46 protein-coding genes and 1 tRNA gene (1 of these 47 running past the window's edge) are annotated in these 57,671 nt (G+C 58.6%); 29 read left to right on the top strand and 18 right to left on the bottom strand.

Annotated features, from left to right (window positions below; all coding sequences use genetic code 11):
- Nucleotides 1–327, bottom strand: partial view of a site-specific DNA-methyltransferase gene (locus ACTQ05_RS01825; RefSeq protein ID WP_441062995.1) — the 5' portion only. The gene continues 1,818 nt to the left of window position 1, outside the view; only the first 327 of its 2,145 coding nucleotides appear in the window; it begins with the start codon at nt 325–327; the stop codon falls past the left edge of the window.
- On the bottom strand, nt 327–491 hold the full coding sequence (locus tag ACTQ05_RS01820; RefSeq protein WP_193221508.1) for a hypothetical protein: 165 nt from the start codon (nt 489–491) through the stop codon (nt 327–329). The genes ACTQ05_RS01825 and ACTQ05_RS01820 overlap by 1 nt, the downstream gene beginning before the upstream one ends.
- Before the next feature lie 319 nt (nt 492–810).
- Here ACTQ05_RS01820 and ACTQ05_RS01815 point away from each other — a divergent pair, with 319 nt between their 5' ends.
- Entirely contained in the window at nt 811–1,848 is a 1,038-nt protein-coding gene (locus tag ACTQ05_RS01815; RefSeq protein WP_441062996.1) for a hypothetical protein, read from the top strand.
- Nucleotides 1,849–2,040: 192 nt separating this feature from the next.
- Here the strand turns inward: ACTQ05_RS01815 and ACTQ05_RS01810 are convergent.
- A tRNA-Thr gene (locus ACTQ05_RS01810) sits at nt 2,041–2,116 on the bottom strand.
- 206 nt (nt 2,117–2,322) lie between these two features.
- Entirely contained in the window at nt 2,323–3,375 is a 1,053-nt protein-coding gene (locus ACTQ05_RS01805; protein WP_441062997.1) for an aldose epimerase family protein, read from the bottom strand.
- Nucleotides 3,376–3,581: 206 nt separating this feature from the next.
- Here ACTQ05_RS01805 and ACTQ05_RS01800 point away from each other — a divergent pair, with 206 nt between their 5' ends.
- Nucleotides 3,582–4,346, top strand: a complete 765-nt coding sequence (locus tag ACTQ05_RS01800) for a DeoR/GlpR family DNA-binding transcription regulator (protein WP_441040854.1) — start codon at nt 3,582–3,584, stop codon at nt 4,344–4,346.
- A gap of 513 nt (nt 4,347–4,859) precedes the next feature.
- Here ACTQ05_RS01800 and lacG (ACTQ05_RS01795) read toward each other — a convergent pair.
- On the bottom strand, nt 4,860–6,281 hold the full coding sequence (gene lacG, locus ACTQ05_RS01795) for a 6-phospho-beta-galactosidase (protein WP_260699522.1): 1,422 nt from the start codon (nt 6,279–6,281) through the stop codon (nt 4,860–4,862).
- A gap of 75 nt (nt 6,282–6,356) precedes the next feature.
- Nucleotides 6,357–8,135, bottom strand: coding sequence for a PTS lactose transporter subunit IIBC (locus ACTQ05_RS01790; protein ID WP_441062998.1), 1,779 nt, complete (start codon nt 8,133–8,135; stop codon nt 6,357–6,359).
- Nucleotides 8,136–8,419: 284 nt separating this feature from the next.
- On the opposite strand from ACTQ05_RS01790, the gene ACTQ05_RS01785 reads away from it, so the two are divergent.
- Complete coding sequence (locus ACTQ05_RS01785) at nt 8,420–9,421, top strand: LacI family DNA-binding transcriptional regulator (RefSeq protein WP_441062999.1); 1,002 nt, start codon at nt 8,420–8,422, stop codon at nt 9,419–9,421.
- A gap of 358 nt (nt 9,422–9,779) precedes the next feature.
- Here ACTQ05_RS01785 and lacG (ACTQ05_RS01780) read toward each other — a convergent pair whose 3' ends face one another.
- Nucleotides 9,780–11,219: a 6-phospho-beta-galactosidase gene (lacG, locus tag ACTQ05_RS01780; protein ID WP_154514977.1), complete on the bottom strand. Its 1,440-nt coding sequence runs from the start codon at nt 11,217–11,219 to the stop codon at nt 9,780–9,782.
- A 66-nt stretch (nt 11,220–11,285) separates the two neighbouring features.
- Nucleotides 11,286–13,061 carry a PTS lactose transporter subunit IIBC gene (locus ACTQ05_RS01775; protein ID WP_427718986.1) on the bottom strand — a complete coding sequence of 592 codons (1,776 nt, stop codon included), beginning with the start codon at nt 13,059–13,061 and terminating at the stop codon, nt 11,286–11,288.
- A 357-nt stretch (nt 13,062–13,418) separates the two neighbouring features.
- Between ACTQ05_RS01775 and ACTQ05_RS01770 the strand changes: the two genes are divergently transcribed.
- The 7 genes from ACTQ05_RS01770 to ACTQ05_RS01740 all read left to right on the top strand — a co-directional run bounded on the left by ACTQ05_RS01770 (nt 13,419) and on the right by ACTQ05_RS01740 (nt 19,977).
- On the top strand, nt 13,419–14,423 hold the full coding sequence (locus ACTQ05_RS01770; protein ID WP_427718989.1) for a LacI family DNA-binding transcriptional regulator: 1,005 nt from the start codon (nt 13,419–13,421) through the stop codon (nt 14,421–14,423).
- A gap of 214 nt (nt 14,424–14,637) precedes the next feature.
- Entirely contained in the window at nt 14,638–14,976 is a 339-nt protein-coding gene (locus ACTQ05_RS01765) for a PTS lactose/cellobiose transporter subunit IIA (protein WP_055252615.1), read from the top strand.
- Between the two features lie 411 nt (nt 14,977–15,387).
- Nucleotides 15,388–16,398, top strand: coding sequence for a hypothetical protein (locus ACTQ05_RS01760; RefSeq protein WP_441063000.1), 1,011 nt, complete (start codon nt 15,388–15,390; stop codon nt 16,396–16,398).
- 310 nt (nt 16,399–16,708) lie between these two features.
- Complete coding sequence (gene lacA / locus ACTQ05_RS01755; protein WP_006234830.1) at nt 16,709–17,137, top strand: galactose-6-phosphate isomerase subunit LacA; 429 nt, start codon at nt 16,709–16,711, stop codon at nt 17,135–17,137.
- Between the two features lie 63 nt (nt 17,138–17,200).
- Nucleotides 17,201–17,725, top strand: a complete 525-nt coding sequence (gene lacB / locus ACTQ05_RS01750; protein WP_006234831.1) for a galactose-6-phosphate isomerase subunit LacB — start codon at nt 17,201–17,203, stop codon at nt 17,723–17,725.
- Between the two features lie 378 nt (nt 17,726–18,103).
- Nucleotides 18,104–18,985, top strand: a complete 882-nt coding sequence (locus ACTQ05_RS01745; RefSeq protein ID WP_441063001.1) for an aldose 1-epimerase family protein — start codon at nt 18,104–18,106, stop codon at nt 18,983–18,985.
- A gap of 56 nt (nt 18,986–19,041) precedes the next feature.
- The gene (locus tag ACTQ05_RS01740; RefSeq protein ID WP_441063002.1) at nt 19,042–19,977 is read left to right on the top strand and encodes a hexose kinase; all 936 of its coding nucleotides are present in this window, start codon (nt 19,042–19,044) and stop codon (nt 19,975–19,977) included.
- A 277-nt stretch (nt 19,978–20,254) separates the two neighbouring features.
- On the opposite strand, the gene ACTQ05_RS01735 is transcribed toward ACTQ05_RS01740, so the two are convergent.
- Nucleotides 20,255–21,883, bottom strand: a complete 1,629-nt coding sequence (locus ACTQ05_RS01735; RefSeq protein ID WP_441063003.1) for a UDP-glucose--hexose-1-phosphate uridylyltransferase — start codon at nt 21,881–21,883, stop codon at nt 20,255–20,257.
- Complete coding sequence (locus tag ACTQ05_RS01730) at nt 21,874–23,079, bottom strand: galactokinase (protein ID WP_441063004.1); 1,206 nt, start codon at nt 23,077–23,079, stop codon at nt 21,874–21,876. The genes ACTQ05_RS01735 and ACTQ05_RS01730 overlap by 10 nt, the downstream gene beginning before the upstream one ends.
- Before the next feature lie 383 nt (nt 23,080–23,462).
- Between ACTQ05_RS01730 and ACTQ05_RS01725 the strand changes: the two genes are divergently transcribed.
- Together ACTQ05_RS01725 and ACTQ05_RS01720 are read left to right on the top strand one after the other, a co-directional pair.
- Nucleotides 23,463–24,449 carry a LacI family DNA-binding transcriptional regulator gene (locus tag ACTQ05_RS01725; protein ID WP_154515200.1) on the top strand — a complete coding sequence of 329 codons (987 nt, stop codon included), beginning with the start codon at nt 23,463–23,465 and terminating at the stop codon, nt 24,447–24,449.
- A gap of 129 nt (nt 24,450–24,578) precedes the next feature.
- Entirely contained in the window at nt 24,579–25,739 is a 1,161-nt protein-coding gene (locus tag ACTQ05_RS01720) for an FprA family A-type flavoprotein (protein ID WP_441063005.1), read from the top strand.
- Between the two features lie 64 nt (nt 25,740–25,803).
- Here the strand turns inward: ACTQ05_RS01720 and ACTQ05_RS01715 are convergent, their stop codons facing one another.
- Nucleotides 25,804–26,607: a DeoR/GlpR family DNA-binding transcription regulator gene (locus tag ACTQ05_RS01715; RefSeq protein ID WP_441063006.1), complete on the bottom strand. Its 804-nt coding sequence runs from the start codon at nt 26,605–26,607 to the stop codon at nt 25,804–25,806.
- Nucleotides 26,608–26,941: 334 nt separating this feature from the next.
- Between ACTQ05_RS01715 and ACTQ05_RS01710 the strand changes: the two genes are divergently transcribed.
- Nucleotides 26,942–27,799, top strand: a complete 858-nt coding sequence (locus ACTQ05_RS01710; protein WP_022095149.1) for a class II fructose-bisphosphate aldolase — start codon at nt 26,942–26,944, stop codon at nt 27,797–27,799.
- Between the two features lie 358 nt (nt 27,800–28,157).
- Here the strand turns inward: ACTQ05_RS01710 and vsr are convergent, their stop codons facing one another.
- Nucleotides 28,158–29,147, bottom strand: a complete 990-nt coding sequence (gene vsr / locus ACTQ05_RS01705; protein WP_441537814.1) for a DNA mismatch endonuclease Vsr — start codon at nt 29,145–29,147, stop codon at nt 28,158–28,160.
- Nucleotides 29,148–29,408: 261 nt separating this feature from the next.
- Here vsr and ACTQ05_RS01700 point away from each other — a divergent pair, with 261 nt between their 5' ends.
- From ACTQ05_RS01700 to ACTQ05_RS01690, 3 genes are all read left to right on the top strand, one after another.
- Nucleotides 29,409–30,194 carry an ABC transporter ATP-binding protein gene (locus ACTQ05_RS01700; protein ID WP_441063008.1) on the top strand — a complete coding sequence of 262 codons (786 nt, stop codon included), beginning with the start codon at nt 29,409–29,411 and terminating at the stop codon, nt 30,192–30,194.
- On the top strand, nt 30,184–32,388 hold the full coding sequence (locus ACTQ05_RS01695; RefSeq protein WP_441063009.1) for an FtsX-like permease family protein: 2,205 nt from the start codon (nt 30,184–30,186) through the stop codon (nt 32,386–32,388). Before ACTQ05_RS01700 ends, ACTQ05_RS01695 begins: the two co-directional genes overlap by 11 nt.
- 225 nt (nt 32,389–32,613) lie before the next feature.
- Nucleotides 32,614–33,819 carry an agmatine deiminase family protein gene (locus ACTQ05_RS01690; protein WP_441537813.1) on the top strand — a complete coding sequence of 402 codons (1,206 nt, stop codon included), beginning with the start codon at nt 32,614–32,616 and terminating at the stop codon, nt 33,817–33,819.
- Nucleotides 33,820–34,152: 333 nt separating this feature from the next.
- Here ACTQ05_RS01690 and ACTQ05_RS01685 read toward each other — a convergent pair whose 3' ends face one another.
- The 4 genes from ACTQ05_RS01685 to ACTQ05_RS01670 form a co-directional block, all read right to left on the bottom strand.
- Nucleotides 34,153–35,184 (bottom strand): 3-deoxy-7-phosphoheptulonate synthase, encoded by a 1,032-nt coding sequence (locus ACTQ05_RS01685; RefSeq protein WP_154514938.1) that lies wholly within the window; start codon nt 35,182–35,184, stop codon nt 34,153–34,155.
- 306 nt (nt 35,185–35,490) lie between these two features.
- Nucleotides 35,491–37,347 carry an ABC transporter ATP-binding protein gene (locus tag ACTQ05_RS01680; protein WP_427718168.1) on the bottom strand — a complete coding sequence of 619 codons (1,857 nt, stop codon included), beginning with the start codon at nt 37,345–37,347 and terminating at the stop codon, nt 35,491–35,493.
- Nucleotides 37,347–39,713 (bottom strand): ABC transporter ATP-binding protein, encoded by a 2,367-nt coding sequence (locus tag ACTQ05_RS01675; RefSeq protein ID WP_441063010.1) that lies wholly within the window; start codon nt 39,711–39,713, stop codon nt 37,347–37,349. The genes ACTQ05_RS01680 and ACTQ05_RS01675 overlap by 1 nt, the downstream gene beginning before the upstream one ends.
- Nucleotides 39,710–40,159 carry a MarR family winged helix-turn-helix transcriptional regulator gene (locus tag ACTQ05_RS01670; protein WP_154514934.1) on the bottom strand — a complete coding sequence of 150 codons (450 nt, stop codon included), beginning with the start codon at nt 40,157–40,159 and terminating at the stop codon, nt 39,710–39,712. The genes ACTQ05_RS01675 and ACTQ05_RS01670 overlap by 4 nt, the downstream gene beginning before the upstream one ends.
- A gap of 288 nt (nt 40,160–40,447) precedes the next feature.
- On the opposite strand from ACTQ05_RS01670, the gene ACTQ05_RS01665 reads away from it, so the two are divergent.
- From ACTQ05_RS01665 to ACTQ05_RS01615, 11 genes are all read left to right on the top strand, one after another.
- Complete coding sequence (locus ACTQ05_RS01665) at nt 40,448–41,197, top strand: SDR family NAD(P)-dependent oxidoreductase (RefSeq protein WP_427728112.1); 750 nt, start codon at nt 40,448–40,450, stop codon at nt 41,195–41,197.
- Nucleotides 41,198–41,305: 108 nt separating this feature from the next.
- A complete protein-coding gene (locus ACTQ05_RS01660; protein WP_441040829.1) occupies nt 41,306–42,328 on the top strand; it encodes a 2-keto-3-deoxygluconate permease in 1,023 nt (340 codons plus the stop codon).
- Between the two features lie 469 nt (nt 42,329–42,797).
- A complete protein-coding gene (pflB, locus tag ACTQ05_RS01655) occupies nt 42,798–44,849 on the top strand; it encodes a formate C-acetyltransferase (protein ID WP_427718174.1) in 2,052 nt (683 codons plus the stop codon).
- Nucleotides 44,850–44,934: 85 nt separating this feature from the next.
- Nucleotides 44,935–45,186 (top strand): autonomous glycyl radical cofactor GrcA3, encoded by a 252-nt coding sequence (gene grcA3, locus ACTQ05_RS01650; protein WP_055252439.1) that lies wholly within the window; start codon nt 44,935–44,937, stop codon nt 45,184–45,186.
- Between the two features lie 550 nt (nt 45,187–45,736).
- A complete protein-coding gene (locus tag ACTQ05_RS01645) occupies nt 45,737–46,591 on the top strand; it encodes a DegV family protein (protein ID WP_441063011.1) in 855 nt (284 codons plus the stop codon).
- Between the two features lie 187 nt (nt 46,592–46,778).
- Nucleotides 46,779–47,597 (top strand): pyruvate formate-lyase-activating protein, encoded by an 819-nt coding sequence (pflA, locus tag ACTQ05_RS01640; RefSeq protein WP_441063012.1) that lies wholly within the window; start codon nt 46,779–46,781, stop codon nt 47,595–47,597.
- Nucleotides 47,598–47,824: 227 nt separating this feature from the next.
- Complete coding sequence (locus ACTQ05_RS01635) at nt 47,825–48,943, top strand: serine hydrolase (protein ID WP_441063013.1); 1,119 nt, start codon at nt 47,825–47,827, stop codon at nt 48,941–48,943.
- 79 nt (nt 48,944–49,022) lie between these two features.
- Nucleotides 49,023–49,760 carry a 5'-methylthioadenosine/S-adenosylhomocysteine nucleosidase gene (gene mtnN / locus ACTQ05_RS01630; RefSeq protein WP_441048673.1) on the top strand — a complete coding sequence of 246 codons (738 nt, stop codon included), beginning with the start codon at nt 49,023–49,025 and terminating at the stop codon, nt 49,758–49,760.
- 42 nt (nt 49,761–49,802) lie between these two features.
- A complete protein-coding gene (gene yihA / locus ACTQ05_RS01625; protein ID WP_055252447.1) occupies nt 49,803–50,393 on the top strand; it encodes a ribosome biogenesis GTP-binding protein YihA/YsxC in 591 nt (196 codons plus the stop codon).
- A 101-nt stretch (nt 50,394–50,494) separates the two neighbouring features.
- A complete protein-coding gene (locus ACTQ05_RS01620) occupies nt 50,495–51,178 on the top strand; it encodes a DUF3990 domain-containing protein (RefSeq protein ID WP_441063014.1) in 684 nt (227 codons plus the stop codon).
- Nucleotides 51,144–51,842 carry a helix-turn-helix transcriptional regulator gene (locus ACTQ05_RS01615; RefSeq protein ID WP_441063015.1) on the top strand — a complete coding sequence of 233 codons (699 nt, stop codon included), beginning with the start codon at nt 51,144–51,146 and terminating at the stop codon, nt 51,840–51,842. The genes ACTQ05_RS01620 and ACTQ05_RS01615 overlap by 35 nt, the downstream gene beginning before the upstream one ends.
- A 395-nt stretch (nt 51,843–52,237) precedes the next feature.
- On the opposite strand, the gene thrB is transcribed toward ACTQ05_RS01615, so the two are convergent.
- Nucleotides 52,238–53,119 carry a homoserine kinase gene (thrB, locus tag ACTQ05_RS01610; protein ID WP_154514914.1) on the bottom strand — a complete coding sequence of 294 codons (882 nt, stop codon included), beginning with the start codon at nt 53,117–53,119 and terminating at the stop codon, nt 52,238–52,240.
- 203 nt (nt 53,120–53,322) lie between these two features.
- Nucleotides 53,323–54,840, bottom strand: coding sequence for a threonine synthase (thrC, locus tag ACTQ05_RS01605; protein ID WP_441063016.1), 1,518 nt, complete (start codon nt 54,838–54,840; stop codon nt 53,323–53,325).
- Between the two features lie 103 nt (nt 54,841–54,943).
- On the opposite strand from thrC, the gene ACTQ05_RS01600 reads away from it, so the two are divergent.
- Nucleotides 54,944–56,332 (top strand): aspartate kinase, encoded by a 1,389-nt coding sequence (locus ACTQ05_RS01600; protein WP_154514910.1) that lies wholly within the window; start codon nt 54,944–54,946, stop codon nt 56,330–56,332.
- Nucleotides 56,333–56,553: 221 nt separating this feature from the next.
- Nucleotides 56,554–57,579: an aspartate-semialdehyde dehydrogenase gene (locus ACTQ05_RS01595; RefSeq protein WP_154514908.1), complete on the top strand. Its 1,026-nt coding sequence runs from the start codon at nt 56,554–56,556 to the stop codon at nt 57,577–57,579.
- Nucleotides 57,580–57,671: the final 92 nt, after the last annotated feature.

The raw sequence follows: 57,671 nt of genomic DNA, 5'->3' as shown, positions 1-57,671 counted from the left end.
GGAGCAATCCTCGTTGTTGTTTTCGTCATAGGAAACAGATTTATATGGCGTTAGCTGAGCCGTTTGACCGTCGAGCGAAGTGACGCGCCATAGTAGCTGTGAATCGGCATTCTCCTTTTCACCGCGCGCGGGTAACATCTGTACGGTGTCACCGCGCATAACGGGCTTACCGTAGAGGCGTAGACGTTCGGGGCGATTGTGCTCAAAGACCAGACCGAACTGGCGCTGGGCTGCAAAGGCACGGATGTCCGCAGCGAGCTGGCGGTCGCCTAATTTGACCGCCCGTTCAACGAGGCTCTGAACGACGGCTTGTGTGGTTTGGGACATTATTTATCCCCCTTGCACTTCTCGTCAATCCATTCGCGCACGACTTTTGCAACGGTTTTTTCCTGCTGGGCTGCGTATTGCTTAAGGGCCTTTTTGTCTTCACGGGTAATGGAGAGCGTGAACTTATCAAGTCTCTCCGGATTATTTTCTTGAGCTTCAGCCATATCAACCTCCAACATAAATTGATTTAATTATACGTAATTAAGTAATTACGTAATTACGTAATTACGTATGAATAGGCGTCGAAGAATCGGCAAATGGATTTTCTCGGTGTTGACGATCTGCCAACTCGAGCAGGTCAGGTTGCTTCACGATTTACCACCCGAAATTGAGATGACCTGGCATATGGGTTATTGATTTCGAGAAGAGTGACAATTGAGGCGGGAGCGCGTTCGGTTTTAGTCGCTGGCTTAACATGTTGCGAGTGCGGTATCGGTGGGCAGTGCATTTGGTTGCCGATGAACGATTCGATTGGAAGGCTGTATGGACGTCAAGCTGCTTGGAAAGAAAAACGAGGGAGAGGGTCTCGAGGTCGTCGTTCCCGTTGATTCGGCTTTTGCAGAGCTAAAAGACAAGAGCGATGAGCAGTTGGCAGAGGCCCAGAGATTTTTGATTGACTTTATGAAAAAAGTTGCTCGGTTAAAGGGAGTGAGAATTGATCGGCCTCATTTCCTCCGCTCGGAGTTGAGGAGGAAGGGTGTCCATAAAGATGTCGTCGAGTTTGCCGTGGAAACGACTCCCGTCACTGCCGGAATCGATGTGGGCCTGATCGATAGAATTGCTAGAGAAGTAATTGATTTTGAGACAAAGAAGTCAACTGCCCTTTCCTTTGCAGCAGGTCTTCCCGGAGGTGTTGCGATGGCGGGCACCATTCCTGCTGATATTACGCAATACTACGTGCACGCATTCAGGATTATGCAGAAGCTGGCATACCTGTATGGCTGGCAGACCTTTTTTGAAGAATGTGACGACGTTGATGACGAGACTCTCTACGAAATGGCAGTGTTGCTCGGTGTGATGATGGGTGTAGGCAGCGCGAATTCGATGCTAACCGTAATCGCCAAAAACGCCCAAGAGGCGGTCGCGAAAAAGGTCGCTCGCCAGTCTCTAACCAAGACCAGTTGGTATCCGATCCTCAAGAAGCTCTTGAGCTTCATGGGTATCAAGATAACAAAGCAGACGGTGGGGGATGCCGCTGGCAAGGTTGTTGTGGGTGTCGGTGGCGTAATCTCTGGTGTTATCACCTATACGGGTCTTTCAAAGGGATCGGCACGCTTGCGTAGGCAGCTTAAGTGCTTGCCGCAGGCAAGCGAGCGGATTCCTGGCACTGGGTACTATGAAAAAGATGAGACCGCGGTTGCCAAGAGGAGGGTTGGCGTAGCGGAACCCCTCTTTATCGAAAAGTTCGGATTTACTCCCATGTTCTACGGCTCTATTGTTGAATATGCTGACCGGCTGGAGGAGTCACTGGCGACTGGAGAAGCGAAGCTGGATGCGTATAATCCGGACGTTCTTCTCTGATACTCAGCGGAATTTGGCTATGTGCAACAGGATTGTTGTTCGATCTAATGTGAACGTTGGATGATGCTAGCTATTTATGGAAAACGGTTAAAAAAGATTTTCACCCCTTTTTCACTCCTCGGAGAAGGAGGAAAGAGACGCGAAAACAAAAAAGCTCAGAAGCAACTATGCTTCTGAGCTGCACTAATGCAATGGAGCCAGCGACCGGGCTCGAACCGGTGACCCCCGCTTTACGAGAGCGGTGCTCTACCAACTGAGCTACGCTGGCGGCCATGTGGTGACGCAGCTGAGGCGTCAACGGCTGTCTATGATACGGGACATCGCAAATCCGCGCAAGTGTTCTGACAGCTTTTCTCACGTTAAATGCACTAATCATTCAAGCCGGGATGTGCCTGGTTGCCTACAACTAGGTAGAAAAACGCCCGTCGGCGGTGTGCCGGCGGGCGCTGCTGTGCGATATGTTGCGTTATGAGCTTAGTGCCTCATAAAGTGGTATTCGATCACATTGCTGTAGGGATGACCCGGGCCCACGATGCCCTGGGGGAACAGCGGGCGGTGCGGCGTGTCGGGGTACATCTCGGCCTCGAGGGCAAAGCCGGCGCCCCAGCCGTAGTTGGCATCGTCCTTGGCGTGCTCATCGCCTAGCCAGTTGCCGGTATAGAGCTGCACGCCCGGGGCGGTGGTGTAGTAGTCCAGCTCACGGCCGGTCCACATCTCCTCGACGTGCAGGGCACGGCGCAAATTGCGGCCGTACTGATAGCCGCCAATGCACAGGCAGTGATCGTAGCCGCGTGCCTGCTTAATCTGCGGATGGTCGGCCTCCATGCCAGGCGCGACGGGGCGTAACTCGCGAAAATCAAACGGTGTTCCCTCGACCGGAGCAATCTCGCCAGTAGGAATGTTCTGGTCGTCAATGGGCAGGTAGTGTGCGGCGTTGGCAACAAAGAAGTGCTCGCAGTCCATACCGGCGTTATGGCCGGCAAGGTTAAAGTACGTGTGGTTGGTCATGGACACGTACGTGGCGCGGTCGCTCTCGCAGCCATATTCGATACGGAAGCGGCCGGTGTGCGTCACGGTAAACACGGCCGTAAAGGTGCGGTTGCCGGGCAGGCCCAACTCGCCATCCTCAAGTGAGGTGGTCATGCGCACGGCGTTGTGGGCCTCGTCGAGCTCAACATCCCACACGCGCTTGTGCAGGCCGTGTTCAAGATCGCTGTGCAGGTTGTTGGCGCCCTCGTTGGCGGGCATATGCCAGTCCGTACCGTCGATGGTGATCGTTGCGCCCGCAGTGCGGTTTGCCACGGGGCCGATGGTCGCGCCAAAGCAGGCGGGGTTGTCAAAGTAATCCTCGAGCTTATCGAAGCCCAGCACCACATCGCGCACGTTGCCGGGAATGTCGGGCACATCGATACCCAGCACGGTGGCGCCATAGTCCATAATGCGAACGCAGGTCTCGGGCCCGTTGAGGGTGTAACGATGAACGGGGGTACCGCACGGCGCGGTGCCGAAAAGCTCAGAAGTGATCATTTGGTTCCTAACATCGAGGTATTTCCGACAAACTGTAGCGCGAACAGGTGAGATTATCACTACATCCCACTAAAGCAGGGGGTATTTTTCTCAAAAAAGTGATGATTGGAGCCGTGCGGGCGTTCATTTTTGACGCGCGCGAGTCTGATACAATTTGTTCGTTACTGTTTGAATGATATGCGCACAAAGAACGGCGAGGATTCATCGTGATTAAAGCGGAGCGACAGGATAAGGTTCGTCAGCTGCTCGAGGAGCAGGGCACGGTCTCGGTCAAGGAGATTTCGGATGCACTGGGCGTCTCGGATATGACGATCCGCCGTGATCTTGAGGAGCTTGCGAGCCTGGGCGAGATCGAGCGCGTGCACGGCGGCGCCCGCAGTGCGCAGGGTCGTCCCCACGCTATGTTGCGCCACGAGTACTCGCACAGCGAAAAGCGCACCAAGCATGCCGAGGAAAAGCTGCAGATTGCGCGCCGCGCCGTGGAGCTTATCGAGGAAGGTTCGACCATCTTTTTGGGTACGGGCACCACGGTTGAGCAGATGGCATCGATGCTGCCGGCGTGCCGCCTGCGCATTGTGACCAACTCGCTTTCGGTGTTTAACCTGCTCGAGGCGCGCGAAGACTGCGACCTGTGCCTCGTGGGCGGCATGTATCGTCGCCGCACCGCCGCTTTTGTGGGACCAACGGCCGAGGATACCTTGCGCGCACTGGGGATCGATGCAGCCTTTATCGGCGCAAACGGCATTTTGGACGGCGACGTGTCTACGTCTAACATGGAAGAGGGCCGCATCCAGCAGCTCGCCTTTAGCAAGGCAGACTCGCGCTATCTGATCGCCGACTCCAGCAAGATCGGCAAGCGCGACTTCTACACCTTCTGCCGTCTGGACAGCCTGGATGCCGTGGTGTGCGAGCCGGGTATCTCGGTCGAGGATCGCGCCGCCATCGAGGAGCATACGCAGGTCATTTGCTAGCTAGCGCTGCAGGATTGCTAGCAAGCACTGTGTGAGGACTTTTGCCCCCCTGTCATTGTGGGGAATCGGCGCGTCAGCGCTACGCGATATGACGCGCAAATGGGGACTTCGCCATCAAATTGTCTCAACCTGTAACAGGTAGGGGTGAAGTCACCAACCAGATGTTACAGATTGAGATTTTTGGCCCGGCCTATCCCGTTTGTCTCAATCTGTAACAGCTAGGACCTAAAAACTCGACTAGGTGTTACAGATCGAGATTTTGTCTATCCAGCCATCACCTTTGTCTTGATCTGTAACAGTTAGACGGTTAAAAGCGAGTTAGATGTTACAGATTGAGATATTTCTGCTCGGGCGTTCTGTTTGTCTTGATCTGTAACAGCTAGGGCCGAAATATTCGGCTAGATGTTACAAATCGAGATAAACGACCTGCTCGGGCCGAGCCAAAACAAAAGAGGCCGCATACGAACCCGTGGAGGGATTCGTATGCGGCCGACAGGGGGTATGCGGCAAAAGTTAGGCCATGAGCAGGCCGGTCTCCGCGACGTTCTTGTACCAGTACGCGCTCGCCTTGGGATAGCGCTTCTGGGTCTCAAAGTCGATGTAGAACAGGCCGTAGCGCTTGTTGTAGCCGTTGGTCCAGGAGAACTGGTCCTGCAGCGACCACACAAAGTAGCCGTCGACGTTCACGCCGCCGTCGATCGCCTTGAGGATCCACGCGAGATGCTGGCGCATGTAGTCGATACGAGGGGCGTCGTCGATAAAGCCATCCTCGAAGTCGTCCTTATAGCCCATGCCGTTCTCGGTGATGTAGATCTTCTTGTAGTTGGGGTAATCGTTCTTAATGCGCAGCAGCAGGTCGTACAGGCCCTCGGGATAGATAATCCAGTCCCAATCGGTGGTGGGTACGCCTTCGCGCACGCACGACTCGCCCACGCCCTTGAGGAACCAGCGCGAGGAGCCCTTGTCGCCGGTGCCATTGTGGTTGATGTCGTTTTCGCCCTCGGCAGCACGCAGGAACTGGCACTTGTAGGTGTTGACGCCCAGGCAATCGTTGTAGGGGAGCGCGGCGGTCAGCGCGGCGATGTCCTCGTCGCGGACGTCGAGCTCGCCGCCGGCGATATGGGCCAGCTTGGTTGCGGCTTCCATGGTGTCGGCTGCATAGTGGCCGCGGAAGGTGGCGTCGAGTACCCAGCGGTTGTTGATGACGTCGGCCATGCGAGCTGCCTCGCAGTCGGCGGCGTTGTTGGGGTCGAGGGGATACTTGGGCTCTAGGTTCTGGACAATGCCGATCTCGCCCTCAAAGCCGCCCTCATGGAAGGCGACGACAGCCTTGGCGTGGGCCACCATCATGTTGTGCATAAGCTGGAAGGCCTTGTCTAGGCGATACTTCTCGCCGTGCGGCCAGTTGCCGACGATAAAGCTGCCCTCGGCGGTCGCGGGAATCTCGTTAAAGGTAAACCAGTGCTTGACCTCGGTGAACTCGGCAAAGCAGAACTTGGCGTACTCGACAAAGGCGTCGATCGTCGTGCGCGTCAGGAAGCCTTCGCCGCCGTTCTGGTAAAAGGCCTCGGGCGTATCAAAGTGATCGAGCGTGACATAGGGGATAACGCCGGCTTTATTGCAGGTGGCAAAGAGCTCGTGGTAGAAGGCGACACCCTCGGGGTTGATCTCGCCAGTGCCGTTGGGGAAGATGCGGCTCCAAGCGATGGAGACGCGGATACCGTTGATGCCGAAGCGCTGGCACAGGTCGATATCGACCGGATATTTGTTGTAGAAGTCGCTTGCAGGATCGGGGGAGAAGCGACCCTGGGCAGCTAGGAAATCGTCCCAGGGCACTTTGCCCTTGCCGTGCGTGCGGGTCTCGCCCTCAACCTGGTAAGCGGCGGTGGCGCCGCCAAACACAAAGCCGTCGGGGAACTGCATGGGGTTGGTCATGAGGCATCCTTTCTGCGGGATACGAATAGGGAGAGGTGCCCGAACTGGGGATCCGGGCACCAACAGAGGGAGGAACTAGTCGAGGTTCTCGCGGAGCCACTTGATGGCGCCAGCGGGGTCGCGAGTAAGGTCGATATATTCCTTACCGCGCGGGGCGAGAAGCTTAATGCCCAGGCGATCGGTGTCGGCCTTCATGTCGTTGTAGTAGCTACGAACCTGCGGGGCAAGCACGATAACGTCGTACTGATCCATGATGGCAGTGTGCTGACCATAGGCGCCCGCGGAGGAAGCGATGTTCTCTCCGGTCTGCGCGGCACCTTCCTTGATGGCGTTGGCAAGCATGGCAGAGGTGCCAGCGCCGGCGCACAGGACGAGGACCTTCAGGCCATCGACATCCTTCTTAGCGGATGCGTCGGAGGCGGGCTCGGGCTGATCGGCGACAGGCTTGCTGTCGGCGGCAGCGGCGGTCGGCTCGACGGAAGCGGTGGTCTGCTCGACAGCGGGCGCAGAGGTGCTGGCGGCGATGGTGGCAGCGCCATCGGACTCGAGACCCAGCTCGGCGGCGCGTTCGGCCTCCTGGTCGCAGAGCAGCTTATCGTATGCCTTCAAGAACGGCAGGTAGATGATGGCGTCCAGCAAGATGATGATCGCGACAAATACCAGGGCGATAAGCTGGAAGTTCGTGGTGATGAAGATGCCGATGGGGGCGGGGGTAGCCCAAGGCACCACGAAGGAGAAGCCGTTCATGCCCACGTTATCGATAAAGAACTTGGCAACACTCACGTTGACGCAGCCGGCGGCAACAAAGGGGATGAGCATGTAGGGGTTAAGGATCATCGGCGCGCCAAAGAGCAGCGGTTCGTTGACGGCGAAGGCAACAGGAACAATCGAAGCCTTACCGACGGCTTTGAGCTGCTTGGACTTCATGAAGAGAATCAGCAGAAGCGGCACGATGAACGTGGCGCCGGTGCCGCCGAACTCACCCACGAGCGACATGTTGAAGGTGAGGGAATGGGCGGGGTGACCACCGGCCAGCAGAACCTGCAGGTTCTCGGCCTGGTTGGCAAGACGGATGGGGTCGATGCCCGGCTGGACAATCGAAGGACCATGGACACCGATGAACCAGAAGAACGCGGTGGCTGCCTGGATAAGGATAAGGCCAGGATAGGTTTCTGCAGCGGTAAAGAGCGGGGAGAGCAGTTTGATAAGCAGCTCGGAGAACGGAACGCCCATGAGGTTGCGCACGACGACATCGATGATGCCGCAGATGATGACGGCGCCGCCAAAGGGGATGATGTCGCGGAAGTTCTGAGCGATGGCGCCCGGGACTTCCTTGGGCAGCTTAATGGTCAAATCGCGCGAGACGCAGAATTTATAGACCCACACGGTAATGAACGCGGCGATATAGGCCGAGAACAGACCGCGCGTGCCCATGCTGGTGCAATCGAAGACCGAAAGCTCGGAGCCGTCGAGCTTGGTGGTGAACTGCGTAACGGCGAGCAAAAGCATGCTGCACTGGGCGGCAACCATGGTGGAACCGTCGTTGAGCACCTTGCCGGCGGGCATGCGACGGTTCATGGAAGCCGTAAAGTTCTTGGCGGTGGTGCCGGCGACCATGATGCCCATGACGCCCATGGTGAAGTTGTACAGCTTATTGCACCAGTCGATGAGCGGCTGGGGCAGCGTGATGCCAACTACGCCGGGAAGGGTGGCAATCAACAGGAAGATCGAAGAGGTGAGGACAATGGGCATGCACCCAAGGAATCCGTCCTTGATGGCCTGGAGGTAGATGTTTCTCGAGATCTTCTCAAAGAACGGCTGATGCTTTTCGAGCATCTTTACGATGGCGTCCATAAAGCTCCTTTGTTACTTGATGCGCGATGCATGTGGATGGAACTGGTCGTCGATGGATGGTCAGGACTGCCCGGAAACCTTCCTGCTTAAGGAAGGCATTGTGAAATGACAACGTTGTCATTTCGTTAATGACAACGTAAGACATTTTTGGAAGAGCAACAAGGATTTACGGGTGAACGGTCGATATTGTCCGATAAACGGCTGATTTATCAGTCAGGCAGGTAGTGTATGCTAGAACGCAAAAAACAAGCGATAGAGAACCGAGTGGAGAAGCAGTGGCAACGATGGACAAGAAAAACGTCTCGATGAACGATGTGGCGATTGCCGCGGGTGTTTCTCTCAAGACGGTGTCGCGCGTGATCAACGATCCCGATAGCGTGCGCGAGTCGACGCGCGATAGGGTCCATGCTGCCATGGAGGCGCTTGGGTTCCGGGCGAACTTTGCCGCGCGTTCACTCAAGTTGGGCCGTTACGGGTGCATCGGCGTCGTGCTGTTCCACTTGTCGGGCGGCGCCGTGGACATGATTGACGGTATCGCCGATGCCGCCGAAGAGCGAGGCTTTGCTCTCACGATGATCAAAAAGCGGGCGGGGGAGAAGATGACCCTTGCCGAAGCGGCGCGTAGGATGTCGCAGCTTCCCGTCGACGGCATGATCTTCAACCTGCGTCAAATGGTCGATGACTTTGATACCTTTGAGGCGCCGAAAGACCTCAAGACGGTGATTATCACGCCGATGGAACATCCTACCTGCTCTACCGTTAGTGACGATCAAGAGGGTGGTGCGCGCATGGCGTGCGAATACTTCTTGAATCACGGGCATAAAAACGTGTACTTCGTCTCTGGTAAGAAAGAGTCGCTGTCGAGCCAGTGCCGTATGAAAGGTTGGCGTGCGGCACTCGAGGCGCGTGGCATTGAGCCGCCCGAGCCTCTGCAAGGCGATTGGAATGCGGATAGTGGCTATGCCGCGGGCCTTGTGCTTGCCGATAAGCCCGATTGCACGGCGGTCCTCGCTGCTAACGACTGCATGGCAAACGGCGTGATGATGGCCCTGCGTGACAAAGGGCTCAGTGTGCCCGACGACGTGTCCGTGATCGGCTTCGACGATGAGCTCTACAAGACGATCCCCAACTCGATTCTGACGTCGGTGAAGTTTCGCCACCGCGAGCTGGGCATCCGTGCGCTTAACGAGGTCGTCGCAGGTCTGGAAGCCCCGAGCTCCAGAAGCCGTACGCTCGTCTCGGGCGTGTTGGTCGAGCGTTCCAGCGTGAAGGACCTGCGGGCGTAGACGTGCTTGGCTCGTTCATCTCAATCTGTAACAGTTAGGACCGAAATACTTGGCTAGATGTTACAGATCGAGATTGAGAGGATTGTCCTGTGCGTTTATCTCAATCTGTAACAACCAGACGTCCAAAACCGGTTTTAGTGTTACAGATTTAGACAATTCGGCCCCGTCTTCCCGGTTTGTCTTGATTTGTAACAGCTAGGGACCAAAAACTCGGCTAGATGTTACAGATCGAGACAAACGGCCCCCCCAGCCGAACAAAAACAAAAGGCCGGGGGCGGCGCGCCGTGTGACGTGCCACCCCCGGCTGAGAAATGGGGACAGGTTATGTGAGCGGGGCAATTCCGCTGGTCGCCAGCTGCTAGTCCAGACGACGGGTCTGCGCCACGTGCTTGTACCAGTAGGCGCTTGCCTTGGGCGTGCGCTTCTGGGTTTCAAAGTCAACGTAGAAGAAGCCATAGCGCTTGTTGTAACCATTGGTCCAGGAGAACTGATCCTGCAGACTCCACAGGAAGTAGCCGCCCACGTTGACGCCCACCTCCATGGCCTTGAGCAGCCAGCGCAAGTGCTGCTCGATGTAGTCGATGCGCGGCTGGTCGTCCACAAAACCGTCCTTGTAGGGGTCCTTGTAGCCCATGCCGTTTTCTGTAATGAAGATCTGCTTGTAGTTGGGGTAGCGCTGCTTAATGTAGACGAGCAGATCGAACAGGCCCTCGGGATAGATGATCCAGTCCCAGTCGGTGGTGGGGATGCCAGGCTTGTTCACGTGCTCGCCAATACCCTTAACGCGCCAGCGGCCGGTGCCCTTCTCGCCCGTACCGTTGTGGTGCAGGTCGTTCTCGCCGTCGTAAGCCTTCAAGAAGCGGCACTGGTAGTTGTTGACGCCCAGGTAGTCGTTGTAGAGCGCGGCCTCGCGCATAATCTCGAGGTCCTCGTCCAGGATCTCGATGGTGCCGCCCGAGACGGCAGCCAGACGGTTGGCGCACTCGAGGGTGTCGGGCGCGTAGTCGCCGCGGAAGGTGGCGTCGAGCAAGAACTGGTTCTGCAACACGTGCTCGTTGTTGGCGGCTTTGATGTCGGCGGGGTCGTTCTCGTTGAGCGGATACTTAAACTCCAACGACTGAATGACGCCGATTTTGCCCTTAAAACCGCCGTTGTGGAAGGCCAGTACGGCCTTGGCGTGGGCGAGCATCATGTTGTGCTCGCACTGGAAAGCCTCGGCCAGATGCGCCTTGACGCCGCCGGGGAAGGTGCCCTCGATGTAGGTGTTGGAGGCATCGGCCCAGATCTCGTTAAAGGTGAACCAGTAGGTCACCTGGTCGGCGTACTCCTTAAAGCAGAAGGTGGCAAAGTCCACAAAGGCATCGATGGTCTCGCGGTTGAGGAAGTCGCCCTTCTCAAAGAGGGCAAGCGGCGTGTCGAAGTGATGCAGCGTGACAAACGGCTCAACGTGGTGCTTGTGGCACTCGGCGAAGAGATCGTGGTAGAACTGCACGCCCTCGGGGTTGATCTCGCCGGTGCCGTTGGGGAAGATGCGGCTCCAGGCAATGGAGAGGCGAATGCCGTTGATGCCGAACTCCTCGCACAGCTCCAGATCGACGGGGTACTGGTTGTAGAAGTCCGAAGCGGGATCGGGGGAAAAGCGCCCCTGGGCCTCCAGGAAGTCGTCCCAGGCAACCTTGCCTTTACCGTGGGTGCGGGTCTCGCCCTCTACCTGGTAGGCAGCAGTGGCGCCGCCAAAGACAAAGTCCTCGGGAAACTGCGCAGGCGGGTTGGTGACGCTAGCAGGGTTAACGGACATGATGATCCAATCGTCTAAATCGAAGGGCCAGCCGGTCTTGGATGGTCGGCTGGCCCTGTGCGTTACTTACTTCGAGAGTTGCTCGCTTACGAAGGCGAGAGACTTATCGCCGTTCTGGGAAAGCTCAATGTACTGCTTACCGCGGCAGGCGACGCACTTGTTGCCCACGCGCTCGCAGTCCTTCTGCAGGTCGGCCAGGTAGCTTGCGGCTTGCGGGGCCAGGACGACCAGATCGAAGTCGGGGAGCATGTCCACGTGGTTGCCATAGGCCTCGGCAGCGGTTTCAAGATTGATGCCGCGCTCCTTGGCGGCCTTGGCCAGCGCGTTGGCGAGCAGGCCCGAGGTACCGCCACCCTGGCAGAGCACGAGCACGCGTTTGCCGTTGAGGTCGCTGGTGGCCGTTGCCTCGGCAGCGGGTGCTGCGGAAGCGGCGGGAGCGCCGGCTTCCACGGCCTCGGCAGCAGCGCCGGCGGCAACGCTCTTGGCATCGGCCTTGCCCTGGAAGGCATCGTTGAGCTTGGCGGCCTTCTCGGCGTTCTTGGCGGCGAGCTCCTCCTGGGAAATCTCGGCCTCCTCGGCGCACTTCTGGGCGTCATAGGCACGGAAGAACGGATAGTACAGAACGAAGTCGACGACCAGGATAAGGGCGAGCATCACAAAGGCGAGCGGCTGGAAGCCCAGGCCCATGATGGTGCCGATGGGGCCGGGGACGGTCCAAGGCAGGGTGTACATAAAGCCGTTCATGCCCAAGAAGTCGATAAAGATCTTGAGGATCCAGATGTTGGCGATCGGGGCAAAGACAAACGGGACAAAGAAGACGGGGTTGAGCACGATAGGCGCGGCGAACAGCAGCGGCTCGTTGACGGCAAAGCACACGGGGACGATGGCGGCCTTACCGACAGCGCGCATCTCCTGGGACTTGGCCAGGAAGCAGAACATAAAGACCAGGACGAGCGTGGCGCCGGTGCCGCCCATGCAGACGACGAAGTACTGGGCACCCTGGGTCAGGACAGCGGAAGCGTGCTGGCCGGCCTGGAACGCAGCCAGGTTGTCGGTCATGTTGGAAACGAGGGCGGCGGCGATGGCGGGCTCGACGATCGAGGGGCCGTGGACGCCCACGAACCAGAACAGGCTCATGGCGCCGTAAATCACAGCAAGGCCGATGTAGCCGTCGGCAGCGGTGAACAGGGGCTGGAACACCTGGATGACGCCCTGGGCAAAGCAGAAGCCAAAGGCAGCGCGGAAGACGATGTCAAAGACCCAAAAGACGGTGATGCAGACGGAGAAGGGGATGATGTCCTTAAAGGTCTGCGAGATGTTGGGCGGAACCTGCTCGGGCATCTTGACGGTGATGTTGCGCTTGATAAAGAACTTGTAAATGATGCCGGTCACAAACGCAGCGATGAAGGCGGTCAGTAGGCCCTTGGAACCAAGGTAGGTGGTGTTGAAGCCACTGGCGGCATCCGTGGCGATGGTGTCGCTCGAAAGGAGCAAGAAGCCGATGATGGCCGCGCACATGCACGAGATAAAGTTGATCTGGTTATTCTTGGGCAGATCGCGGTTCTGGGCGTCGGCGAAATGCTTGGCCGTGGTAGCGGCGCAGGCGATGGCCAGGATGCCCATGGAGTAGTTGTAGCACTTCCACAGGGCGTTGTTGATGTCATCGGGCCAGTAGAAACCCCAGATGTTGGGGACCGAGGCTACCAGGCAGAAGATGGACGAGAAGATGATGATGGGGATGACGGAGATAAAACCGTCGCGGATCGCCTTGAGGTACTTGTTGCGGGCGATCGCGTTGAAAAAGGGCTGGCCCTTTTCGATGGTGGCGATGAGTTGCTCCATGCAAAGCTCCTAAGAGTCGGTGGGTTAGCAACGATGGTAGCTTTTGACGTTTGGTTGCCAAAATGCTGACGTTGCCATTTTGTGACACAAAATAAGATGCGAACCGATGGCCCCTGTGCCTGCGGACCGTCGATTTCTTGCGCGTAAACGTTTGAGCCGCCCGGTGGCTCTGTGTTTGCACAATGGCAACGTTAACATTTGGGCGATAAAAGCCGTTCGGGGAAGCAAAAATGTCGGTGAACGGTAGGTTTTGGGTGGTGAGCGTATGGTGGGGGAGGCGTTAGATATACTTGAAGATGTTTCATTTGACTGCGTAGGGTGCCACCAATGGCATCGTTGACATAGAAAGATCGACCTATGGCCGCTGTTAAAAAATCGGTTTCCGTTAAGGATGTGGCGCTCCTCGCGGGCGTCTCAGAACAGACGGTCTCGCGCACCGTCCACGATTCACCCAGCGTGCGCCCCGAGACCAAGGAGCGCGTGCGTGCCGCCATGCGCGAGCTGGGGTATCGCCCCAATTTTGCCGGTCGATCGCTGCGCCGCGGCAAGTTTAAGACCGTCGGCGTCGCCATGTTCAACATTACCGGTACCGGCAACCTCGACCGTATGGAGGGCTTTGCCGCCGCCGCCGATAAGCACGGCTACGCCATTACCCTCACTAAAGTAGATGGACATCCCTATACTCTCGAGAGCGCATCGTCGCGCATGAGCGCACTGCCGGTGGATGGCATGGTTGTGATCATGAATCGCATGCCGGCGGACTTTGGCACCTTTGAGCCGCTGCCTGGTATGCAGACGGTGCTCGTTACCATGCTGGAGCACCCGCTGTGCTCGACGGTCGATAACGATCAGTTCGATTGTTCGCGCCAGGTTGTCGAGTACTTGCTGGGGCAGGGGCACAAGACCGTGCACTTTATCTCGTGTCCCGAACGCTCGCTTTCGGGCATGCAGCGCGAGGAGGGCTGGCGCGAGACATTGCGTGCGCATGGTATTGAGCTGCCGCGACTCATCCGTGGCGACTGGACGGCGCGGAGTGGATATGCCGCAGGCCAGGCTCTGGCGGACGATCCGACCTGTACTGCCATCTATGCCTCCAATGACGCCATGGCCTACGGCTGCATTCGCGGACTCGAGTCGCGCGGAAGGCGTGTGCCCGAGGACGTGAGCGTGGTGGGGGTTGATGATAGTCTGGGCGACATCGTGCCCGATCGTCGCCTGACCACCGTGCGCTTTGACAACAAGCGTGTCGGCATGTGGGCAGTCGACAAGATCGCCGGCGCCGAGGGAGTTGCGTCTGGCGTGGAGCACATGCTGATCCCCGGCGTGCTCGTAGAGGGCGATACGGTGCACGATTTGCGTTAGGGCGCGGTCCTGTTTGGGTTTCCGTTAATCATGTTTGATATTGTTCGAAATGGTTTGGAAACCGTTCACGGGCAAAAATTGACCGTTCATAGCTCGAAATTACGTTTTGTATTGTTCTTTTTTGTTTGAATGTTATTGTTTCTGTCATACACAGCGCAGCGCGGATGCCCGGACGCGATGCTCTCCGTTGGTTCATATGTGAAAGGAACGCAATATGGCAACCAAAGAAGAAATCTCGATGGTTGGATTCGAGATTGTCGCATACGCAGGTGACGCCCAGACCGATCTGCTTGCAGCGCTCGATGCTGCTCGCGAGGGTGACTTTGAGAAGGCCGAACAGCTGCACAAGGATGCCAGCGATGCACTTATCGGCGCCCACGACACGCAGACCAAGCTGCTTTCGCAGGAGGCCGGCGGCGGCGAGATGGAGATGACCTTCATCATGGCTCACGCTCAGGACACTCTCATGACCACTATGATCTTGGAGAAGCAGGCCCGCTTTACCATCGATGCCTACAAGCGCATCGCCGAGCTCGAGGCCAAGCTCGCCTAACGAGCCCTCACAACCAAGCCCCTTCCAAAAGTCCTGCCGCTACCCGCAGCAGGGCTTTTTCTGTCCTCCTCCAAGTTGCGGTGAAATAGGGGCTGACGGCCCAAAATGATCCGTTCTCCTCCGTCCCCAGGGGATCGGTTGGCAGCGTCGCCACGAAAATGGCCCATCTACTACGTTTAACCCGATACCCCCGTCCATACCCGCGTTTCATGAAAAACTGCAAGCGTTCTACCTGTGGTTTTGTTTTTACGCCACGGGGCATGGTCGGGGATGGGCAGTTAAACGTAGTAGATGGGCCCATTTCGTGGCAAGCGGGTCATGCGGCAGCCCGTTGCGCCTCCTCCCGTTCGGTTTTTCGCTGGGTGGGTATACTTCCATCCGCAATACAGGCCGGAATGAGGAGGTATCCAAATGCCGGACAACGGATCGATTCAAAAGAGAGACGCGGGCGAGATGGCTCATGGGCGTCCTGTCCAGATAACCGAGCAAACAACGGTGACCGAGCTGCAGCCCAGCCTATCCGATGTCGTGTGCGCAAACAAAAAACTGCAGATTGGCCTCATCGTTGCGCTTGTGGTACTGGCGCTGCTGTCGGGGTTTGTGGCTCGTCCGCATTTTGCCGATACCAAGACTTGGGACTCCACCATCGAGGTCATCGATCAAAAGAAGGGCAATGTATTGGCGCTCACGACCTCGTGCGTCGCCCTATCTGCGGGTATCACTGCGCTGCCGGGCGATACGGGAACGCCGGTTGCCGAGCAGCTCGCACAGCTTTCGGGTAATCTTGGTATCGTGCTTGCCGTGCTATACCTAGAGAAATATTTACTCACGATTTTGTGGTCGGTTGGCCTGGGCATCCTGATCCCGTTTGCGCTAGTGCTCTTTGCAGCGTCGCTTGGCATTCACGGACGCTGGAGCACGAGCACGGTCATTCGTCGCGTGGCAACGCGTGTGCTGGTGGTCGCCATCATTAGCATGGTGTTGGTGCCCGCGAGCGTATGGGTGTCGCAGAAGGTTGATGAAACGTATCGAGTGAGCATCGAGGCGGCCGAGCAAAAGGCGACTGACGCTGCGAGTGCGGCAGATAGCGATAGCTCCAAAGCAAACAAGAAAAAGACTGAGTCCGCAGAGTCCAAGAACGTGCTTGAACAGCTTGCCGACGGTGCCTCGGGTCTTGTCACGACGGTGACCAGCGGCGCCAAGCAGATGACCGATGAGATTGTGCAGCAGGTGACCGATCTGATCGAAGGTGTCATCGTGATGATAGTGACCTCGTGCGTTATCCCATTGCTGGTGCTCGCGGCGTTTTTGTGGCTGGGGCACACACTGCTGGGGATTGATATTTCCGGGCCGACGAATTATTTGACGGGCCGCTTTCTGGGCACTCCGTCCAAGCATGCCAAGAAGGGCGGGCAGTCCTAGTAGCTAAAACAGCTGTATATACCGTGGCATACCGCCGAAGGGCGGCCGAGACACGTTCTCGGCCGCCCTTTTGTTTGTTGAACACATGGTCGCTACGCCCGCGCCCGGTCCAAACGGTCAGCAATCATCCGTGAACGGTATTTGTTCAAAAAAGAACAAAGATAAACAAAAAGTTGTTGCAGTTACTGTTCGAATGTGTTCAAATAAACATGAACAGTGAAGAATCGCACATTCAGATGCCCGGACCTGAACGAGATTCAACACTTCCAAACAGAAACAACGCACCTGCGTATCTCTCAAGGAGGATGTCATGAGGGTTGTAATCGCTTCCGATGCCGACGGTATGTCGATGAAGGAGTCCATCAAGGAGATGCTCATCGCCGATGGTCACGAGGTCGTCGACTATTCCGAGACCCCTGCCGCGGACTTTGTCGATTCCGCTACCGCCGTTGCCAAGGACCTGCTGGAGCACAAGGATTCCCAGGGCTTCGCATTCGATAAGTACGGTGTCGGCTCCTATATGGCCGCCGTCAAGATCAAGGGCATGGTCGTCGCTAACATTTCCGACGAGCGTTCCGCCTACATGACCCGCGAGCACAACGGCTCGCGCATGGTCACCATGGGCCCGGGCGTTGTGGGAACCGAGGTCGCCAAGAAGATCGCCCGCGAGTTCCTGCGTGCCCAGTACGCCGGCGGCCGTCACCAGATCCGTGTCGACATGCTCAACAAGATGGCCTAACGAGAGCCACCGAGAACTCGAACTTCTACCTCAACTTGTGAATTCAGACGAAAGGACGTTCTGATGAAGAAGACCATCGCAATCGGTTGCGACCATATCGTTACGGACGAGAAGATCTATCTGGCCGACCGCCTGGAGCAGGCTGGCTACAAGGTGCTCGACTGCGGCACCTACAGCCACACCCGTACGCACTATCCCATCTACGGCAAGGCCGTGGGCGAGGCTGTTGCCAGCGGCAAGGCCGACTTTGGCGTGGCCCTGTGCGGCACCGGCATCGGCATCACCAACGCCGTCAACAAGGTTCCCGGCGCCCGCTGCGCCCTGGTTCGCGACATGACCTCTGCCCTGTATGCCCGTCGCGAGCTCAACGCCAACATCGTGGGCTTTGGTGGCAAGATCACCGGTGAGTTCCTGATGGCCGATATCATGCTTGCCTTCCTGGAGGAGCCCTACGAGAAGACCCCCGAGCACGATGCCCTGATCGCCAAGATCGATGCTTGCAATAAGGCCGACGCCGAGGCTCAGGCCGACCCGCACTTTTTTGATGAGTTCCTCGAGAAGTGGGACCGCGGAGAATACCACGACTAGTGGGGTTACGCGGTTTTACCAAACCGCGTAACGGGTCGACGCTGCGCGGCGCTCAGGCACCCCATCTCGTCGCTCAAACCGTCGCTCGCGTACATGAAGTACGCGTCGCTCCTCTTTCGCGGCGACCTGGGGCACCTGAGCGCCGCTCGCTGACGTTGGGGGTACCTGCAGGGTTACCGCTGTTGTTGCGAAGCTTTCTGGTTCGGTAAGCTGCTCCGATAACACGTTTGCTTGCTTGGCTTGAGTGCTTCGCTCTTGGCGGTACCCGGCATTCTGCAGCTTTTCAATTGACGGCTCGCGTTTCTGTGAGGGGGCGCGGGCCGGTTTTCTATCAGCCCTATTGACTTGGTGGGCTGTCGTAAGAAAGGGAAGGCTCCTATGGAGTTTGTTCTTGATAACGGTTCTATCCGCGTGGCACTGAGCACGGCGGGCGGGTCGTTCACTTCTATTGCGGCCAACGGCCGTGAGTACCTGTGGCAGGGTGATCCGGCAGTCTGGTCGGGCCAGGCACCCATTTGCTTCCCAATCTGCGGCGGCCTTCGCGACGGTCACGCAATGACCATGGGCGGCCGCGAGGTTAAGCTCGCCCGCCACGGCTTTGCGCGCAAACAGGAGTGGAAACTCGAGGAGCAGAGCGACAACATGGTTGCGCTGAGCCTAAGCTCTGCCGACCATGCCGAGTTGCTCGAGCAGTACCCGTATCCGTTTAAGATCGTTGCTCGTTACACGATCGATGCGGAGAAGGTGGCCGTGTCGTACGAGGTGACCAATGAGGGCACCGAGGACATGCCGTTCTTTGTGGGCGGTCACCCTGGCTTTAAGTGCCCGCTTGACGAGGGCGAGTCCTATGACGACTACGAGCTTCGTTTTGAGCAGCGCGAGGCCACCGAGCTCTGTACTGCCGTTCCCTCGACGGGCCTGATTGATGTTGAGCATCGCAGCAAGAACCCGATGGTTGGCCATGACCTGCCGCTGACCCACGAACTCTTTGACTTCGCAGAGACCATCTTTGACGTGCTCGAGAGCCGCGTGGTTACGCTTACCAAGAAAACCGAGGACAAGGGCGTGCGTCTGACGTTCCCCGATATGCCATACCTGATTGTGTGGAGCAAGCCCGAGGGCGACTTTGTGGCCGTGGAACCGTGGGGTGGTCTGTCCACCTGCTCCGACGAGGACGATATTCTGGAGCACAAGCGTGGCTGCCTGGTGGCCAAGCCGGGGGAGACCGTTACCCGCGGCTTTGAGATCGAGATCCTTTAACGAGCTATCGTATGTTTGGGGCCGCGCGTGTCGTGCCCCGGAAACAGGAGTTCAATATGATTCTGACTGTTACCATGAACCCGTCGATTGATACGCGCTATCAGCTCGATAAGCTGGTCATCGACGATGTTAACCGGGTGACGCCCGAAAAGACCGCTGGCGGCAAGGGCCTCAACGTGAGCCGTGTGCTGCTGCAGCTGGGCGACGACGTGCTCGCGACTGGCCTGCTTGGCGGTCACATGGGTGCCTATATGGCCGAGCTTATGGATGCCGACGGCGTCAAGAACGACTTTGTACCCATTGCCGGCGAGACGCGCATTTGCCTGAATATTCTGCACGAGGGTAATCAGACCGAGCTTTTGGAGAGCGGCCCGCAGATCGCCCCGGCCGAGCTCGAGGCCTTTACGGCCAAGTTCGCCGAGCTTGCAGCGAAGGCGGACGTTGTGACGCTTTCGGGCTCGCTGCCGCGCGGCATCGATGCCGGCTACTATGCCGAGCTCGTCAAGATCGCCGAAGAGGCGGGCGCCAAGGTGCTACTCGACACCTCGGGTGCATCGCTGGAGGCCGCGCTGGAGTCCGACGCTAAGCCCGAGCTCGTAAAGCCCAACCTGACCGAGATTAACGGCCTGCTGGGTACGTCCTTTACGACCGATGATGTCGATGCCCTGCGCGAGGCGCTTGCCGCCGATGGCCGCTTTGCTGGTATTCCCTGGGTCGTTGTCTCGATGGGCGCTGCCGGTTCGGTAGGATTCCATGAGGGCCGCGCGTTCCGCGCCAAGACGCCCGCGATTGCGGCTGTGAACGCGACGGGTTCCGGTGACTCGACCATCGCCGGTTTTGCGCATGCCATTGCTGCTGGCGCCGACGACGTCACGGTGCTCAAGACCGCCAATACCTGCGGCAAGCTCAACGCCATGGATCCCAAGACCGGCCACCTGATCATGGACCGCTGGGACGAGGTCTACAACAGCGTAGAGGTAACCGAACTTTAGAGTTACGGCGTACCGAACAAAACGAGAGTGGATAATCTCCCATTTTGGGCTCGCAAGCGGGCTTAGAGTGGGAGATTTTCCACTCTCATGAGAGGCAGCTAATTTGGGACGGGGCTATTTTGACTACTTCTAGATGCAAAGTAGTCAAAATAGCCCCGTCCCAAATTAGCTGCCCTTGCACCAAAAGCGGCGCCCGCCGGCGATATTGCCGGCAGGCGCCGTTGTCGTATAGGTGGCTATGTCGTGCGGGCTGCTGTTGAACGTTCGGACCCGTTCTCTACAGCGAGTCGATAAAGCGCTGCTGGGCGGCGCGACCGGCTTCGTCCCATTTAAAGACGCCGGCGTTGTCGAGCACGTGGCCAAACACCATGCCGACCTCCTCATGCAGGATGTCGATGGCGCTATCCGCCGTAAGCTCGTCGGCGCGGCGGGCAAAGACGTCCTCGGCCCATGCGGCGTGGCTGCGGCAAAGGTCGTCGCCCTCGAGCGCGCCGGCAAGGTCGTAACTGACATCGGCCTTGGCTGCCAGCAAGTGCTCGCGGACAGCGCCGAGCTCGGGAACCAAGCGCGGCGGCAAAATGGCCAGGCCCATGACCTCGATCAAGCCGATGTTCTCCTTCTTAATATGGTGGTACTCGGCATGCGGGTGAAATACGCCCAGCGGATGCTCGTCGGTTGTGATGTTGCAGCGAAGCGCCAGGTAGGCCTCGTAGATCTCGCCGCCGGCATTGCCGCGAGAGTCGACGCGGCGGATGACGGGCGTCACAGTGTTATGCGCCACGCCGTCGGCTGTGTGCGCGATGACGCCCACAGACTCATCGGTCCACTCGCGCCAGGCGAGGATAATCTTCTCGGCGGCGTCGAGCAGCTGGGCGCGGTCGTGCGAGCGCAGTCTCAGCACCGAAAGCGGCCACTGCAACACGGTGCCGCTGACCTGGTCAAAGCCGGGCACGTTAAACTGCGAGACCTCGGCGGCATGCATCATGGGGAACTCGTGCGCGCCGCCCTGGAAGTGGTCGTGCGACAGAATCGAGCCGCCCACGATGGGCAGGTCGGCGTTGGAGCCAATAAAGTAGTGCGGGAACAGGTCCACAAAATCGAGCAGGCAGGTCAGTCCCTTACGGTCGACGTGCATCGGGCGATGCTCGGCGCTCATAGCGATGCAGTGCTCGTTAAAGTACGCGTACGGGCTGTACTGGAAGCCCCAGCGCTCGCCGTCGAGCTGGATGGGGATAACGCGCAGGTTCTGGCGAGCGGGATGGGCGCCGCCGTCGGCTGCGGCGGAGCGTCCAGGGTAGCCCTCGTTCTCGATGCACAGTTGACAGGCGGGATACTTCTCGCCCGTGTTCTTTGCGGCGCCGGCCGCGGCAATGTCGCGCGGGTCCTTCTCGGGCTTCGACAGGTTAATGGTGATTTCCAGGTCGCCCCAGTTGGTGGGGGTGCTCCATTTGATATTGCGCGCGATGGCGGCGCGGCGCACGTAACCGGCGTCACAGCACAGACCATAGAACCAGTCGGTCGCGGCGCGGGGCTCGTTGACGCCCATGCGTCCGTTGAACTCCTCGTTTACAACCGAAGGCCTCGGCATGAGCGCGCCCATGATGCGCATGGCGATGCGGTCGCGGCCCGACGCCGTGTCCTCGGCAGCGCCGTTGGCAACGGCGTCCTCGGAAAGCGCGGCAAGCGTGCCCTCCAGGTCAAAATTGGGGAGCGTATCGGGGTGCAAGAGCGAGAGCTTCTCGTTCTGCATCGCCCAAGCCATGTCGAGCGCGGGACCCGTGGCGCCGATGCACTCGAGAATGGTGTTGTAGGCCCAGATGCGGTCATCCTGTCCGATCATGGATCGATGGATGGCATACTCAATCAGGCCCTGCGCGGCCTCGCGCACATCAGTCATTACAGCCATGCTGCGTAAGCCCCCTTGTCAGAAATTGCGTAGTGGCGGGCAGAGCCCTCGCCCAGCCAGCCGTTCATCTTGGTGATGAAGGTGCCGACCAGGTCGAGCGGCACGAAGGCCTGGATGGTGCCACCAAAGCCGCCACCGTGGATGCGGACGGCGCCGCGGCCGTCGAGCACATGCTCGGCCAGCGCCAAGGCATACATGGAAGGTTGCTCGGAGCCCAGTTTGGCGACGACATTCTGCAGGTACATGGCGGAGCTGGCACCGGACTCGCGCGTCAGGACCAGGAACTGGTCGATGTCGCCGGCGCTAAGGGCTGCCCAGCGCTTATCGACCAGGCCGTTCTCGTACCAGTAGTGAACGGCGCGCAGGCAGGCACGGTCGCCCAGCTTGGCGCGTAGCTCAGGGAGCTTGGCGTCAAAATCCGCCACGTTTACCTCGCACAGGCGCGTCTTGCCAAACTCGGCGGCGACGTCCTGCATCTCGCGCGGAACGGCGGCGTAGTCGTCGGTAGCTGCCACATGGTCGGCGCCAACCTTAACGAGCACGAGCGCATAGCCGTGATCCTCAAAGTTGAGTTCGAGCTTCTGGGTTTTAGGCTGAGCCTGGTCCTCAAAGTCCATGTAGGCAAGGCCGCCCAGGCACACGGCGGCCTGGTCCATAAGACCGCAGGGCTTGCCGTAATAGTTGTTCTCGGTGCGCTGGCTCATCTGGGCGAGCGCGACGGGCTCGATGGCGGGTGCGCCCCAGAGCGCCTCCATGGCACGACCGTACGCCGCCTCGACAGCAGCGGAGCTCGAAAGACCGCCGCCCGAGGGAACGGAGCAGGTGAAGGCGAAGTCGAAGCCCTGGGGCTCAACGCCCAGAGCGGCGATTTCGTGGGCCATACCGCGGACGAGGCTCGCGGACGTGCCCTTCTCGGACTCCTGAATATCCAGCGTGTCGAGCGTGATCTCAAAGGTAGGATAGCCCTCGTCGGCGACGCGGATCTTGTTGGAGTCGGTTGCCACGGCGATACCGTCAACGGCGACATCGAGCGAGCCGGCGATAACATGGCCGCCCTCGTGATCGGTGTGATTGCCGCTGATCTCAGAACGGCCGGGTGCGTGCACGTAGAGCACCTGGCGGTCGCCGATGGGGCCAAACTCCTCCTCAAACAGTCTGGTGAGCATGGTGAGTGTCTTTTCGTCGGGGGTGGTCATGGGAGTCCTTTCCTTGGCGCGCACGGGTGAGTTTTGCGTCGCTATGAGTACGTTAACAACTTGAAGCAGCATGAACCAAGTGTTCACGATGCCGCACGTTACGGGCTATGTTAACGTACTCATAACAGATCGCTTGTCACTTTTTGAGAATCCGGTAGTCGGTAGAATTACAGCCGTGAACGGTACCGCCGTATGGACTTATAAAGCAGAAGAGATGCAGATAGAAAAAGTAGAGTACGTTAACATGCGTCCGACGATAGCGGGCCTCGGCGCGGGGTGTATTTCTGCCCGGGCCGGCATGCACGCTATTCAGATCTCGCAAGGGTGAAGGTGATTCTGTGGCAAGGCACTCGTCCAACGATACAGGTACGCGTCCGGTCTCCATGGCCGACGTCGCCCGCGCTGCCGGTGTTTCGCAGCAGACGGTTTCGCGCGTCGCCAACGGCTTGCCCAACGTTAACGAGCAGACGCGCCAGCGCGTGCAGGCCGCTATGCAAGAGCTCGGTTTTCGTCCGAGTTATGCCGGCCGCTCGCTGCGCGACGGCCGTTACCATTCGGTCGGTCTGTGCGTCAACGATATCACCAAGTTTGGCAACCTCTCAATGATCGATGGCATCGCCAGCGCTGCTCGAGAGCATAATTGCGCCATCACGCTGGTCGAGATGTCCAAGACCGAGGAGTTTTCGCTTGCCGAGGCCACGCGTCGTATGGCTGCGCTGCCGGTGGACGGCATCATCATCGGCATGAGCCGCATGGCGCCCGATTTTGAGACGTTTGATCCGCTGCCGGGCATTGGCACGGTTATTGTTACCATGTACGCGCACCCGCGGGTGACCACGGTCGACTCCGACCATTACGGCTGCTCGCTCTTGCTTATGGATCATCTGTTTGAGCTGGGGCACGAGCAAATTCGCTATATTGGCGGCCCGTCGTTCTCGGTCGACGAGCAATTTCGTCGCGCCGGCTGGCAGGATGCGCTCGAGCACAAGCACATTAAGCCGCAGGCGCCGCTCGAGGGCGACTGGTCTGCCAACAGCGGCTACGAGGCCGGCAGGTACCTGGCCGAGCACGATCGCACCATGACGGCGATTTATGCGGCAAACGATCAGATGGCAAATGGCGCGATTGCCGCGCTGCGTGATAGCGGCCTGCGCGTGCCCGAGGACGTAAGCGTGGTGGGCGTCGACGATTCGCTCGACGACTTTGTCGCGCATAACGAGCTCACGACCGTTCGATTCGATTTACATCAGCGTGGACGCGAGGTGTTTGAGCACGCGGTTCCCGAGGCGGGTACGGCGGGCAAAACCGTTGCTATCCGTATTCCCGGCCAGCTCATTATTCGACATAGCACGGCGATGCCACGCTCATAGTTTGCGCAGGTAAACGACGATTTATCGTATTTCAATAACAATCGGTAAGGATGCCGGCAGATAACAGTTGGAATGCTGCCAAGTGCTATTATAGACAGGTTATTTTGTCTATCTAGGAGGCTTTGTCTGATGGAGATCACCAAGGATATCCGCTACATTGGCGTCGACGACCACGACATTGACTTGTTCGAGGGCCAGTACGATGTGTCCGAGAACGGTATGGCATACAACAGCTACGTTATCTTGGGCGATAAAATCGCTGTCGCCGATTCGGTCGACGGTGGTTTTGTCGACGAGTGGCTCGGCAACCTCGAGGCCGCGCTCGATGGCCGTACGCCCGACTACCTGGTCATCCATCATATGGAGCCTGATCACTCCGCCGGTATCGCCGCCTTTATGGAGCGCTATCCCCAGGCGCAGATTGTGGCCAGCATGGGTGCTTTCCGCATGATGGTCAACTACTTTGGCACCGACTTCCCCGAGCGCAAAATGGTTGTCAAAGAGGGCGATGTGCTCGACCTGGGCGGCCACAGCCTGACGTTTGTCGGTGCCCCCAATGTTCACTGGCCCGAGGTGCTCTTCTCCTATGAGGCCACCGACAAGGTGCTCTTTAGCGCCGACGGCTTTGGCAAGTTTGGCGCCAACGACATCGAGGATCCCGAGGGCTGGGCTTGCGAGGCTCGCCGCTACTACTTTGGCATCGTCGGTAAGTTCGGCAAGTTTGTGCAGGCCGTGCTCAAAAAGGCTGCCGATCTGGATATTCAGATCATCTGCCCGCTCCACGGTCCTGTCCTTACCGAGAATCTGGGCTATTACCTCGACACCTACAACACCTGGTCGAGCTATCAGCCCGAGGACGAGGGCATCACGATTGCCTATGCGAGTGTCTACGGCCATCTGAAGGCCGCTGTCGAGGAGCTCGCCGCAGCGCTCGAGGCTCGCGGCCAGAAGGTTTCCGTCTTTGACCTGGCTCGCGACGACATGGCCGAGGCCGTTGAGGATGCGTTCCGCTATGACCGCCTGGTGCTCGCCTCTATCACCTATCAGGGCGAGATCTTCCCGTTCATGAGCACCTTTATCCACACGCTTGCCGAGCATGCCTACCAGAACCGCACCGTGGCGCTCGTCGAGGCCGGTTCCTGGGCGCCCACCGCTGCCAAGGTTATGACCAAGGAGCTCGAGGGCATGAAGGACATCACCCTGGCGCAGAACAAGGTGACCGTGCTGGGATCGCTCAACGACACATCGCGCGCCCAGATCGAGGCCCTCGCCGACGAGCTTTCCAAGTAGCGATATTTCGCTTTTAACGGGCAAAACCACCACAAAGGGACAGGCCCTTTGTGGTGGTTTTTGTTTAAGCGCCGGCGATGATGAGGGCTGGACGTGCGCTGTCGGCGGCCTCGGCGATTGAGGTGGCGACGGCGGCGTCGGGGTCGCTGTCCATCACGATGATGTCGACGTCGGCAAGCTCGGCAAAACGGTACATGCCGCGTCCGTTGACCTTACTGGCGTCCATGAGGGCGACGCTTTGACGGGCGGCACCGACCATAGCCGCTTTGGTCTCGGCCATCTGCGGAAAGTCGGTCGTAAAGCCGCAGCCGGGAACAAAAGCGCCAGGACACATGACGGCAAGGTCGGCGTGGACCATTTGGAGCGCCTGCATGGTAAGTGGGCCGTACAGATAGCGATGACCTTTGCGCAGTGCCCCGCCCAGCATAACGACATCGACCGAGGGCATGCTCTCGTCGATATAATCGGCGATGGTAATGTCGGCCGTGATAACGGTGATGCCGTCGCGCTGATCGAGGAGCCGGACGAATTCGAGCGCCGTGGTGCCCGAGTCGACGAGCAGCGTGTCGCCGTCATTAACGAACTCGATGGCGCTTTGCGCGATGGCCTGCTTGGCGGCGACGTTGACATTGATGCGGCGATCCTGCGTGGAGACGGTCAGGCGTTTGTGGAGCGATACGGCACCACCATGTGTGCGACGCAGCTTGCCTGCTTCGGCGAGCGCGTCCAGGTCGGCGCGGGCGGTGACGGAGGACACGCCAAAGGTCTGGGCGATTTCTGCTACCTGCACCGAGGCGTTATGCTCGAGTATTTCCATAATGGCGGTACGGCGCTCGTCAGCAAAAGCACGGTTGGTAGCTTGGGCCATGTTTGCTCCATTCTCGGCTATATTTGCAGGAATTGTGTTGACTCTATTTTCGTTCATTTTCTTTTTGAGTAAGAAAACACCTTTCGATTACTTATCTTTTCTATAAAAGAAAGACGCTAAACGCTCAAAATTCAATATCGAACACGCCCACTCGGTTCCGATTCCTTCCGTTTACTTTTCAAAAACGATTGTATTGGCCTGCATGGACTCAATATCTCGCACGTGCAAAGCCGCTGAATTTCATACAATGAGCGCAGTAAAACGCAAGGTAAAACGCCTTGTGAACAACTACGCCCGATGTCCAGATGCGGGCGAGGGAGAGGAGCAAACGCTCATGGCACTTGTTACCACCGAAAAGATGCTCAAGGACGCTCAGGCCGGTCACTACGCCGTCGGCGCGTTCAACGTCGAGAACCTCGAGTTTGTTATGGCCGTTCTGGCCGCTGCCGAGGAGACTAAGTCCCCCGTCATCATGCAGACCACCCCGGGCACCATCAAGACCGCTGGTCTGGACTACTTCTACGGCATGGTGAAGGCCGCTGCCGAGCGCGCTTCCGTGCCCGTCGCTCTGCACCTCGATCACGGCGATGGCTATGACCGCTGCATGCAGGCTTTCCGCACGGGCTACACCTCCGTCATGATCGACGGCTCGCACGAGTCCTTCGAGGACAACATTGCCCTGACCAAGTCCGTCGCCGACGCTGGCCGCGCCATGGGCGTGCCCGTCGAGGCCGAGCTCGGCAAGGTTGGCGGCAAGGAGGACGACGGTCCCGCGGTTGAGGGCGAGAGCCCCTACACCGATCCTGCCGAGGCCAAGGAGTTCGTCGAGCGCACCGGCTGCACCTCGCTGGCCATTGGCGTTGGCACCAGCCACGGCGTGTACACGAGCGATCCGCACATCGAGCAGTCCGTGGTCAAGGCCATCCGCGACGCCGTCGACGTGCCGCTGGTTCTGCACGGCACTTCCGGTGTGCCCGATGAGCAGGTTGCCGAGGCTGTGAAGAACGGCATCTGCAAGGTTAACTACGCTACCGAGCTGCGTCAGGCCTACACCAAGGGCTTCATGGCCTACATGGCCGAGAACCCCGCCTGCTTCGATCCCAAGAAGCCGGCCAAGGAGGGCATGCGTGAGATCACCGAGCTGGTTAAGATCCGCATGACCAACCTCAACTCTGTGGGCAAAGCAGAGTAACAGCAAGGGTACTCCGATCCCACCGGGCCGTCTGGAAACGGAAAAGGGCCTATCTCTCAGAACGTCCTCGGACATGTCGGAAGCCCCGCTGCGCGCACGCGCTGCGGGGCTTCCTCCGTCTCGATGTCCACCAAAAGGTTGCGCACGGGGTGTGCTGCTAGGTCCCGTTCGTTGGCAGTATTATGCCGCGGCTGCTGCAAAGAAGCACTAAAGAAAGGCTTAATCAGGTTTGTTATAACAGTGAAACTGCAGGTCAAAGGTATCGAATAACACTCTTGAAAGGTTTTGAGCTTAAGGGCTTTCTAAGGTTTGCGGCTCGGATGTGGCGCGGACGTGCGGAGCGTGTGAATGATCGCTGTTAGCGCTGCGGTGCGGCGGCGCGTACCTGTTCGATGACCTTTTCCATGGTGGCGTCGATGCGGTCTTTCTTGAGCTCACATTCCCAGACGGTGATGGGCGTCCAGCCCATTTGGGTAAGCGCATCGATGGCGGCTCGGTCGCGCTCGACGTTGCGGCGAAACTTTGCCTCCCAAAACTCAACATTGCGCTTGGGCTGGCTCGGATTGCACTTAGGGCAGCGATGCCAAAAGCAGCCGTTGACGAAAATGGCGATCTTGCGCCCGGGAAAGGCGATGTCGGGCTTGCCGGGTACCTTCCATTCCAGACGGTATCCCGTAAGGCCCGCTGCCCGCAGGCGCTGGCGAACGAGCAGCTCGGGTTTGGTGTTGGCGCGCTTGTTGCCCTTCATGGACTTTTTTATAGCGGCGCGACGGCGCACCAGTTCGCGCTCGTCAGCGGAGAGGTCCGAGGTATCGATGCCGTCGAGCAGACCTGGCTTGGGACGCTTTTTGCTGCGGCGCTTAGGTGCGCGCTTGGGCTTGGTGGCGGGTTTGTCGGCCGTGTTGGGCGTGGCGTCATCGGCGGCGCCGTTGGCCTCAAGCCGATCTTCCTTCAACTCAATCAGAGCATCGATAAGCCCTTTGTCGGCGGGCATCCACTCAACGGTGGCAAGCGAGGTGCGCGGAATCCAGCGGATATCGAGCTGGCGGTCGTGCTTCTGGGGCTCATCGGAGTCATCGGCGAGCGAGCAGTAGTAGCACTCCATGGAGAGATGAAAATCGGGGTAGTCGTACTCAACGGTATAGAAATCGCGCAGGTTGGTGACTTTTACCTGCAGCTCTTCCATGAGCTCGCGGCGTACGGCGTCCTCGGGCGTCTCGCCGCGCATGAGCTTGCCACCGGGGAACTCCCAAAGTCCCTGCATGTCGCCGTAGCCGCGCTGCACGGCAAGCAGCTCATCGGATCCTTCCTTGCGAATGATCCCAGCGGCAACATGAACAGTCTTCAACAGGAGTCCTCTCTCAACATCGACACATGACAAGGCAGCTCATTTGGGTAGTCTTTTTGGGACGGGGCTTTTTTAGCTGCCCTATGTCAAATGCGGCCTCATGCTTCGAAGGCTACGGATAGGGTAGCTAAAAAGCCCCGTCCCAAAAAGACTACCCCTACCTTACGCAACGGTAAGGCAAGCGTAAGCGATATCGATGGTAGCCGACTCGGCTTCTTGCGACTATAGATGCCGTAGACTAATCGCAAGAAAGGACTCGGTATGCAAACCACGCACATGGCGACCCCGGTACTGGAAGTCGTGCATCTCGAAAAGGTATACGGAGCGCTGGGCAACGTGACCCGCGCGCTCAACGACGTCAGCTTTACCGTCAACCGCGGCGAATTCGTTGGCATCATGGGCGCTTCGGGCTCGGGTAAGTCGACGTTGCTCAACTGCGTGTCGACCATCGATAGTGCCACAAGCGGCGCGATCCGCATCAACGGCCAGGACGTGACGCGCATGAAGCAGGCTAAGCTTTCGCAGTTCCGCCGCGAGGAGCTTGGTTTTATCTTCCAGGACTCCAACCTGCTCGATACGCTCACGGCACGCGAGAACATCGCCCTGCCGCTCACCATCGCCCGCACAAACTCGGCAGAGATCTCGACCCGCGTGCAGGATGTGGCAGCGCGCCTGTCCATCAGTCAGGTGCTCGACAAGTATCCCTACCAGATGTCCGGCGGTCAGCAGCAGCGCGTTGCCGCGGCTCGCGCGCTCGTCACCGACCCCACCATGATCATGGCCGACGAGCCCACCGGCGCCCTCGATTCCAAGAGCGCTCGCCTGCTGCTCGAGAGCCTGGAGGCCCTTAACCGCCGCCTGCGCGCCACCGTGCTCATGGTCACGCACGACAGCTTTGCCGCCAGCTACACGAGCCGTGTGCTGTTTATTCGCGACGGCAAGATCTTCACCGAGCTGCGCCGCGGAGACACCGGCCGCCGCGAGTTCTTCGACCGCATTATGGAGGTCGTTGCCATGATGGGCGGTGAGGGCTCCGATGCTCTGTAAACTCGCTTGGGGCAACGTCCGCCGCGCCGGCCGCGACTACCTCGTCTACCTTTTGACGCTCACCCTGGGCGTCACGGTCTTCTATGCCTTTAATACCATCTCGATGCAGGTCGACATCGCCGGAATCGATGAAGAGGGCTTGGCGCAGGTTATGGGCAGCATGCTCGGCTACCTGACGTACTTTTTGGCCGGTGTCATGGCCTTTTTGATGGTGTATGCCAATAACTTCATCATGAAACGCCGCAAGAAGGAGTTTGGCCTGTACCAGGTGCTCGGTATGGGGCGCGGGCGCGTCGCCACGATCATGGCGCTCGAGACCGTGATAGTATCGGTTGTGGCCTTTGTCGCCGGCATTGTGCTGGGTGTGGGACTCTCCCAGCTCATGACGTTCTTTACGGCCTCGCTCTTTAAGACACAGATCGCCAATTTCCACTTCTTTTTCTCGGTGCATGCGTTCAACCTGACCCTTGCCTGCATGCTCGTAATGTTTGTGCTCACGCTACTGCTGAACCTTCGCGCCGTGCGTCGTACCAAACTCATCGAGCTTATGGGTGCCGAGCGTCGCAACGAGAGCATCAAGACACGCAACCCCTGGATCGCGATTGCCATCTTTGCCGTGGGCGTGGTGCTTGTGGGCGTGGCCTATTACCGTCTGCTACGTGATGGGTTCCCGCTAACCGCGACGGACAGCAAGCTGCAAGAGGCCATGAACCAGTTTGGCATTACGACCGCTATGGTTACCGTGGGTACCTTTGCCCTGTTTTGGGGACTCTCGGGCATGCTTATCAAGCTGCTGCAGAGCCTGCGCGGCGTGTATTGGCGCGGCCTCAACATGTTTATCGTGCGCCAGCTTGCGGCCAAGGTCAACACGGTGTGCTTTTCGATGGGCGTCATCGCGATGCTCCTGTTTTTGGCCATCACCTCGGTGACGTGCGGTATGTCGATTGCCAACGTGATGAACGAAAACCTGGAGCGCTATAACCCTGTTGATGTGTCTCAGACGTATGTCTATTACACGCCCGATACTCTCGACTACTACAAAGAGTACGTCAATCCGTCTGATGAAGCCGATCGCATGGTGCTGGCCGATACAACGGTCGATTTGTACCCCGCATGGCACGGCAAGGGCGAGTCGGCGGACAACAACGACGAGACCGGCAAGAAGGTCGATATCGCCGATGTTGCCGGTGAGCATGTACAGATCGATTCGTATCTGAGTTACCCGGTTGGCGGCTCGAATCCTTCGGTGACCCCAAGTGAGATGTGCAAGACCATGGGCGAAAAGCTTCCCAAGGCGTTCGGGGGTAGCAATGCCGATACGATGGGTCTGTTTGTGACGCCGGCGAGCCAGTACAACAAACTGCGCCAGATGATGGGCGAGGAGCCGGTGAGCATTGGCCGCGACCAATATCTGCTCACGTGTGATATGGGCGGCGAGCTGGTCGACCTGTACACCAAGTATATGGCTGGCGGCCATGCCCTTACCTTGGGCGGGCATACGCTCAAACCCGCAACCGATAAGTCGGACGAAGATACGGCGGCCATCGCCAACTCGGCGATGGGCAGTAATCCGGGTACCGTCGTCGTTGCCGACGAACTGTTGTCCCAACTTAATCTGCAGCCGTATTCCAGTAGCCTGCTCGTTAACTACAAACAGGGGATGGATACGACCGAGGCAGACGAGAGCATTAAATACACTCTGCTCGACAATCTGCTCGTTGACGGCAAGGAGCCGGGGTTTTGGGGAACCTTCATCACACGCTCCGAGATGTACACGCAGGCAGCGCAAATGAACGGTCTTATTAGCTACCTAGCCATCTACATCGGCTTTGTATTGGTCGTTGCATGCGCGGCGATTCTGTCGATCCAGCAACTCTCCAACGTGGCCGACGGCAGCCGCAGCTATCGTGTGCTGGCACAGATCGGCTGCGACGACCGCCAGATTCGCCATTCGGTGATGGCGCAGCAGGCGGTATTCTTCCTGTTCCCGCTGGCAGTGGGCCTGGCGCACTCCTTTGTGGCACTTAAGGTGATCATCGAGCTGGTGAGTATATTCGGAAATATGAGCATCGGCGGCACCGTGGGCCTCACTTGCGCGATCTTCCTGGCAGCGTACGGTGGCTACTTCCTGGTGACCTACCTCATGAGCACCGGAATGGTGCGAGCTGCCATAGCCACCCGCTACAGCGAGTAACCTTCTAGTCCAGAACCACCACAAAGGGGACAGGCACCTTTGTGGTGGTTTTTACGTCTATCTCAATCTGTAACATATGGCTGGCAAAATCGCCTCTATCTGTTATAGATTGAGATTGTTTGTCCCGAGCCATACGGTTTGTCTCGATCTGTAACAACAAGACGGGGATTCGGCCCCTAGATGTTACAGATCGAGACAGCGATCGTTCGATTTGGAGGAAGCCTTATGCGCACGATTACCGAGTCCGAGTCCACCCCCAAGGCCGACGGCTTCTTTATGCCCGCTGAGTTCGCTCCGCAGGATCGCGTGTGGATGGGTTGGCCCCATCGCACCGACACTTGGGCCCATGGTGCCAAGCCGGCTCAGAAGCAGTATGCCGCCATCGCCCGCGCCATTGCCGAGTTCACCCCGGTTACCATATGCGCCAACCAGGCCGACTACGCCAACTGCAAGGCCGTCTTTGAGGAAGACGAGAACGTCACCGTTATCGAGATGACCACCGACGACGCTTGGTTCCGTGACACCGCTGCCACGTTTGTTATCAACGGCAAGGGCGATAAACGCGCCAACCACTGGCACTTCAACGCTTATGGCGGTCTTGTCGACGGCCTGTACTTCCCGTGGGACAAGGACGAGCAGATCGCCCTTAAGATGGCTGAGCTTTCCGGCTGTCGTCGTTATCGTCCCGATGACATGATTCTCGAGGGCGGTTCCATCACCGTCGACGGCGAAGGCACCGTGGTTGTGACCGACCAGTGCCTGCTTTCCCCGGGCCGCACCTGCTCTGCGGTTCTGGAGGAGGAAGAGGACCCCGAGTCCATCTGGCCCAAGTTCAAGAGGAAGTTCGAGCCCTGGAGCGAGGAACTTCGCGCCTATATGGACGAGCACCTCAAGGATTACCTGGGTGTCGAGAAGGTCATCTGGGTCAAGGAGGGCATCGATCCCGAGGAGACCAACGGCCACATCGATGACGTCGCCACGTTCATCGCTCCGGGCGTCATGGCCTGCATCTGGACTGACGATCCCGAGTATCCGTTCTACGAGCAGTGCCACGCCGTCTACGAGACCCTCTCCAACGCCGTTGACGCCAAGGGTCGCAAGATGAAGGTCTACAAGCTCTGCATGCCCGTGAACCCACTGTTCATGGATCGGGCTTCCTGCGACACCATCGACGCCGACGAGAACGCCGAGCCGCGCGTCCCCGACGAGCCGCTGATCGCCTCCTACATGAACTACCTCGTGACCAACCACGGCGTCATCGTCCCGCAGTACGGCGACGAGAACGACCAGCTGGCCGTCGACACGCTCCAGAAAATCTACGACGAGGTCTGGGGCGAGGGCGTCTACAAGTGCGTCGGCGTCCAGTCCGACCAGGTCGTCTACGGTGGCGGAAACATCCACTGCATTACTCAGCAGGAACCCTCGGCGTAATTGTCTGTCTTCCCGAGGCACCCCATCTCGCCGCTCAAACCGTCGCTTGCGTACCAAAGCACGCTTCGCTCCTCTTTCGCGGCGACCTGGGGCACCTCGAAAACCCAGCCGGTCAAGCGGACCGACGTAGCTAGTTATCGCATTAGTCATTGGCGCCAACCCTGGCAACGATGCAGGTCGAAAAACGTCAGCGAAAACCCGCCAGAGCGAGCAAGGTGCCTTGAAGCGAGGCGGCATTGACCTTTTGGTCATGCCGTCGAAGCTGAAAGGCAGATTGCCGTTCTGGCGGGTTTGCAGCGTCGAGTAGTTACGCGGTTTGGTAAAACCGCGTAACTAAACCCGTTCTGCGATCTCGTGGATGAGGTAGTCGGTCTTTTCCCAGCCCAGGCACGGGTCGGTGATGGACTTGCCAAAGACGCCGCCGTCGACAGACTGGTTGCCGTCCTCCAGGTAGGATTCGATCATAAAGCCCTTGACCAGCTTGGAGATGGACTCGTTGCGGCGGCAGCTGTCGAGCACCTCCTTGCAGATGCGGTGCTGCTCCAGCGGGCGCTTGCCCGAGTTGTCGTGGTTGCAGTCGATGATCGCCGCCGGGTTGGCGTAGCCGGCATGCTCGGTATAGCGCTCAGCCAGACGCTCCAGATGCTCGTAGTGGTAATTGGGGTAGGTACGACCGTCGAGACCAATGTAGCCACGCATGACGGCGTGCGCGAGCGGATTGCCGTCGCACTCGACCTCCCAGTTGCGGAAGATGAAGCTTTGATGTGCCTGGGCGGCGTAGATGGAGTTGAGCATAACGGTGGTGGAACCGGCGGTGGGGTTCTTCATGCCCACAGGCACCGAAATGCCGCTCGACACCAGACGATGCTCCTGGTTCTCGACCGAGCGCGCACCCACGGCGACGTAGCTCAGCAGGTCGACGAGGTACTGGTAGTTGGACGGGTAGAGCATCTCATCGGCGGTAAAGAAACCGGTCTCCTCGATGACGCGCAGGTGCATATGGCGGATGGCTTTAACGCCCTCGAGCAGGTCGTCGGGAGCCTCGGGGTCGGGGTTGTGCAGCAGGCCCTTGTAGCCAGTGCCCTTGGTGCGCGGCTTGTTGGTGTAGACGCGCGGAATGATGATGAGTTTGTCCTTGACCTCTTCGGCGACCTTGGCCAGTCGGCTCATGTACTCAAGCACCGAGTCCTCGCGGTCGGCAGAGCACGGGCCGATGATGAGCACCTTGCGCGCGTCCTCGCCGGTAAAGACCTTGGCGACCTCGGCGTCGAATGCCTGTTTTTTGGCGGTAAGATCGGCGGAAAGCGGCATTTCCTCGCGGATTTCCATGGGGATCGGCAACCTGCGCTTGAATTCCATGGCCATACGGGGCCTCCTCAATCAAATAAGACAAAGTGTGCATTGTCGAATGCTCGGCATTATCCGCTGTCGCACGCTAAAGTGCAAGCCCTCGTTACCCCAAAACCTGCCAAAAAGGGACAGGTTTATTTTGGCAGGTTTTATCTGGATAAACGTTGGCTGGCCCTGGAATGGAATGATGCCACGCGGCTTGGAAGAGGCCGTCGATTTGGTCCCAGGGGAGGCGGTTTGAGGGTCGCAGAACAAAAAACGGGAGCGCAGGTTGTCCTGCGCCCCCCGTTCTCGGGTGTTATTCGTTCCCTGCGGCAGAATTTACGCCGCTTCGTCGAACTGCGAGTTGTACAGGTCGGCGTAGAAGCCGCCCTGGGCGAGCAGCTCGTCGTGCGTGCCCTTCTCGACGATGTCGCCGTCGCGAATTACCAAGATCACGTCGGCGTTGCGGATCGTGGACAGGCGGTGTGCGATAACAAAGCTGGTGCGGCCCTGCATCAGCGCATCCGTGGCGCGCTGAATAAGCTCCTCGGTGCGGGTATCGACGTTGGATGTCGCCTCGTCCAAAATCAGCGCCGGGCGGTCGGCCAAAATGGCGCGGGCAATGGTCACGAGCTGGCGTTGGCCCTGCGAAAGGTTGGTGCCTTCCTCGTTGATCATAAAGTTGTAACCGCCGGCGAGCGTATGGATAAAGTGGTCGCAGCGTGCAGCGCGTGCAGCGGCCTCGACCTCGGCATCGCTTGCATCGGGGCGTCCGTAGCGGATGTTCTCGCGGATGGTGCCGTTAAACAGCCACGTATCCTGCAGCACCATGGCAAACTCGCCGCGCAGTGCCGCGCGGTCCCAATCGCGTACGTCGACGCCATCGACGCGCAGCGAGCCGCCGTCCACGTCGTAGAAGCGCTGTAGCAGCTTAATGAGCGTGGTCTTGCCCGCGCCGGTGGGACCGACGATGGCGATGGTCTGGCCGGGCTGTGCCTCGCAGCTAAAGTTGTGGATGATGGTCTTGTCGGGCGTGTAACCAAACTTGACGTGGTCAAACTCCACATGGCCAGGGCGCTTTTCGGGAATCTGCGCGTCGGCCTTCTGCTCCTCCTCGGGCGCGGCCAGGAACTCAAAGACGCGCTCGGTGGCAGCGGCCATAGACTGCATCGTGTTGCTCACGTTGCCCAGCTGCTGCACGGGTTGCGTAAAGTTGCGAACGTACTGGATAAAGCTCTGGATGTCGCCGGGCGTGGCATTGCCGGTCAGCGCGAGCTGTGCGCCCACCACGACCACGCCCACGTAGCCCATGTTGCCCACCAAGCTCATAAGCGGCATCATCAGGCCCGACAGGAACTGCGAGCGCCAGCCACTAATAAAGAGGCGGTCGTTTTGACGGTCGAACTCTTCGATTGAGGCCTCGGCGCGGTCGAACACCTGAATGACGTTCTGGCCGGCAAAGTCCTCCTCGATAATGCCGTTGACGGTGCCCAGGACCTGCTGCTGCTCGCGGAAGTACGGCTGCGAGAAATGAATCATCACGGTCAGGATAATCGCGGCGGCTGGCAGTGTGAGCACGGTGACGCCGGTAAGCGGCAGGCTGATCGACAGCATCATGACGAGCACGCCGATAATCTGCGTCACCGACGTGATGAGCTGCGTCACGCTCTGGTTGAGCGACTGACCCAGCGTATCGACGTCGTTGGTGATGCGGCTGAGCACATCGCCCTTGCTGTGTCCGTTAAAGTAGCTCATCGGCACGACAGCGATCTTGGCGGCGATCTCCTTGCGCATGCGGTAGCAAATCTTTTGCGTGACGCCGGTCATGAGCCAGCCCTGGATGAGGCTGCAAACAGAGCTTGCCAGATACAGGCAGAGCAAAAAGCCGAGCGTCTTGGCGATCCAGGCAAAGTCGACATCGCCGGTACCGTTGACCTTGGCGACCAGGCCTTCGAACAGCTTGGTCGTAACCTGGCCGAGCACCTTGGGTCCCACAATGTTAAAGACGACCGAGCACACGGCAAAGGCGACGGCGGCAAGCACGGCAACCTTGTGTTGACCGATATAGCCGAGCAACTGCCGCATGGCGCCCTTAAAGTCCTTGGCCTTCTCGCCGCGGCCCATGCCACCCATGCGGCCCATGGGACCGCGCTGGCGGGTGGGCTTGGGAATCTGAGTCTTGGTCTCGTCTGCCATTAGTGCTCGCCTCCCTCCATAACGGCTGCAATTTCTTCTTGAGTGAGCCCCAGCTCCTCGGCGGAAAGCTGCGACTGTGCGATCTCCAGGTACGCCGGGCAGATGTGCAGCAGCTCCTCGTGCGTACCAGTGCCCACCACGTGACCGTCGTCGAGCACGATGATCTGGTCGGCGTGCATGATGGTCGCGATGCGCTGGGCTACGACAACGAGCGCGGCGTCGGTAACGTTTTTGGCAAGCTCTTCGCGCAGGCGCGCGTCGGTCTTGTAGTCGAGGGCGCTAAACGAGTCATCGAACACCAGGACCTCGGGCTTTTTTGCCAACGCGCGGGCGATGGCCAGACGCTGGCGCTGACCGCCCGAGACATTGGAGCCGCCCTGGCTGATGGGGGAGTCGTAGCCGCCCTCGCGCTCGGCGATAAAGTCCTCGGCTTGGGCGATGCGCGCGGCCTCGTGCATGTTCTCGTCGCTTACCATGTCGCCGGCAAACTTAAGGTTGCTCTCCACGGTGCCCGAGAACAGACGTCCCTGCTGCGGGATGTAACCAATGCGGCGGCGAAGCTCGGAAAGGGTCATATCGCGCACGTCGATGCCGTCGAGTGAAATGCTGCCGCCCGTGACGTCGTATAAGCGCGGAATCAGCTGTACGAGCGTGGACTTGCCCGAGCCCGTGGAACCAATGATGCCGAGCATCTGACCGGCATGCGTGGTGAAGTTCACGCCGCTAAGGACGTCGGCGCGGGCATCGGGATACTGGAAGCTCACGTCGCGGAAGGTGAGCTCACCGCGCGGTGCGCTGGCCGCGGGCAGTTTGGGCGAGGCGGGGTCGTTGATGCTCGTGGGGCAGGTGATGACCTCTTCCACGCGCTCGGCTGCGACCTCGGCGCGGGGCAGGATGACCGAAACCATGGTGAGGATCATAAACGCCATGACGATCTGCATGGTGTAGGAGATAAACGCCATCATGTTGCCGACCTGCATCACGCCATCGGACACGCCCTGCGCGCCAAACCAGACGATAAGCACGGTGATGCAGTTCATGACGAGCATCATGAGCGGCATCATAAAGCTCATGGCACGATTGGTGTAGAGCTGCGTGGTCATTAGGTCGAGCGAAGCCTTGTCAAAACGCTCGAGCTCATGCTCCTCGCGGTTGAACGAGCGGATGGGCATAAGGCCGTCGAGCAGCTCGCGGGCGGTGAGGTTCACGCGGTCCACAAAGCTCTGCATCTTTTTGAACTTGGGCATGGTGAGGCCCATAAGCACGCCGACGACGGCCGAGACCGCGATGATGGCCACAGCGATGGTCCATTCCAGGCCGGTGTGGTTGGCCAGGACGCGCATGACGGCGACGATGCCCATGACGGGGGCCATCAGGCACATGCGGATAAACAGGGTTGCGGCCATCTGAATCTGCTGAATGTCGTTGGTGCAGCGGGTGATGAGCGAGGCCTGGCTAAACTTACCCACCTCGGCCGGCGAGAAGTGCATAACCTTGTTGAAGGTCTCGCGGCGCAGGTCGCGTGCGATGGAACAGGCGGTGCGCGAGGCCACGGCGCCGGTCAGGATGGTGGCGATGAGCGAGATCAGGCACAGACCAAACATCGTGGTTGCCATGCGGCCCAGATAGGCGTTCTGCACGTCGGCGGGGTCGATGCCCTGCGCCTTGTACTCGTCTTGTACATAGCTCACGGCGCGTTGGGTCACGATGGAACCCGACATGGAGCCCATTTTGTCCGCCATATCGTTGGCGCCCTCGACGAGCTTGCCCTGGTCGATTAGGCCGCCTTCAACGCCTAGGCGCAGGCTCTTCATGGTGATCTTACCGCCGTCGGTATCAATCTGCTTTTGCATGTTCTGCGCTGCCGCGGCCTTCTGCTGCATCTCGGCGAGCTGCTCGGGCGTCATTGCCGCCATCTGCTCGGGGGTGGGCATGGCCTGGGCGGCGTTGTTGTTATTCTCGCTGGACGAACCCATCATGTCATCCATGGAGTTGGCGTCAATGCCCTGGTTGAACGAAAGGACGACGGTCTCGGGCAGGCTCACGATGTCGGCAATCTTGCCGCCGTCGGCGCGCTCCTCCTCGGTGCCCTTGTACGTTCGAATGCCGTTATTATCCGCCTTGCTAAACACGGCCTCCACAGCTTTGGCGTCCTTATCGCTCATAAAGAGTTCGAGGTCGTCGAGCGATTCGGTGCGAATGGTGTCAGGTACGGGCGAGGCGATACCGCCTTGCTGCACGCCCACGTCGACGATGTCGCTCATATACGTAGGCAGCGCTAGATCGGCGTTGCAGCTGATTACGATAAGTACGATAGCTGCGAACAGTGCCAGGACATGCTTTTTAAAGAGCTTGAGAATCCTCACTCGGCATCTCTCCTTTCTTGATTGCGGTCGATAATTTCGTTGGCACGCCTAAGAAGGCGCACCATCTCTTGGGTATCTGTTTCGCCGAGCTGCTCGAGGAAGGCCGCGGTGCGGTCCTCGAATTCCCGATGCTTGATTTCGAGATCATGGAATCCCTTGTCGGTCACCGTGACGTGTACGCGACGACGGTCGGTCTTTGAGTGCTCGCGCTCGACCCAGCCTTTGGCTTCGAGAGCGCGCAGGATATTGGCGATGCGGGCGCTCGAGACCCAGGCACGATCGGCGAGTTCGCTTGGCGTGAGCGAACCGCCAGCGAGCATGAGGGCGCGCATGACGGCCATCTCACCACTGAGGGCTTTGTCCGCAAAGCGCGAAATGCGCTGATGCATACTGCCGAACTCGGTAAGGAGCTGACGCCCAAGTTCACGGAAATCGGTATCTTTCACCGAAAACCCCTAACACTAGAAACTATTTTCGGTGAAAAATAATACCCCCACTCAACCATCCTATTCGGTAGATTTCTGGACATGTCCCAAAAATCTACTTGGCCACTAGGCAATATAAAGAGCGCATAAAGACTTAAAATAATTCAATTGCTGAAGCGTTTCAAAGAACTATCATGCCCGCGGTTAGGCGAGGGGTTGTCACCACCATGACGACTGGGACTCATTTATCGCCATGTGCGATGCTCCAACTTCCCGCAAGGAGACATCTGAATCAAGGGGGTTGGAGTCATGGCATTTGACTTCACGGGTAAAACCGCGATCGTTACCGGTGGCACTCAGGGCATTGGCCTCGAGATTGCCAAGGGTATCGTTGCGGGCGGCGGACACGTCGCGCTCATCGCAAGGAACGCTGCTAAGGGCGAGGCGGCTGTGGCCGAGCTTGGCGAGGGCAACAAGTTCTATCAGCTCGATGTCGCCGATGCGCCCAAGGCGCGCGAGACCGTCGAGCAGATTTTTACGGACCTGCCGCAAACCAACATCCTGATCAACTGCGCCGGTGTCATCAGCACCAAGAAGTTTGACGAGATCGACGACACCGAGTGGCGTCGCACCATCGACATCAACCTCAACGGCACCTTTACCATGATGAATGCCGTGTACCCGCACTTTAAGGCGGCACATGCCGGCACTATCGTCAACGTGAGCTCCGTTGCTGGCAAGATCGGCGGCGGCCTGCTCGGCACCGCGGCCTACGCGAGCTCCAAGGCCGGTGTCAACGGCCTTACCAAGGCGGTCGCCAAGGAGGGCGGTAAGTTCGGCATCCGCTGCAACGCTGTGTGCCCGTCGCTCACGCTTACCGACATGACGTCGATCCTTTCTGACGAGAACTCTCAGCGCATCATCAACGGTATTCCTCTGGGCCGCGCCGCCCAGGCCAGCGAGCCTGCGCAGATGGTGCTGTTCTTCGCTTCCGACCTCGCCAGCTTCGTGAACGGCGAGATCGGTGACTGCGACGGCGGCATCGTCCTGGACGGGTAATACCCCGCGGTAATCGTTTGGCGGCGACCCTGGCGAATCGGGGTTGTCGCTTTCTTTCTGACATAGACGCGTGCGGCTACGATTCGCATGCATCCAAAGGAGATATATATGAGTGAATCGACTGCGGTGGAGGCGCCGGCTGCAAAGGAGCCGTTCTTTAAGATGTCGTCCATCCCGGGCGCCAATATTTTGGTGCCGCTTTTGCTGGGCTGCTTGCTCAACACGCTATTCCCCGACCTGTTCAAAACGCTCGGCAGCTTTACGCTTGGCATGACCCAGCAGGGTGCAAGCCCACTCGTGGGCGCTTTTTTGCTCATCGTCGGTACGACGATTTCGTTTAAAAGTGCGCCTGCCGCCGCTGCACGCGGCGCCATCATCATCGCTGTCAAGCAGATCGTGGTCGTTGCCGTGTCGCTGCTCATCCTTTATGTATTCAACGACAACCTGTTTGGCATCTCTGCCATGGTGATGCTGGCGGCTTGCACCGGCGCCAACAACGCTATGTACGCTGGTCTGATGGGCACCATGGGCAACGAGGCCGAACGTGGCGCCGTCGCCATCACCACACTCGTTGTCGGCCCTCCGGTCACAATGATCGTGCTCGGCGCTGCTGGCCAGGCTCCGATCGGCTGGTCGCTCGTGGGCGCCATCCTGCCGATCGTCGTCGGCATTATTCTGGGTAACCTTTTCCCGAGCTTTAAGAAGATGATGGCTCCGGCACTTTCCGCCATCATCGTGCTCGTCTTCTTTGCCATGGGTTCGACCATGACCTTTGGCCAGCTCATCAACGGCGGTCTTCCCGGCATCCTGCTCGGCGTGATCTGCTCGGTGGTCTTTGCAATTCCCGTCATCGCGGTCGATAAGTTCACGGGCGGTACGGGTGTCGCAGGTGCGGCCATTTCGAGCTGCGCCGGAGCCAATGTGGCCACGCCTGCCGCCATGGCGAGTGTCAACGAGGCCATGTACGGTGGCGCCGTGCTCGCGACGGCTACGGCGCAGGTTGCAGCGTGTGCCATCGTGACGGCCATTTTGACCCCGCTGGTCACCAGCTGGTGCTACAAGCATTTTGAGGGCCAGGGTCACGGCGACAGCAAAAAGGCCGCGGCCGACAGGGTCACCGCAGCCGCTTAATGCCAAGCGGCAATCAAAGCTAAATAACTAGCCACGCCACAGGGCGGCCCCGGGGGAAATCCCGGGGCCGCCCTGCAGTTTCTGTGGGTCTCTGGGACACTTTACCCTGATAAAGCTGGCATAACAGCTAGAGTGAACGTCGTACAAAGGCAAGGAAAAATACCAAACAAATCGGTGAACGGTAGTTGTTCACGCTCGCATTTCCTGCGGATTTGTTAAAAACGCCCTAATGGTATAAAAAAAGAAACATATAACAGCCCTGATGAAGGGGGTGGCTATGTTATCCTTCTCAGACGGGTGAAATCTTGGGTTTTGGGTTGCAGTTCCAAGGTGGACAAACGTTTTTTCCTATACCAACGTGTGGTGAAGAACGGAAGAAGCCGGTCATTCAACCCGAACATTCAAGAATTCAATAAGCAGCGGTGTGAGAGAGCGCCGCATTATACGTAACTAGGAGCGTGGTTACACAATGCAGGAGGCATGGGAAGGCTTCAAGGAAGGCATCTGGACGGGAGAGGTTGACGTCCGAGACTTCATCCAGAAGAACTACACCCCCTACGAGGGCGACGAATCGTTCCTCGCCGGTCCGACCGAGCGTACCAAGGAGCTGTGGGGCGAGGTTCTCGACCTGCTGCTCAAGGAGCGCGAGCAGGGCGGCGTCCTCGATATGGACACCAAGACTGTCACGGGTATCGTGAGCCACCCCGCTGGCTACATCGATAACGCCCACCGCGAGAAGGAGACCATCGTCGGTCTTCAGACTGACAAGCCGCTCAAGCGCGCTCTGCACGTCAACGGTGGTATCCGCATCGCTTGCCAGGCTGCCAGCCAGCACGGCTACAAGATCGACGAGAACGTCGTCGAGCGCTACACCTTCGAGCGCAAGACCCACAACGCCGGCGTCTTCGATGTCTACACCCCCGAGATGCGTGCTTGCCGCTCGGCTCACATTATCACCGGTCTGCCCGATGGCTATGGCCGCGGCCGCATCATCGGCGACTACCGTCGTGTCGCCCTGTACGGCGTCGACTACCTGATCAAGGACAAGGAGGCCCAGAAGGCTTCCACCCCGACGGTCATGACCGCCGACAACATCCGCGATCGCGAGGAGCTGCAGGAGCAGATCCGCGCCCTCGGCGAGCTCAAGATGATGGCCGAGACCTATGGTTTCGATATTTCCAAACCTGCTACCAACACGCAGGAGGCCATCCAGTGGATGTACTTCGCCTACCTCGCTGCCGTCAAGGAGCAGAACGGCGCCGCTATGTCCATCGGCCGTACCTCTACGTTCATCGACATCTACGCTGAGCGCGACCTTGCCAACGGTACCTTTACCGAGGAGCAGATCCAGGAGTTCGTGGATCACTTCATCATGAAGCTCCGCATGGTCAAGTTTGCCCGTACCCCCGAGTACCAGGCCCTGTTTACCGGCGATCCGCAGTGGGTCACCGAGTCCATCGGCGGCATGGGTGTTGACGGCCGTACGCTCGTTACCAAGATGAGCTTCCGCTACCTGCACACGCTCGAGAACATGGGCACCAGCCCCGAGCCCAACATGACCGTTCTGTGGTCGACCCGTCTTCCCGAGAACTTCAAGAAGTTCTGCGCCAAGACTTCTGTCGCCAGCTCCTCGGTCCAGTACGAGAACGACGACCTCATGCGCGTTTACCACGGCGACGACTACGGCATCGCCTGCTGCGTGTCCTCCATGCGCATTGGCAAGGAGATGCAGTTCTTCGGCGCTCGTGCCAACCTGGCCAAGTGCCTGCTGTACGCACTCAACGGCGGTGTTGACGAGGTCTCCAAGAAGCAGGTCGGCCCCAAGTATCGCGCCGTCGAGGGCGACACGCTCGATTACGATGACGTTATGGCCAAGTACAACGACATGATGAAGTGGCTCGCTGGCGTGTACGTCAACTCGCTGAACATCATTCACTACATGCACGACAAGTATTGCTACGAGCGCATCCAGATGGCTCTGCACGACAAGCACGTGCACCGCTGGTTCGCTACGGGCATCGCTGGCCTTTCCGTCGTGGCTGACTCCCTGTCCGCCATCAAGTACGCCAAGGTTCACCCCGTCCGTGACGAGAACGGCATCATCGTCGACTTCGAGACCGAGGGCGAGTTCCCCAAGTACGGTAACGACGACGACCGCGTCGACCAGATCGCTCACGACGTTGTGCACCAGTTCATGGAGTACATACGCATGAACGACACCTACCGCAACTCCGTGCCCACGACCTCGGTTCTGACCATTACCTCCAACGTCGTGTACGGTAAGAAGACCGGCTCCACGCCCGACGGCCGCAAGGCTGGCCAGCCGTTCGCCCCGGGTGCTAACCCCATGCACAAGCGCGATAGCCAGGGCGCCATCGCTTCGCTGTCTTCGGTTTCCAAGCTCCCGTTCCGCGATGCCCAGGACGGCATCTCCAACACCTTCTCCATCATCCCGGGCGCGCTCGGCAAGGAGGACCAGGTGTTCTTTGGTGATATCGACCTTGATCAGCTGGGCGAGTAACTATTGTTAGTGCTATACTAACAATAACGATTACTGATTAGTGCGCCGGTTTCGGCCGGCGCCGATCGATTGAAGGAGACACATTATGAAGGTTTCTGAAGTTTCCGAGACTCAGGCCGATAACTTGGTCCACATGCTCGACGCTTACGCCGAGAAGGGTGGCCACCACCTGAACATCAACGTCTTCAACCGTGAGACGCTGCTCGACGCTCAGGCTCACCCCGAGAAGTACCCGCAGCTGACCATCCGCGTTTCCGGCTATGCCGTGAACTTCCACACGCTCACCAAGGAGCAGCAGGACGAGGTCATTTCGCGTACCTTCCACAACAAGTTCTAAAGGGACTCAACTCCCACCGGAGACCCGGTAAGGCCTACGCACTTTGCCTCTCAAACGTCCTCGCCGCTTCGCGGCTGCGGAATGTTTGCGAGGCAAAGTGCTCCCGGCCTTGCCGGGTCTCCTGCGTTATCGCACTTTAGGGAACCACGCTAAATTAAATTGGTGTCCTCGGACATGCAAGAAGCCCTCGCTGCGCACTTCGTGCGGCGAGGGCTTCTTGCGTCCTGCGGAATGTTTTGGGAGGTAGCCCAAACAGCCCCGGCGGGGGTCCTTTGTAGTCACCCTTTAGGCGGAACTCTCCTAATGGGTTGAGCGTTCTGGATACTTACTTGCTACCGTTTATCGCGTATAGCTACCGTTTGCGGAGTAAGTAACACTTAGTAATAAAGCGTGTAAAATCTCAGTTAAGAACGGAGTTTTCCAGGGAGACGCTGTCCTTTGTTTTGTGCAAGGGACGGCGTCTCTTTGGCGCTTGGAGGCCGTTCTGTAGCAGGACGGCGGACGTGCGTCACATATTAAAAAGTCAACGTCGAGATGGGTCGTGATAAGAATGGGCAAGTACGTAATCGTGGTTGAATCTGGTTCGGATGTGACGCCAGAGCTCTGCGAACGCTACGGCATCGTGCGTGTGCCCATGCATGTCACGATTGGTGACGAGACCGTCGAGGACGGCTCGATCGATCCGCTCGAGATCTATTCGCGCTGCAACGAGTTTGGCGTGATGCCCAAGACCAGCGGCTGCGCGCCGGCAGATTTCTCTCGCGTGTACGACCGCATTCACGCCGAGCAGCCCAACGCGACCATTTTGCATCTTGCGTATTCCGAGGCCACGACCTGTTCGCATCAGTCCTCGAAGATCGCGGCAGAGGGGCGCGACTACGTGTTCTCCATGGACACGCGTTTTGTCTCGGTGGGCCAGTCGCTTGTTGTCGTCGAGACCGCCAAATACATCGAGGCTCATCCCGATGCCACCGTCGACGAGATCTTTGCTTTTACGAGCTCCGTTATGGACCGCGTGTTGCTGGGCTTTGTTCCTACCGACCTTGCCTTCCTTAAGGCGGGCGGTCGCTTGTCCAACGTCGCGTTCCTAGGCGCCCATCTGCTCAAGATTAAGCCCTGCATCGAGGTAACGGGTGGCAAGTTCGTGGCGACCAAGAAGTTTCGCGGCTCTATGCTCAAGTGCGCCCGCGCCTTTATTGACCACATGGTTGCGAAGGGCGAAATTGACTACTCGCACATTGGCCTGGCGTATTCGGTAGGCCTTTCCGAGGAGCTGCGCGACGACATGGAAGTCTATGCGCACGACCTGGGCTTTAAGGACGTTACCTGGACTCAGGTCGGCGGCGTCATCTCGAGCCATTGCGGCCCGACCGCCTTCGGCGCGGTGCTCACGCTCAAGGCGTAACGCCTGGCGTCTATCGATTTCTATTGCCGCGGCGGCGGGCGGGTTGCGACAACCTTCCCGCCGCTTTTGCATGGGGCCAAATAGGACAATCCAATTGACCGCTAAACCGTTTCGCCATCAAACATATAGGCTAGAATGACTCTGGCATTTATGTATCTAAAAACCAATGAGAGGCAAGGTATCGGGAATGGCTGAGATGAAGCTCGAGGGTATGGACGCTCGTCCTGAGGACTCCGCGTTTGCCCTGGGCCGCGTGCATTCGATCGAGACGATGGGAACGGTCGATGGACCCGGCATCCGCTTTGTGGTGTTTGTTCAGGGCTGCCCCATGCGCTGTGCGTATTGCCACAACCCCGATACCTGGTCGGTTAACGGCGGCACCATGGTGACCGTCGAGCACCTGATGGACGAGTTCCAGAGCAACCATGAGTTTTACCGCAGCGGTGGTATTACGGTATCCGGCGGCGAGCCGCTCCTGCAGCCTGAGTTTTTGGCCGACCTGTTCCGCGCAATGCACAACAACCCCGATGGTCGAGTACATACCTGCTTGGATAGTTGCGGCTATGCGTTCGACCCCACGCATCCCGAGAAGTTCGATGCCGTACTCAACGAGACCGATATGGTGCTGCTCGACATTAAACACGCCGATCCCGTCGAGCATAAAAAGCTGACCGGTTGCGATCCTGCGCGCATCCTGGCGTTTGGCGATGAGCTGGCGCGTCGCAGGATCAAGGTCGTTATCCGTCACGTGGTAGTACCGGGCATTACCGACACGGCAGAGGAGTGCGAGGCACTCGGTCGTCTGATTGCCCCGTGGCATAACGTGGTGGGCCTGGAAATGCTGCCGTATCACACGATGGGCGTCGTCAAGTATGAGCAGCTGGGGATTCCCTATAAGCTCGAGGGCGTTCCACAGATGGATACCGCGCGCATGCCCGAGCTGCGCAACGCCGTCATGACGGGCATGAAAAAGCGCCGCGCGGAACTCAAAAACGCTATCGGCTAGGGGTAGCTCATTTGGGGCCGGTAGGGTGGAGAAGTAGCTAAAAGAGCCCCGTCCCAAAAAGACTGCTCTCTGGGTTGCGGTGAGATGTGCAACAGAATCGTGCCATTTGGATAAATACGCTTGTGGTTTCTTTAAAGACACCTTAAACGCTTCTGAATATCTTTGGAAAGAAATGCCTGCTCGGTATTATGCTGCTCGTATATGAACGGGAGCAGCCAGGAGACCACGTGCGAAACGACGCATCGCGGGACGAGCATGTGCCGCAGCATAGCAGCAGATATGAGACGAAGGGCACGTCTTCGCGTGGCCTTGCCGACGCTCGCATCCGCGTGACGAAGATTGCCGCCGTTGGGATGCTAACGTTGGCGGTTATTATCCTCGGAATTACCGCTAAAACCTACGCGTCGGAGCGAACGGCACACTCAGATGCGTCAACGGTACAGACGCAAAACAAAAAGGTCTCTAAATCTAAAGCCACCGCAAATCAAACCCTGTCGACAGCGAGCCTCAAGACGAGGCTTTCGAAGGCGGACTTTAACGATATTCCCTCAGGCGATACCGTGCAGACCTTCTCACTGGTTGATGACCAGATCCCCGCCCTGGAGGATGAGAGCCTCGCCGCGCTCCAAGATACCCTTGATCAGGCCCAGGAATTGGGCGACGTGGGCGTGGTGTTTTACGATCTGTCGAGCGGCAAGGGCGTGACGTATAACGCGAACGCCGAGGTGTACGGTGCGAGCAGCTACAAGGCGCTCTATGTACTCTACGTCTGCGAGTTACTGGTCGAGACAGGGCAAGTATCGCTCGATGATACTCTGGGCACCTATGGCGGCTACAGTATGGGCTGGCTGACGGTTCGCGACCTGATTGAGACCTCGGTCGTCAACTCGGATAACGACTCGTTTGTCGCGTTGCGTGCAACGTTTGATCAAGATGGCTACGAGGATTGGATTGCCGCACTCGGCGTCGAAGACGAGGTCGCGCTCGATCCAATGAGCGATTTCCCAACCTACTGCCCGCGCACCTCGGCCAAGTTGTGGCGCGAGATGAGCGAGTATTTGATCCGTGAGAGCGAGACGTCGCAATGGCTGTCGGGCCTTCTGGCCTCTACGACCCGGTCCTTTATCCGTGACGGCATTGCGGACGACCATGCCATGGTGCGTAACAAAGCCGGCTGGATCAGCGAGGCAGGTTGCAATGCGACGTGCGATGCTGGCCTCATCGATGTCGATGGCGACACCTACATTATGAGCATCATGTCATCGATGCCGTGGAGTGACCGTTCGAGTGAGGCCGTGGCCGCCATCGCCAAGGCGCTCTACGATACCCGCGCTGCGCTGGCCTAACGGCTTCGTATTGCGCGGTTGAGTCAAAATGCTGGTACCATACCGTGGATAAACAGTTTTCACAGGTTTGGGGGATGGTATGCCTACCATCGCAATCATCGGTGCACTCGAAAAAGAGGTTGCGCAGATTAAAGAAGAACTGAACGGTGCCCATGTGTCGCAAGAGGCAGGCTTGAGCGTTGTAAGCGGCGAGCTCAACGGTCTGTCAGTGGTCGCCACGACCGCTGGCATGGGAACCGTAAACGCCGCTGGTGCAACACAGCATCTCATCAGCAAATATGCTCCGCAGGCCGTTGTGTTTTCGGGCATTGCGGGTGGCTTAAACTCCAAACTCCATATCAATGACGTGGTTATTGGCAAGTGCCTGCGCTATCTGGATACCGACACGGCGCTCATCGCCGAGTCGGCGCCGGAGCTTGAGGAGTTTGCCTCGACACCGGCTCTGGTTGACATCGCCACCACCGTGCTTGCCGAACATGGGTTTATCGATGCTTACGCTTCTGATTCCGCTGCGGAGAAGGACCCTAAACAGTTCCTGGTTGGCACTATCGCTACAGGCGACCGCTTTGTAACGGGCGACGCCATGCGCACCGCCGCCATCGAGGCGACGCATGCCGATTGCGTTGAGATGGAAGGTGCTGCGATTGCCCATATTGCAGCCAAGAACGGTGTCGATTGTCTGGTGCTGCGTGCTATCAGCGATAATTGTGACGAGGCATATGACGCGTTTTGCGAGCGAGAGTTCGATTTGGACGAGTACGCCCGCACCGCGAGCGGCATTACACTCGATATCGTCCGCTGCATCGCCGCTGCGTAATCGTGCACCCCTATTGTAAGAACCTACGACCAAGGAGTATCCATGGCCGATTCCATTAACTACCAGCTTGCCAAGTTCGTCGCCAGCTACGGCAAGGTTTCGCAGATCCCCGAGTCCACCTGTCCCGAGGTGAGCTTTGTGGGCCGCTCCAATGTGGGCAAGTCGTCCATCATGAACAAGCTCTTTGGCCGCAAGAACCTGGTCAAGGTTTCGAGCACGCCGGGCAAGACGAGCAATATCAATTTCTTCGAGGCCGACGACGTGCACTTTGTGGACCTGCCGGGCTACGGTTTCGCCCGTCGTTCCAAGGCCGAGCGCGACCGCTGGGCCGAGCTCATCGGCGACTTCTTCGACTCCGAGCGCAGCTTTAACCTGGTTGTGTCGCTGGTGGACATTCGCCATGACCCCAGCAAGCTCGACCATGACATGATCGACTACCTGCAGGGCAACGAGTTCAACTTTATCGTCTGCCTCACCAAGGCCGACAAACTCAGCCGCACCCAGCAGGCACGCCAAGCGGCAGCCATCAAAAAGCAACTCAACGTCCCGGCCGAAAACGTAATCATCACAAGCTCCCAGACCGGCACCGGCATCGACGAGCTCAAGCGCCGCATTGCCGAGGCCTGCCTCTAGTAGGGGCTCTTGGCAGACAATAGTTTTCATCCATCTATATCACCCCAGTGATAGTTGTTGGTACACTATCACTGGGGTGATATTTTTATTTGGAGGTCGATATGGAGCTTTGGCACGGGTCGGAGGTTGTTGTCGAATGTCCGTCGTTGGATAAATGCAGACAATTCAATGACTATGGTCGCGGGTTTTATTGCACGCCACATGAGGAAATGGCGATGGAATGGGCATGCCGGACCGAGTCTGATGGCGTTGCCAATCGATATGAGCTTGATTTAGATGGCCTTTCGGTCTTGGATTTGGAGTCTGGGGAGTTTTCAATCCTCAATTGGCTTGCAATTCTGGCGAATAACAGAGAGTTCAATGTTTCGACGCCATTGGCGCGTGAAGGGCTTCGCTATCTACTTGATAACTGCTTAATTGATACATCTCCTTATGACGTTATTCGAGGCTATCGTGCTGACGACTCCTATTTTTCGTTTGCAAGACAGTTTGTCAGCGGCATGATATCGCTCAGACAGCTGCAACGTATCATGTGCTTGGGTGATTTGGGTATCCAATATGCCCTTATGAGCGAGCGCGCATTTTCGATGATTAGATTCTGCGATTGGAAGCGGGCTTCGGGGTCTGAGTTTTATCCCAAGCGTTTTGAGCGAGAGCAGAATGCTCGACGCAAATACTTGGATACGGTCAATGGGTTCGATTCCGAAGGTATCGACATTAGGGATTTAATGGCAGGGAGGGTTGATTTAAATGATCCAAGAGTTGACAGATCGTGGACCGAGTAGGACATATCCCGTCTACTACCTCGAGGACGCAATGAACAACCTCGGCGACTGCTTCGACTATGCCGTCAATGACTATGGAGCAGAAGGATCTGAAGTTGCTGAACTCTTTTGCCTGAGCGGGGTTGCTCGCGAGTTTGAACGCGGCAACGCATGGGTAGTGTCGGGGAAATCGGGTGTTGAGCTGTTCGCGCTTATCGCTGAAAGGTCGGGCTATCAAAACAGGCCTATACCGGACTGCACCTATCGATTTGAGAAGACGCCGGAATATTGGGCGGGCTGGATGCTGGCATACCTGCAGTGGCGCCTAGGAGAGTCTTTCGAAGATTTGCTGCATGTCGTTCCATTTGATGTGCTGCGCAGTCTGTATTACCCCTGGCACGAAGCCTCGGAGGAACGAGTGGTTCGCCTCGTCTGCGATATGGCGAAAAAAGCGTCCAGGCAAACCAAACTTGCGTTAGCAAGAAAGAAGCTTAAGAAAACCCAACAAGACCTAGCATACGAATCGGGTGTGTCACTCCGCTCAATCCAAATGTACGAGCAGCGCCAGAGAAACATCAATGAGGCTTCGGTAACAAGCGTGAGAGCCATAGCAAAAGCCCTCCACTGCAACATCGAAGACCTCCTAGAACCAGTCTTCGAATACAAGGAACCCAGTGCGGCGTAAACCAAGCACATAGTCGAAGTCTGTTGCTGGTAAGTGCTACAGCCTAGCAAGAGCCCCTATCAATAAAGGGCCATAATTTCAGCCCGGCGCCCTTTCAAAGCGTGGGTCCCTATAGACATCGCTAGCCACGTTGCCATAGGGCCACCCGGGGGCATCCCCTTAAAAACATTCCGCAGCACGAGGCCCGCTTATCCGCAGCTCCGAAGGAGCGCAATATTAAATCAGCGAATGCGATTATCCTGTCGAGGTCGCGTAGGTCTCCTTGGGGCTTCCCCTGAAAACAATCCGCAGATCGAATTGCCCCGTCGCGCGAAGCGCACGACCGGGCAATTCATGATCGAGGACGTTTTCAGGGGAAGCCCCAAGGAGACCGGTGAGAGCAATGAGACAGGGCGCTACAGGTACTCGATTTGAGCGCCCTCGGTGTCGCACGTCAGAATGTGCGTCTCACACTTGGGGAACTGCTCACGCAGCTTGACCTGCAGGAATTTTGCCACGATGGTGTCGTCGGTCACAGCCATAAGGGTAGAGCCCGAACCGCTGATCCAGATGGTCTTGGCGCCGCCGTTAAGGCAGGTGTCGCGCACAGCGTTGTAGTCGGGAATCAGGCGACGACGATAGGGCTCCTGGATGCGGTCGTCATTGGCGGCGGCAATCAGGTCGAGGTCGCCAGCCTCCAGGCCTCGCGTCATGCCGGCGATACGGCCCATTTGCCATACGGCGGTGGAGAGCGGAATCTCCTGCGGCACGACCTTGCGCGCCTCGCTCGTGTGAACCTCGTAGGGCGGAATCACGGTAATAAAACGCAAGCGATCGCTCACCTCGTAGCGCAGGCACTGGGGGAGCGAATCGGTCGGCGTAAAGGAGCAGACGGCGCCGCCCAGGATGGCGGGAGCGACGTTATCGGGATGGCCCTCGACCTCGGTGGCAATGCGGACGAGCTCAGCGCGGTCGACGGTGTGGCCTGTCAGTGCGGCGGCGGCCATAATGCCAGCGACGACGCAAGTGGAGCTGGAACCCAGGCCGCGAGCGACGGGTACATCGGTTTGAATGTCGATGGCAACGGGAAAAGCCGGCTCTCCCCATGCGGCCAGCGCATCGACAAAGCTGACGTAGACCAGGTTGTTCTCGTTTTGGAACTCCTCGGGGCAGCCCGTGATGGTGAGCTTGTCAGCGCGCTCGAAGGTGAAGTGCGAGTAGAGGCTGACGGCCATGCCGAGGGTGTCGTAGCCGATGCCCAAGTTGGCGCTGGTTGCTGGGACGGTGATTTTGATCATGTGGGTCCTCCTGGCGTGCCTGGCTGTTTAGTTCGCTGCTCGGGCAGTCCTGCGCAAGACGGAAAGCACATTAAGTGCTTTCCTTTGCGTGCGGAACTCGCGACGAACTAAACAGCCAGGCACGCTGTGCGCGTTCGTCATCATCCCGGGGGTTATCTGATAAAAGAAGGTGCGCCGGCTTTCGCCGGCGCCTAATGAGGGTTTTAGTTGGTAGCCATCTTTTTTGCTGCAGACTCGACGTAGCTTGCCATCTCATCGACGTCACAGACGTCTTCGAAGCGGACGGGTTTGGACTCGAGCTCGGCGAGCTGTGCCGGTGCGGCCGTATTGGTGGCCTGCTCGAGCACGCGCATGGCCTCAAAGTCGTCCTCGGGAACGTTGAGACCCAGAGCATCGCAGCAGGCACGCGGGAACTTGTAGGGGCTGGCGGTCGAAAGCAGCACACGGGCCTTGGCCCCCTCGGCGGGAGCGACCTTTTCAAAGACGTGATAGCCGCAAGCGGTGTGCGGGTCGATCACGTAGCCGTTCGCATCCCAGCAGCTCTTGATGGCAGCGCGCACCTCGTCCTCGCTGGCCCAGCCGCAGCCAAAGACGCTCTGAATCTTTGCCAGCAGGTCGGCGGGAACCTCATAGTGACCAGTCTTTGCCAGCTGCTCCATAAGGCCGGCAACAAGCTCGCAGTCGCCATCGGACAGGAAGTAGAGCATGCGTTCCAGGTTGGAGCTGATGAGGATGTCCATCGACGGCGAGATGGTCGTGAAGAACGGACGGTTGCGGTCGTAGACGCCGGTGGTCAGGAAGTCAGCCAGCACGTTGTTCTTGTCGCTCGCGACAATGAGCTTGGCGACGGGCAAACCCATGCGCTTGGCATAGTAGCCGGCCAGGATATCGCCAAAGTTGCCGGTCGGTACGCAGAACTCCACAGCGTCGCCGGCCTCGATGGCGCCGGCGCGCAACAGCTGCGCATAGGCGGCAAAGTAGTAGACGACCTGCGGCACCAGACGGCCGACGTTGATGGAGTTGGCACTCGAAAGCACCGTTCTGGCGGCCTCCAAGCGCTCGGCAAGCTCCTTATCGGCAAAGATGCGCTTGACGGCACTCTGGGCATCGTCGAAGTTGCCGCGAATGCCGCAGACGGCGACGTTATCGCCTTCCTGTGTGGACATCTGCAGATTCTGCACGCGGCTGACTTTGCCTTCGGGATAAAAGACGGTGATGCCCGTGCCCGGAGCGTCGGCAAAACCGGCGAGTGCGGCCTTGCCGGTGTCGCCCGACGTGGCGGTGACGATCATGATGCGCTCGGCGCCGCCGTCCTTGGCGGAAGTGCGGGCCATGAGGCGGGGGAGCATCTGCAGGGCGACGTCCTTAAAGGCACTCGTGGGGCCGCCAAAGAGCTCCATCACATAGGTCTGAGGGGCGTCAGCGCCCGGCGCAGCGTCGAGTTTGACGAGCGGCGTAACCTCTTCACTCGCGAACGTGCCGCGATATGCCTCATTCACACAGGCCGAAATTTCTTCGCCCGTGTAATCATTCAGTAACATTCCCAACACATCTTGAGCGATTTCAAAGTACGATTTATCTGCAAGCGAGCTGATATCGACCTGCTGGGTGCCGAGCTCGTCCGAGACAAACAAACCCCCGTCGGGAGCGATGCCGGTGCGGATTGCCACCTTACTTGAGCACGATAAAGTGCGTCCTCGTGTACTATGATAAGTTCCCATATAACACTGCTCCTCGGATGCCTTGGTCCCAATCGGTGAAACCATGGTATCAGAGCGCGCAAAACAGGTTCGCAGAGGCTTTTAGAAAGGTAACCTCCAGCCCATGATTAAGATTGCCAAATTTGGCGGCTCGTCGGTCGCCGACGCCGAACACTTTAAGAAGATCAAGGCCATCGTCGATGCCGACCCGGCCCGCCGTTTTGTGGTGGTTTCCGCCTGCGGTCGCCGCTTTAAGGGCGACACCAAGGTGACCGACCTGCTCTACCTGGTTAACGCGCACGTTAAGTATCACGTGTCGTGTGAGGAGCTGCTCGAGGACATTGGCCAGCGCTATTTTGATATCGCTGACGAGCTGGAGCTCACCTATCCCATCCGTGAGGAGTTCGCGGCCTTTGCCGAGCGCGCCCGCTCGGGCGGCTACTCCACCGAGGAGCTTGTGAGCCGCGGCGAGTACTTCACCGCTCGCCTGATGGCCGAGTACCTGGGCCTGCCGTTCCTGGACGCCGCGACGGTTGTGGCGTTCCATCACGACGGTACGCTCAGCATGAACCGCACCTCCGAGCTGGTGCAGGAGTACGGTCAGCAGGGCGGCTTTGTTATGCCCGGTTTCTACGGCGCGACGCGTGAGGGCCAGATTAAGCTGCTCGATCGTGGCGGCGGCGATATCTCGGGCTCGATCCTGGCCAAGTGTCTGGACGCCGACCTTTACGAGAACTGGACCGACGTTTCGGGCTTCTACTCTGCCGATCCGCGTATTGTTCCCGAGGCTCAGCCCATTGCGCGCGTTACCTACGAGGAGCTGCGCGAGCTTTCGTACATGGGCGCAAGCGTCCTGCACGAGGAGGCCGTGTTCCCCGTGCGCGAGGCGGGTATTCCGCTGGTCATCAAGAACACCAATGCGCCGCAGGACCCCGGCACCATCATTAGCGAGACGGCTGATGAGGGCGAGGCGGAGCCCATCATTACCGGCGTGACCGGCAAGCGCGGTTTTGTCGCCATCAACGTAGCCCGCGATCGCACCAAGCCCCGCGTCGGCTTTATGCGCCGTGCACTTTCGGTCTTCGAGCGCTATGACGTTTCCGTCGAGCACATGCCCACCGGCGTCGACCGCTTTGGCGCCGTGGTGCAGGAGCAGGATGTGCACGATTCGCTGTACTCGCTCGTGGGCGACATCCAGCAGGAGGTTGAGCCGCTCGAGATTGAGGTTGTCGAGGGCCTGGCGCTCATCGCGACCGTCGGCCGTAACCTGCGCGGCCGCGCAGGTATTTCTGGCCACCTGTTTGGCATGCTCGGCCAGGCTGGCGTGAGCGTGCGCATGATTTCGCAGAGCTGCGACGAGATCAACATCATTATCGGTGTCGAGGATAAGGACTTCGACCTGGCGATTCAGACCATTTACCGTGCCTTCTCCGACGAGAACGGCATTGTGAAGGTCTCCGATCTGGAGGCTCCTGCACCGATTGAACCCGCCCTGGCTGCCCTCCACAAATAGCGACCATCCCGGTAGATTTTTGGGATATGTCTAGAAATCTACCTTTTGGCGCATGAGTGGGTTTTTGAGGCATGTTCCAAAAAATCTAGCGCGGGGCGTTTCGTTTCGGTTTCGTTTCGACGGGGTGGGTTTCGTGTCCGCCCCGTTCTTGTATACACTGGGCAAGAATATCCTGCCTGCTCGGCGTGCGGGCAAAAGCCACAACCTTTAAAGGGGGAAGCATGAAACAGTACACGGTTGCTATTTTGGGCGCGACGGGGGCCGTGGGCACCCAGATGCTCGAGTGCCTCAACGAGCAGGAGTTTCCGGTTGGCAAGCTCAAGCTGCTGGCGAGCGCGCGCTCTGCGGGCAAGACCGTTGAGTTCCGCGGCGAGCAGGTTGTTATTGAGGAGGCTTGCCCCGAGGCCTTTGAGGGCTGCGACATCGTACTCGGCGCTGCCGGCGACGATATCGCCAAGGAGCTGCTGCCCGAGGCCGTCAAGCGTGGCGCCGTCGTGGTCGACAACAGCCACGCCTTCCGTATGGATCCCGAGGTGCCGCTCGTCGTGCCCGAGATCAATGCCGACGACATCAAGTGGCATCACGGCCTTATCGCTAACCCTAACTGTGCAACTATCATCGGCCTGGTTCCCACCTGGCCGCTGCACAAGCTCGCCGGCGTGAAGCGCATGATCGTCTCGACGTACCAGGCGGCTTCGGGCGCTGGTGCTCCCGGTATGGCCGAGCTCGAGGCCCAGCTGGCCGCCCTGGGTCGTGGCGAGGAGATTCCCGAGCCGCGCGCATTTGCCGCCCAGTTGGCGAGCAACCTGATTCCGCAGATTGGCGGCGTCAAGGAGGAGGGCTTTACCTCCGAGGAGATGAAGTTGCAAAACGAGGGTCGCAAGATTATGCACCTGCCCGAGCTGCGCGTGAACTGCACTTGTGTGCGCGTGCCTGTGCTGCGCTCGCACTCCGAGAGCATTACGCTCGAGTTTGAGCGCGACATTACGGTCGAGGAAGCCCGTGCTGCGCTGGCTTCTGCCCCGGGTGTCAAGCTGGTCGACGACCTGGGTGCCGAGGATGCGCACGACCGATTCCCCATGCCGATGGACACCTCCGACCAGGACCTGATTTGGGTCGGTCGCGTGCGCCGCGACATCTCGAACCCCGAGGCCGCGCGTGGCATCACCTTCTGGTGCTGTGGCGACCAAATCCGTAAGGGCGCGGCAACCAACGCCGTCCAGATCGCCAAGCTGCTCTGCGAGTAGCGGTGGAACTGTCCGGCGGGGGCCGGGCTCAGCTTTCAGAACACTCCGCAGACCAGTGCGGCGCCTTGTCCGCGGCTCCGAAGGAGCAGGAC

This window comes from Collinsella sp. LCP21S3_A9, from assembly GCF_052118785.1.
Classification (GTDB): domain Bacteria; phylum Actinomycetota; class Coriobacteriia; order Coriobacteriales; family Coriobacteriaceae; genus Collinsella.
Note: the sequence above shows the minus strand (reverse complement) of the source record. Positions and strands in the feature narration are given on the sequence as shown.

What these genes read in the sequence shown, in the direction of transcription:
- ACTQ05_RS01820 (WP_193221508.1), bottom strand. Translation starts at nt 491, where the DNA reads ATGGCTGAAGCTCAAGAAAATAATCCGGAGAGACTTGATAAGTTCACG.
- ACTQ05_RS01815 (WP_441062996.1), top strand. Translation starts at nt 811, where the DNA reads ATGGACGTCAAGCTGCTTGGAAAGAAAAACGAGGGAGAGGGTCTCGAG.
- ACTQ05_RS01805 (WP_441062997.1), bottom strand. Translation starts at nt 3,375, where the DNA reads ATGATCACTTCTGAGCTTTTCGGCACCGCGCCGTGCGGTACCCCCGTT.
- lacG (WP_260699522.1), bottom strand. Translation starts at nt 6,281, where the DNA reads ATGACCAACCCCATGCAGTTCCCCGACGGCTTTGTGTTTGGCGGCGCC.
- ACTQ05_RS01790 (WP_441062998.1), bottom strand. Translation starts at nt 8,135, where the DNA reads ATGGACGCCATCGTAAAGATGCTCGAAAAGCATCAGCCGTTCTTTGAG.
- ACTQ05_RS01785 (WP_441062999.1), top strand. Translation starts at nt 8,420, where the DNA reads ATGGACAAGAAAAACGTCTCGATGAACGATGTGGCGATTGCCGCGGGT.
- lacG (WP_154514977.1), bottom strand. Translation starts at nt 11,219, where the DNA reads ATGTCCGTTAACCCTGCTAGCGTCACCAACCCGCCTGCGCAGTTTCCC.
- ACTQ05_RS01775 (WP_427718986.1), bottom strand. Translation starts at nt 13,061, where the DNA reads ATGGAGCAACTCATCGCCACCATCGAAAAGGGCCAGCCCTTTTTCAAC.
- ACTQ05_RS01770 (WP_427718989.1), top strand. Translation starts at nt 13,419, where the DNA reads ATGGCCGCTGTTAAAAAATCGGTTTCCGTTAAGGATGTGGCGCTCCTC.
- ACTQ05_RS01765 (WP_055252615.1), top strand. Translation starts at nt 14,638, where the DNA reads ATGGCAACCAAAGAAGAAATCTCGATGGTTGGATTCGAGATTGTCGCA.
- ACTQ05_RS01760 (WP_441063000.1), top strand. Translation starts at nt 15,388, where the DNA reads ATGCCGGACAACGGATCGATTCAAAAGAGAGACGCGGGCGAGATGGCT.
- lacA (WP_006234830.1), top strand. Translation starts at nt 16,709, where the DNA reads ATGAGGGTTGTAATCGCTTCCGATGCCGACGGTATGTCGATGAAGGAG.
- lacB (WP_006234831.1), top strand. Translation starts at nt 17,201, where the DNA reads ATGAAGAAGACCATCGCAATCGGTTGCGACCATATCGTTACGGACGAG.
- ACTQ05_RS01745 (WP_441063001.1), top strand. Translation starts at nt 18,104, where the DNA reads ATGGAGTTTGTTCTTGATAACGGTTCTATCCGCGTGGCACTGAGCACG.
- ACTQ05_RS01740 (WP_441063002.1), top strand. Translation starts at nt 19,042, where the DNA reads ATGATTCTGACTGTTACCATGAACCCGTCGATTGATACGCGCTATCAG.
- ACTQ05_RS01735 (WP_441063003.1), bottom strand. Translation starts at nt 21,883, where the DNA reads ATGGCTGTAATGACTGATGTGCGCGAGGCCGCGCAGGGCCTGATTGAG.
- ACTQ05_RS01730 (WP_441063004.1), bottom strand. Translation starts at nt 23,079, where the DNA reads ATGACCACCCCCGACGAAAAGACACTCACCATGCTCACCAGACTGTTT.
- ACTQ05_RS01725 (WP_154515200.1), top strand. Translation starts at nt 23,463, where the DNA reads ATGGCCGACGTCGCCCGCGCTGCCGGTGTTTCGCAGCAGACGGTTTCG.
- ACTQ05_RS01720 (WP_441063005.1), top strand. Translation starts at nt 24,579, where the DNA reads ATGGAGATCACCAAGGATATCCGCTACATTGGCGTCGACGACCACGAC.
- ACTQ05_RS01715 (WP_441063006.1), bottom strand. Translation starts at nt 26,607, where the DNA reads ATGGCCCAAGCTACCAACCGTGCTTTTGCTGACGAGCGCCGTACCGCC.
- ACTQ05_RS01710 (WP_022095149.1), top strand. Translation starts at nt 26,942, where the DNA reads ATGGCACTTGTTACCACCGAAAAGATGCTCAAGGACGCTCAGGCCGGT.
- ACTQ05_RS01700 (WP_441063008.1), top strand. Translation starts at nt 29,409, where the DNA reads ATGCAAACCACGCACATGGCGACCCCGGTACTGGAAGTCGTGCATCTC.
- ACTQ05_RS01695 (WP_441063009.1), top strand. Translation starts at nt 30,184, where the DNA reads ATGCTCTGTAAACTCGCTTGGGGCAACGTCCGCCGCGCCGGCCGCGAC.
- ACTQ05_RS01690 (WP_441537813.1), top strand. Translation starts at nt 32,614, where the DNA reads ATGCGCACGATTACCGAGTCCGAGTCCACCCCCAAGGCCGACGGCTTC.
- ACTQ05_RS01685 (WP_154514938.1), bottom strand. Translation starts at nt 35,184, where the DNA reads ATGGCCATGGAATTCAAGCGCAGGTTGCCGATCCCCATGGAAATCCGC.
- ACTQ05_RS01680 (WP_427718168.1), bottom strand. Translation starts at nt 37,347, where the DNA reads ATGGCAGACGAGACCAAGACTCAGATTCCCAAGCCCACCCGCCAGCGC.
- ACTQ05_RS01665 (WP_427728112.1), top strand. Translation starts at nt 40,448, where the DNA reads ATGGCATTTGACTTCACGGGTAAAACCGCGATCGTTACCGGTGGCACT.
- ACTQ05_RS01660 (WP_441040829.1), top strand. Translation starts at nt 41,306, where the DNA reads ATGAGTGAATCGACTGCGGTGGAGGCGCCGGCTGCAAAGGAGCCGTTC.
- pflB (WP_427718174.1), top strand. Translation starts at nt 42,798, where the DNA reads ATGCAGGAGGCATGGGAAGGCTTCAAGGAAGGCATCTGGACGGGAGAG.
- grcA3 (WP_055252439.1), top strand. Translation starts at nt 44,935, where the DNA reads ATGAAGGTTTCTGAAGTTTCCGAGACTCAGGCCGATAACTTGGTCCAC.
- ACTQ05_RS01645 (WP_441063011.1), top strand. Translation starts at nt 45,737, where the DNA reads ATGGGCAAGTACGTAATCGTGGTTGAATCTGGTTCGGATGTGACGCCA.
- pflA (WP_441063012.1), top strand. Translation starts at nt 46,779, where the DNA reads ATGGCTGAGATGAAGCTCGAGGGTATGGACGCTCGTCCTGAGGACTCC.
- mtnN (WP_441048673.1), top strand. Translation starts at nt 49,023, where the DNA reads ATGCCTACCATCGCAATCATCGGTGCACTCGAAAAAGAGGTTGCGCAG.
- yihA (WP_055252447.1), top strand. Translation starts at nt 49,803, where the DNA reads ATGGCCGATTCCATTAACTACCAGCTTGCCAAGTTCGTCGCCAGCTAC.
- ACTQ05_RS01620 (WP_441063014.1), top strand. Translation starts at nt 50,495, where the DNA reads ATGGAGCTTTGGCACGGGTCGGAGGTTGTTGTCGAATGTCCGTCGTTG.
- ACTQ05_RS01615 (WP_441063015.1), top strand. Translation starts at nt 51,144, where the DNA reads ATGATCCAAGAGTTGACAGATCGTGGACCGAGTAGGACATATCCCGTC.
- thrB (WP_154514914.1), bottom strand. Translation starts at nt 53,119, where the DNA reads ATGATCAAAATCACCGTCCCAGCAACCAGCGCCAACTTGGGCATCGGC.
- thrC (WP_441063016.1), bottom strand. Translation starts at nt 54,840, where the DNA reads ATGGGAACTTATCATAGTACACGAGGACGCACTTTATCGTGCTCAAGT.
- ACTQ05_RS01600 (WP_154514910.1), top strand. Translation starts at nt 54,944, where the DNA reads ATGATTAAGATTGCCAAATTTGGCGGCTCGTCGGTCGCCGACGCCGAA.
- ACTQ05_RS01595 (WP_154514908.1), top strand. Translation starts at nt 56,554, where the DNA reads ATGAAACAGTACACGGTTGCTATTTTGGGCGCGACGGGGGCCGTGGGC.